Origin of the sequence: Haliea sp. E1-2-M8 (genome assembly GCF_030649675.1) — a bacterium.
Classification (GTDB): Bacteria; Pseudomonadota; Gammaproteobacteria; order Pseudomonadales; family Halieaceae; genus Haliea.
Genome location: NZ_JAUTDR010000007.1, coordinates 115,344 through 173,014, shown reverse-complemented (window position 1 = coordinate 173,014; position 57,671 = coordinate 115,344). Strand labels below are relative to the sequence as shown.

Annotated in this window: 46 protein-coding genes (1 of these 46 only partly in view); 16 read left to right on the top strand and 30 right to left on the bottom strand. The window is 61.8% G+C overall.

What is annotated here, in order from left to right; all coding sequences use genetic code 11:
- Positions 1 to 69: 69 nt before the first annotated feature.
- A complete protein-coding gene (locus Q6D67_RS07975) occupies positions 70 to 1,059 on the bottom strand; it encodes a hypothetical protein (RefSeq protein WP_304705064.1) in 990 nt (329 codons plus the stop codon).
- A gap of 290 nt (positions 1,060 to 1,349) precedes the next feature.
- On the opposite strand from Q6D67_RS07975, the gene Q6D67_RS07970 reads away from it, so the two are divergent.
- A complete protein-coding gene (locus tag Q6D67_RS07970; RefSeq protein ID WP_304705063.1) occupies positions 1,350 to 3,470 on the top strand; it encodes a winged helix-turn-helix domain-containing protein in 2,121 nt (706 codons plus the stop codon).
- Between the two features lie 72 nt (positions 3,471 to 3,542).
- Here Q6D67_RS07970 and Q6D67_RS07965 read toward each other — a convergent pair whose 3' ends face one another.
- Positions 3,543 to 3,923 (bottom strand): rhodanese-like domain-containing protein, encoded by a 381-nt coding sequence (locus tag Q6D67_RS07965; protein ID WP_304705062.1) that lies wholly within the window; start codon positions 3,921 to 3,923, stop codon positions 3,543 to 3,545.
- A 297-nt stretch (positions 3,924 to 4,220) separates the two neighbouring features.
- Between Q6D67_RS07965 and Q6D67_RS07960 the strand changes: the two genes are divergently transcribed.
- Positions 4,221 to 5,168: an arsenic resistance protein gene (locus Q6D67_RS07960; protein ID WP_304705061.1), complete on the top strand. Its 948-nt coding sequence runs from the start codon at positions 4,221 to 4,223 to the stop codon at positions 5,166 to 5,168.
- Positions 5,169 to 5,216: 48 nt separating this feature from the next.
- Here the strand turns inward: Q6D67_RS07960 and Q6D67_RS07955 are convergent, their stop codons facing one another.
- From Q6D67_RS07955 to Q6D67_RS07895, 13 genes are all read right to left on the bottom strand, one after another.
- Entirely contained in the window at positions 5,217 to 6,263 is a 1,047-nt protein-coding gene (locus tag Q6D67_RS07955) for a hypothetical protein (RefSeq protein WP_304705060.1), read from the bottom strand.
- A 586-nt stretch (positions 6,264 to 6,849) separates the two neighbouring features.
- Complete coding sequence (mdoH, locus tag Q6D67_RS07950) at positions 6,850 to 9,006, bottom strand: glucans biosynthesis glucosyltransferase MdoH (protein WP_304705059.1); 2,157 nt, start codon at positions 9,004 to 9,006, stop codon at positions 6,850 to 6,852.
- Positions 8,996 to 10,519, bottom strand: a complete 1,524-nt coding sequence (locus Q6D67_RS07945; protein WP_304705058.1) for a glucan biosynthesis protein G — start codon at positions 10,517 to 10,519, stop codon at positions 8,996 to 8,998. The genes mdoH and Q6D67_RS07945 overlap by 11 nt, the downstream gene beginning before the upstream one ends.
- Before the next feature lie 188 nt (positions 10,520 to 10,707).
- On the bottom strand, positions 10,708 to 11,478 hold the full coding sequence (locus Q6D67_RS07940) for a Crp/Fnr family transcriptional regulator (protein WP_304705057.1): 771 nt from the start codon (positions 11,476 to 11,478) through the stop codon (positions 10,708 to 10,710).
- Between the two features lie 331 nt (positions 11,479 to 11,809).
- A complete protein-coding gene (locus Q6D67_RS07935) occupies positions 11,810 to 12,007 on the bottom strand; it encodes a CPXCG motif-containing cysteine-rich protein (protein WP_304705056.1) in 198 nt (65 codons plus the stop codon).
- Positions 12,008 to 12,055: 48 nt separating this feature from the next.
- The gene (locus Q6D67_RS07930) at positions 12,056 to 13,081 is read right to left on the bottom strand and encodes a chemotaxis protein CheB (RefSeq protein ID WP_304705055.1); all 1,026 of its coding nucleotides are present in this window, start codon (positions 13,079 to 13,081) and stop codon (positions 12,056 to 12,058) included.
- A gap of 104 nt (positions 13,082 to 13,185) precedes the next feature.
- Positions 13,186 to 13,470: a hypothetical protein gene (locus Q6D67_RS07925; protein WP_304705054.1), complete on the bottom strand. Its 285-nt coding sequence runs from the start codon at positions 13,468 to 13,470 to the stop codon at positions 13,186 to 13,188.
- A gap of 246 nt (positions 13,471 to 13,716) precedes the next feature.
- The gene (locus tag Q6D67_RS07920) at positions 13,717 to 15,018 is read right to left on the bottom strand and encodes a mechanosensitive ion channel family protein (protein WP_304705053.1); all 1,302 of its coding nucleotides are present in this window, start codon (positions 15,016 to 15,018) and stop codon (positions 13,717 to 13,719) included.
- Positions 15,019 to 15,302: 284 nt separating this feature from the next.
- A complete protein-coding gene (locus Q6D67_RS07915) occupies positions 15,303 to 15,596 on the bottom strand; it encodes an addiction module antidote protein (protein WP_304705052.1) in 294 nt (97 codons plus the stop codon).
- Positions 15,597 to 15,928: 332 nt separating this feature from the next.
- On the bottom strand, positions 15,929 to 16,312 hold the full coding sequence (locus Q6D67_RS07910) for a DUF302 domain-containing protein (RefSeq protein ID WP_304705051.1): 384 nt from the start codon (positions 16,310 to 16,312) through the stop codon (positions 15,929 to 15,931).
- A gap of 116 nt (positions 16,313 to 16,428) precedes the next feature.
- Complete coding sequence (locus tag Q6D67_RS07905; RefSeq protein ID WP_304705050.1) at positions 16,429 to 17,190, bottom strand: VIT1/CCC1 transporter family protein; 762 nt, start codon at positions 17,188 to 17,190, stop codon at positions 16,429 to 16,431.
- Positions 17,191 to 17,305: 115 nt separating this feature from the next.
- Entirely contained in the window at positions 17,306 to 17,623 is a 318-nt protein-coding gene (sugE, locus tag Q6D67_RS07900) for a quaternary ammonium compound efflux SMR transporter SugE (protein WP_304705049.1), read from the bottom strand.
- Between the two features lie 110 nt (positions 17,624 to 17,733).
- Positions 17,734 to 18,126 carry a gamma-glutamylcyclotransferase gene (locus Q6D67_RS07895; RefSeq protein ID WP_304705101.1) on the bottom strand — a complete coding sequence of 131 codons (393 nt, stop codon included), beginning with the start codon at positions 18,124 to 18,126 and terminating at the stop codon, positions 17,734 to 17,736.
- A gap of 385 nt (positions 18,127 to 18,511) precedes the next feature.
- Here Q6D67_RS07895 and Q6D67_RS07890 point away from each other — a divergent pair, with 385 nt between their 5' ends.
- On the top strand, positions 18,512 to 19,111 hold the full coding sequence (locus tag Q6D67_RS07890; RefSeq protein WP_304705048.1) for an undecaprenyl diphosphate synthase family protein: 600 nt from the start codon (positions 18,512 to 18,514) through the stop codon (positions 19,109 to 19,111).
- Between the two features lie 271 nt (positions 19,112 to 19,382).
- Here Q6D67_RS07890 and Q6D67_RS07885 read toward each other — a convergent pair whose 3' ends face one another.
- Positions 19,383 to 19,967, bottom strand: a complete 585-nt coding sequence (locus tag Q6D67_RS07885) for a hypothetical protein (RefSeq protein ID WP_304705047.1) — start codon at positions 19,965 to 19,967, stop codon at positions 19,383 to 19,385.
- 318 nt (positions 19,968 to 20,285) lie between these two features.
- Between Q6D67_RS07885 and Q6D67_RS07880 the strand changes: the two genes are divergently transcribed.
- The 4 genes from Q6D67_RS07880 to Q6D67_RS07865 all read left to right on the top strand — a co-directional run bounded on the left by Q6D67_RS07880 (position 20,286) and on the right by Q6D67_RS07865 (position 26,272).
- Entirely contained in the window at positions 20,286 to 23,393 is a 3,108-nt protein-coding gene (locus Q6D67_RS07880) for an error-prone DNA polymerase (RefSeq protein ID WP_304705046.1), read from the top strand.
- Positions 23,394 to 23,523: 130 nt separating this feature from the next.
- Positions 23,524 to 24,831 carry an amidohydrolase family protein gene (locus Q6D67_RS07875; RefSeq protein ID WP_304705045.1) on the top strand — a complete coding sequence of 436 codons (1,308 nt, stop codon included), beginning with the start codon at positions 23,524 to 23,526 and terminating at the stop codon, positions 24,829 to 24,831.
- 13 nt (positions 24,832 to 24,844) lie between these two features.
- Complete coding sequence (locus Q6D67_RS07870; RefSeq protein WP_304705044.1) at positions 24,845 to 25,864, top strand: cytochrome P450; 1,020 nt, start codon at positions 24,845 to 24,847, stop codon at positions 25,862 to 25,864.
- 54 nt (positions 25,865 to 25,918) lie between these two features.
- Positions 25,919 to 26,272: a glycine zipper family protein gene (locus Q6D67_RS07865; RefSeq protein WP_304705043.1), complete on the top strand. Its 354-nt coding sequence runs from the start codon at positions 25,919 to 25,921 to the stop codon at positions 26,270 to 26,272.
- Positions 26,273 to 26,305: 33 nt separating this feature from the next.
- On the opposite strand, the gene Q6D67_RS07860 is transcribed toward Q6D67_RS07865, so the two are convergent.
- A complete protein-coding gene (locus Q6D67_RS07860) occupies positions 26,306 to 27,526 on the bottom strand; it encodes an argininosuccinate synthase (RefSeq protein WP_304705042.1) in 1,221 nt (406 codons plus the stop codon).
- A gap of 131 nt (positions 27,527 to 27,657) precedes the next feature.
- On the opposite strand from Q6D67_RS07860, the gene pyrC reads away from it, so the two are divergent.
- The 5 genes from pyrC (at position 27,658) to Q6D67_RS07835 (ending at position 34,870) form a co-directional block, all read left to right on the top strand.
- Positions 27,658 to 28,710 (top strand): dihydroorotase, encoded by a 1,053-nt coding sequence (gene pyrC, locus Q6D67_RS07855; protein ID WP_304705041.1) that lies wholly within the window; start codon positions 27,658 to 27,660, stop codon positions 28,708 to 28,710.
- Positions 28,707 to 29,342, top strand: coding sequence for a ribonuclease T (rnt, locus tag Q6D67_RS07850; RefSeq protein ID WP_304705040.1), 636 nt, complete (start codon positions 28,707 to 28,709; stop codon positions 29,340 to 29,342). Before pyrC ends, rnt begins: the two co-directional genes overlap by 4 nt.
- 215 nt (positions 29,343 to 29,557) lie before the next feature.
- Positions 29,558 to 30,064 carry a DUF1269 domain-containing protein gene (locus tag Q6D67_RS07845; RefSeq protein ID WP_304705039.1) on the top strand — a complete coding sequence of 169 codons (507 nt, stop codon included), beginning with the start codon at positions 29,558 to 29,560 and terminating at the stop codon, positions 30,062 to 30,064.
- A gap of 152 nt (positions 30,065 to 30,216) precedes the next feature.
- Complete coding sequence (nifJ, locus tag Q6D67_RS07840) at positions 30,217 to 33,864, top strand: pyruvate:ferredoxin (flavodoxin) oxidoreductase (protein WP_304705038.1); 3,648 nt, start codon at positions 30,217 to 30,219, stop codon at positions 33,862 to 33,864.
- The gene (locus tag Q6D67_RS07835) at positions 33,857 to 34,870 is read left to right on the top strand and encodes a dihydroorotate dehydrogenase-like protein (RefSeq protein WP_304705037.1); all 1,014 of its coding nucleotides are present in this window, start codon (positions 33,857 to 33,859) and stop codon (positions 34,868 to 34,870) included. The genes nifJ and Q6D67_RS07835 overlap by 8 nt, the downstream gene beginning before the upstream one ends.
- A gap of 9 nt (positions 34,871 to 34,879) precedes the next feature.
- Here the strand turns inward: Q6D67_RS07835 and rnk are convergent, their stop codons facing one another.
- On the bottom strand, positions 34,880 to 35,287 hold the full coding sequence (gene rnk, locus Q6D67_RS07830; protein ID WP_304705036.1) for a nucleoside diphosphate kinase regulator: 408 nt from the start codon (positions 35,285 to 35,287) through the stop codon (positions 34,880 to 34,882).
- 349 nt (positions 35,288 to 35,636) lie between these two features.
- On the opposite strand from rnk, the gene Q6D67_RS07825 reads away from it, so the two are divergent.
- Complete coding sequence (locus tag Q6D67_RS07825) at positions 35,637 to 36,653, top strand: histone deacetylase family protein (protein ID WP_304705035.1); 1,017 nt, start codon at positions 35,637 to 35,639, stop codon at positions 36,651 to 36,653.
- 24 nt (positions 36,654 to 36,677) lie between these two features.
- On the opposite strand, the gene Q6D67_RS07820 is transcribed toward Q6D67_RS07825, so the two are convergent.
- Both Q6D67_RS07820 and Q6D67_RS07815 read right to left on the bottom strand, forming a co-directional pair.
- On the bottom strand, positions 36,678 to 37,433 hold the full coding sequence (locus Q6D67_RS07820) for an SDR family NAD(P)-dependent oxidoreductase (protein WP_304705034.1): 756 nt from the start codon (positions 37,431 to 37,433) through the stop codon (positions 36,678 to 36,680).
- A gap of 125 nt (positions 37,434 to 37,558) precedes the next feature.
- Positions 37,559 to 39,535, bottom strand: a complete 1,977-nt coding sequence (locus Q6D67_RS07815; protein WP_304705100.1) for a BCCT family transporter — start codon at positions 39,533 to 39,535, stop codon at positions 37,559 to 37,561.
- A 397-nt stretch (positions 39,536 to 39,932) separates the two neighbouring features.
- Here Q6D67_RS07815 and Q6D67_RS07810 point away from each other — a divergent pair, with 397 nt between their 5' ends.
- The 3 genes from Q6D67_RS07810 to Q6D67_RS07800 all read left to right on the top strand — a co-directional run bounded on the left by Q6D67_RS07810 (position 39,933) and on the right by Q6D67_RS07800 (position 45,297).
- Positions 39,933 to 42,533 carry a TonB-dependent receptor gene (locus Q6D67_RS07810; protein WP_304705033.1) on the top strand — a complete coding sequence of 867 codons (2,601 nt, stop codon included), beginning with the start codon at positions 39,933 to 39,935 and terminating at the stop codon, positions 42,531 to 42,533.
- An 81-nt stretch (positions 42,534 to 42,614) separates the two neighbouring features.
- On the top strand, positions 42,615 to 44,585 hold the full coding sequence (locus Q6D67_RS07805) for a tetratricopeptide repeat-containing sulfotransferase family protein (protein WP_304705032.1): 1,971 nt from the start codon (positions 42,615 to 42,617) through the stop codon (positions 44,583 to 44,585).
- Between the two features lie 43 nt (positions 44,586 to 44,628).
- The gene (locus tag Q6D67_RS07800) at positions 44,629 to 45,297 is read left to right on the top strand and encodes a lipopolysaccharide assembly protein LapB (RefSeq protein ID WP_304705031.1); all 669 of its coding nucleotides are present in this window, start codon (positions 44,629 to 44,631) and stop codon (positions 45,295 to 45,297) included.
- On the opposite strand, the gene Q6D67_RS07795 is transcribed toward Q6D67_RS07800, so the two are convergent.
- From Q6D67_RS07795 to Q6D67_RS07750, 10 genes are all read right to left on the bottom strand, one after another.
- The gene (locus tag Q6D67_RS07795) at positions 45,292 to 46,470 is read right to left on the bottom strand and encodes an MFS transporter (RefSeq protein ID WP_304705030.1); all 1,179 of its coding nucleotides are present in this window, start codon (positions 46,468 to 46,470) and stop codon (positions 45,292 to 45,294) included. The genes Q6D67_RS07800 and Q6D67_RS07795 overlap by 6 nt on opposite strands.
- 16 nt (positions 46,471 to 46,486) lie before the next feature.
- Positions 46,487 to 48,103, bottom strand: coding sequence for a serine hydrolase (locus Q6D67_RS07790; RefSeq protein ID WP_304705029.1), 1,617 nt, complete (start codon positions 48,101 to 48,103; stop codon positions 46,487 to 46,489).
- A complete protein-coding gene (locus tag Q6D67_RS07785; protein WP_304705028.1) occupies positions 48,081 to 49,634 on the bottom strand; it encodes a sulfotransferase in 1,554 nt (517 codons plus the stop codon). Before Q6D67_RS07785 ends, Q6D67_RS07790 begins: the two co-directional genes overlap by 23 nt.
- Positions 49,635 to 49,680: 46 nt before the next feature.
- Positions 49,681 to 50,463 (bottom strand): TonB-dependent receptor domain-containing protein, encoded by a 783-nt coding sequence (locus Q6D67_RS07780; protein ID WP_304705099.1) that lies wholly within the window; start codon positions 50,461 to 50,463, stop codon positions 49,681 to 49,683.
- Complete coding sequence (locus Q6D67_RS07775) at positions 50,349 to 52,040, bottom strand: TonB-dependent receptor (protein WP_304705027.1); 1,692 nt, start codon at positions 52,038 to 52,040, stop codon at positions 50,349 to 50,351. The genes Q6D67_RS07780 and Q6D67_RS07775 overlap by 115 nt, the downstream gene beginning before the upstream one ends.
- 104 nt (positions 52,041 to 52,144) lie before the next feature.
- The gene (locus tag Q6D67_RS07770) at positions 52,145 to 53,017 is read right to left on the bottom strand and encodes a carbon-nitrogen hydrolase family protein (protein ID WP_304705026.1); all 873 of its coding nucleotides are present in this window, start codon (positions 53,015 to 53,017) and stop codon (positions 52,145 to 52,147) included.
- Positions 53,018 to 53,136: 119 nt separating this feature from the next.
- Positions 53,137 to 54,942 carry a PLP-dependent aminotransferase family protein gene (locus Q6D67_RS07765; protein ID WP_304705025.1) on the bottom strand — a complete coding sequence of 602 codons (1,806 nt, stop codon included), beginning with the start codon at positions 54,940 to 54,942 and terminating at the stop codon, positions 53,137 to 53,139.
- A 24-nt stretch (positions 54,943 to 54,966) separates the two neighbouring features.
- Positions 54,967 to 55,566 carry an LON peptidase substrate-binding domain-containing protein gene (locus Q6D67_RS07760; RefSeq protein WP_304705024.1) on the bottom strand — a complete coding sequence of 200 codons (600 nt, stop codon included), beginning with the start codon at positions 55,564 to 55,566 and terminating at the stop codon, positions 54,967 to 54,969.
- A gap of 13 nt (positions 55,567 to 55,579) precedes the next feature.
- Complete coding sequence (locus Q6D67_RS07755; protein WP_370551934.1) at positions 55,580 to 55,837, bottom strand: YkgJ family cysteine cluster protein; 258 nt, start codon at positions 55,835 to 55,837, stop codon at positions 55,580 to 55,582.
- Positions 55,837 to 57,671, bottom strand: partial view of an RND family transporter gene (locus Q6D67_RS07750; protein WP_304705022.1) — the 3' portion only. Its footprint extends 811 nt past the window's final position; the window shows 1,835 of its 2,646 coding nt (coding positions 812–2,646); its start codon lies off the right edge, out of view; its stop codon occupies positions 55,837 to 55,839. Before Q6D67_RS07750 ends, Q6D67_RS07755 begins: the two co-directional genes overlap by 1 nt.

The following is a 57,671-nucleotide window of genomic DNA, read 5'->3' as shown; positions in this document are numbered from 1 at the left end:
TGTGCGTGCCGAGTATCACGCTGCTGGCAAATATCTTCTGTGCGCTACCGCCCGGTGCGGTACCTTCCGCTATGGCTGCTGCACACCCGTGATGTTCACCCTGGTGAGCCAGTATTCGGTATCGGGGCCGGGGAAAGTCGAGTAGCGGGCATTGTTGACGTAAAGGGAGTTGCCGTGCATCGCGCCGCTCGCCACGCCGTCCATATCCGGGTCAATAATGACCCCCACCCGGGTTCCTGTGAACATATCCTTGTCCAGGGCAACAACCTGGATCCAGTCCGACCCGGAGCCATCGCCGAAGGGAGTCAGGATATACAGCAGCCCCTTGTGCGCCACAATGCCGTCGATAAATCCGACCAGCGGCGGCTCCACGATAATCCTGTCGGAGTGCCCAGTGAGAGGGTCCACGCGGTAGATTTGTGCAGTGGTCGAATCCCCAATGATCAGAGCATCGCCGTTTGGCGTCGCCACTATACCGTTGGCGGTCGCGGGGCTGGCCAGGGGGTCATCGTCATTGTCGCCAATGAGCGGAATCGGCAAAATAGCATTGTCATCGGGCAATCGACCATTCCTGGACAGAGGAAGCCGGTAGAGAAACGGTCCGGTGAAGTCTGTGAAATAGACGGCCTCCCGGGTGATCGCCAGGTCATTGATTACTGTCCCGAAGGGCGCCAGCGTGTAGTTCCTGAGCTCTTCGCCAGTCTCGGCGTCATAAACCAGGGCATTGCCGATTAGGCACCCCGCCACGAACAGGTAGTTGCTGCGTGGATCGACGCGCATCCCGAGCTTGTAGCAATCGGTGAAGATGTTGAAGTTTTCCGGGTCTGTCGCTGCAACCAGGACCTCGCCCTCCCCGCTGCGCAGGTCAACCTTGTAGATCGACCCATCTACCGAGCTATTATAGGCCGTCGTCCCCCGGCCGATCGTAAAACCTTCGGGAGGCGCACCCGTGAGGGCTGGAACGATCTTCGGAAAGGCTTTATCCCCAGCATGGACGGCCTGGGCGGAAAGCGTACATACAGTGAGCGCGATCGTTGCAAATGTGAGTTTTCCGTTCATGTCATGCTTCCTTGGGATCCTCGGATCCCAGTAGTGTGGAGTGGCTCCAGCCCGCCAGCGGCGGTTGCACCGCGGCCGTGCATTCGGGGAGGTTTGATCTCTGGCCCGCGTGGCGACATCAGGTTAAAGTGTCGGTAGTGGCATAGGCGCTTGCCTGAGGAAACGCTGATGTCTTGCCGATGCAACGCTGATATTTTTTAAGGAACTGAATTTCCTATGAATATTCAGTCCTTTGGTGTGTGCTGGAGCACGCCACTTACAGCCTGCCCAGCTTCGGATCCGGGCGCAGCATGAACGCTACGGAGGCTCCGGGCGCCACGTCCCAGGCATTCGGCCATTGGCGTTTTGATGCCAGCACGGGTGATCTATCCGATGGGACCACTACCCAGCGGCTTGAGCCGCAGGTAGCCAAGCTACTGGATTACTTTCTGGCTCATCAGGAAAAGCTGATTTCCCGGGATGATCTGTTGGGCGCGGTGTGGGGCGAACGAATCGTGTCCGACGACGCCATCAACCGCTGCATTTCCATCCTGCGCCAAAAGCTGACACCGGACGACAGGAACGCCTATATCGAGACCGTCGTGCGGCGGGGATTTATTAGCCACTTCCCGCCGCCTCTGGAGGACGAAGCTCCAGCTCAGCGGCCCCAACGCCGCGAGAGAATCTGGCTGCGCGTTGGGCTCCTCGCCGGCCTGGTAGCGCTGGTTATCTTCGGTGCAATAAGGATGTTCGAAGGTTCTTTCCCGGCTGCAGGCAACGTGTCTGCATCCGCCACCCCCATAGTCGCAGTGCTGCCTTTCAGTTCCGCCGGATTGAAGGACGATGGCGAATTCTTCGCCAATGGGGTGCACGATGACCTGCTCACCCAGCTGGCGCAACTCGAGTCGATCCATGTCATCTCACGCACTTCGGTATCCGAGTACCGCAACAGCGAACGCAACATCCGGGAAATCGGCCGTGAACTGGGGGCGAACGCAATCCTGGAGGGTAGCGTTCAACGTGTCGGCGACCAGATCCGTATCAATGTGCAGCTGATCGATGCGCTTTCCGATGGTCACCTCTGGGCCCAGCAGTATGATCGGGAACTGACCCCGACCAACATCTTCGCCATTCAGGCGGAAATTGCCCGCTCGGTGGCAGCGGCCTTGAACTCCACCCTGACCCGGCAGGACGTGGCGGGACTGAACGTGCTCCCAACCGACAATATGGCTGCCTATCGCGCCTACCATGAGGCGGTGGAGCTCAGGGAAACCCAGGTGATCAGCAGTCCAGCGTATATCGCCGCCATGGAAAGGGCTGTTGAACTGGACCCGGGATTTGTGCGGGCCTGGGCTGAGCTGGCTGGCTCGCTAAGCTTTCTGAACTTCCGTCGACCAGATCCCGATTCGATCCTGCGTCTGGAGCAAATATTGGAGCAAATACGCGCGCTGGCGCCCAAGTCCTCCGAATACCTGATCGCACAGGCCTATTACACATACTACATCCTGAAGGACAACGACCGCGCCTACGAACTGATAAGCCGGGCCCGGGCGTTGCGGCCTAGCGATGTCCAGGTACTGGACCTGCAGTCCTGGATACAGCGCCGCCAGGGTGACTACGACGGCATGCTCGAGTCGATCAGGCAAGGGCAGAGCCTGGACCCCAGGAGCCACTATTGGGCCCTCAGGCTGCCCAGCAATCTGATAATCCTTCACCGCTATGATGAGGCCATCGAGGTGCTCGAGAATACCAGCCTCGAAAGCTTGGGGTTGGCGGCTTTGCGGAGCACGATGCGGGTGCGCGAGCACCGCGAACCGGGCCGTATGCTGGGGGCACTGAAAGCGCTGGAACAGGAATACGGCGAGACGGTAGTTCCGCTTCGGATGTGGGAGGCGCATATCGCCGCCAGGGATTACCAGGGCGCGCTCGCGCTTTTGGACGGCTATCAGGAGGCGGGGCGATCCACCAGGGACTGGACTTTTACCGGCCTCCCCGATGTCAACCTGGCCCGCATCATCACCCACCGGCTGCAGGGCGGCAGCGATTCCATGTCCCCCTCGCTGCCGGAGGCGCGGGCGCGCGTGGAAGGGGAACGGGATGCCGGCAAATTCAACTTTGCCCCCAACTACAATCTGGCCATGGCCATGATCGCGTCGGCCGAAGGAAACACCGAGGAAACCGAACATCTGGTGCGAACCTGGCTGCGCGAAGCCACTCAGGACTTGGCAGAACTGGCCAACCAGCGCAATTACGCGTGCCGGACGCTGGCCATGGCCGAGGCCGCCGTCACCGCCACACTTGAATGCCTGCGCTCAGCCCTTGAAGAACCGAGCCGGGTTATGCCGTTTATCGAGCCCTATCTGCCCTATTACGATTCCATTCGAGAGGATACCCGGTTCATCGAATTCTTCGCTGACCGCAACAGCGCTTGAGCCCACGCCCCTTCCTGAATATCCACCAGAACCAACTATTGCATGGTTGCCAGGTGACTGATGAGGCAAGGACTAATCGAACTCCGGCAATTGCGGGTTCACGACCGGGCGCCCTGCAGCCTGCCAGGCGTCAATGCCGCCAGCGACGATCTGTACATGGGCATAGCCCATGGTTTTCATCGCCGCGGCAGCGAGCGCCGAGCGTCCACTGTTCTTGCAATACAGCACCGTTTTTAGACTGCGGTCTTCAAAATTTGGATCATTGGTCAGCTTGAACTCCAGAATGCCCCGGGGAATATTGATCGCACCAGGCAGATGGCCAGCGTGAAATTCATCGGCCTCGCGAACATCGATCAACAGATCCGCCTGCTTGATTGCCTCATCGCAGTTCTCAAGGCCGGTTTCGCGAATGTGTGATTTGGCTTCCTGAACCAGGTCGTGCACGGTTTTCATACGCTGTTCTCCAATGCGTTGCCAAGAGAGCAGCCCCGGCGTGTCCGGGGACTGCCTGTGGCGGGTCCACTGTCGGGCCCTGACCTCATAGTTCCTTGGTGCAGAATATCACGATATATAACTATAGGTTTTATGTATATAACTATAAACTCACTTCCATATTCCATAAAACTAAACTTCGCTAACCTTGATAAACGGGCTCTCTCCACCGGACAGCGACGTTACTATTCGCAGCAGAACGGAACTGAAACCCACCACGACACGGACATACAGTTTAGTTTGCATCTAATGGACCGAATGACCCTTGAACGCCGCCAGGTGTGGATCTATCTAGCCGCCATTGTCGGCGGCCTTTTACTGGGCACACTTGCACCGGAGGTTGGGCCAAACTTCGAAGTATTGCTGTGGCCGGTTCTGGCAACCCTGCTCTATACCACGTTCGTCCAGGTGCCGCTGCTGCACGTGCGTGACGCCTTTCGGGACAGGCGTTTTCTGCTTGCAGTTGTGCTGGGAAACTTCCTCCTGCTGCCGGTGGTGGTGTGGCTCATGTTGCAGTGGCTGCCCGCCGAGCCGGCCCTGCGGCTTGGGGTACTGCTGGTCTTGCTGGTGCCATGCACGGACTGGTTTATCACCTTCAGCCAGCTCGGGCGAGGTAACACAGCGCGGGCTATTGCAGTCACCCCGCTCAACCTGTTGCTGCAGTTGCTGCTCTTGCCAGTCTACCTCTGGCTGATGCTGCCGGTGACCGATTTCAGCGAGGCACTGCGGCCGGAAAGTATGCTGCCCGCGGCCCTGACCCTGATCGGGTTGCCATTGCTGGCCGCCGCCCTGACCGAACGCTGGGTCGAGACGCAACCGGAACGCGCTGTCTGGCGAGAGAGGCTCGGCTGGTGGCCCGTGCCTTTGCTGGCACTGGTGGTGTTCCTGATCGCCGGGGCGCAGGTCGGTACCGTGCTCAAGGCTGGGCCAATATTGCTGAGGGTGCTGCCAGTGTTTGTCAGCTTTCTACTCGTAGCGGCGCTGCTGGCGCGCGGGCTCACACACTGGCTGCAACTACCGATGGATGTCGGGCGGACGCTGGCATTCAGCTTCGGTACCCGCAACTCCTTTGTCGTCTTGCCTTTCGCGCTGGCCTTGCCCGTAGGCTGGGAAGCCACCGTGGTGGTGGTGGTGTTTCAGTCATTGGTGGAGTTATTCGGGATGGCATTCTATCTCTGGTGGCTGCCGCGACGCCTGTTCCGCTAGTTTTTGGAACAGGCTCGCTCCACTCCGATCACATGGCCACCTGTACATTCAGGTCAAGTCACGGTTTCGTGGGTGTGCATTGTTGTTGTCCTCGTGAACCACCGTCACCCGGTTGGCACCTACATTTGCGCCGCCTGCTGCGGCGACAGCGCCGAGCAGCAGCGCGAAGAAAGTCCACCATGCTGCTTTGGCGACACCCTCAGCGGCTTGCTCGCCCCATTCGCGGGCCTTCTCCTCGGTCTCGGCTTTGACCTCATCCCACTCCTCGCGAGCACGCTGGTAAACCTGTTGATACTCCTGTTCCCAGTTCTCAACCGTTTCCGCGGCTTCCTGTCGGCTCTGACCGGTACGCTCTGAGACGATGTTCACCAGCGCTTCGCGATCGACTGCACGCAGGGTCTCGCGACCTTCGCGCTGGATCTTGTCGAATAATGCTTCAAGTTCCTTGTCGACACGCTGCGGATCCTGGCCGGCACGGCTGGCGGCGGCGCGGATGTCCTGCTGCATTTCCTCAGATTCTTCCTCGAGGCGGTCAGGTTGAAGCTCCGGGCGCCCGGTATCGCGCAGCAGCTGCCGCGCTTTCTCGCGCCACTCGCTCAGATCAAGATCGAAGTCGGCCTCGTCAGTGCCGCGCTGCACGGCGTCGGCCGCCTGCGGTGCCACCTTCGACACCGCATCGCCAACCATTGAGGCTCCACCGCCGATCATGTTGGCGGCGCCGCCGATCAGCCCGCCAACGCCACTGCCAATCGTCAGAAACAGAAACAACGTGGCGAGGCCCCATACAGTCACTCCGTGCAGGGTACGAGCGCGGCGATTTTGCACAGTAGTCAGTGCGCCGGCAGCGTAGCCACCGGCGAACAGCGATATCATCGAACTGATAACCCAGTAGATACCAGCACCCATGCCGATGCCATCCACCGGATTGGCCTCCTGCATGGGATCAATGACACTGGCGCCGATCGCGAGGCCGAGTATGCCCAGCAGCAGCTGAACCACCATGGTGATCACAACGCCTATGAATATTGCACCCCATGAAGCGCGTCTGACCGCCGGAAGAATAGAGGCGCTGAACTCTGAGTAAGTTACAGCCATTGCAGTTTCTCCTTATGCAATTTGCGAATCGATACCAACATGATTAGAGCTGCCGACCAGCTGACTTCTTGGAGTACAAGCCTGCCCGCACCTACGCTGCCGTACCGTACGGTGTCGAACATATTGGAAATATTAATCCCTCAGGGCGCTCGCCGCTCTCAAGCGAAACACCGTGGCTGCGGATCAACTTGGGGCCCTCGAGCAGCAATAGAAGCCCACCAGAGTCAACCCAGGCCTGATGCCACACCTTGCGCGAGGCGTCGTAATACTTGTCTGCGAATTCAGATCAGGATGGCGTGGCCGAGCCGCCCGCTAGGCCTGCTCGGCTTTTGCTTGGAAAGCTTCATGGAAAAACACTTCTCCTTGCGGAGTCTTTCCGTCGCAGGAAAGAACAAAGAAGACTTCTGGGGGAACTCCTTCAATGAACAGTCCTGCAACATTCTCAAATCCAGAGTAAGGGCGTTTGCTGCTCTTAGTGCGTCTACAACAAACTGTTCCGTGTGACTGCTGATTTCCATTGTTGCAAAAGCAGCAGCAGTCACAGCCGAGATTGTGTGGTAATCATTCGGACTCCCGTCTCTGATAATCAGGCTCTGCCTTGACTTATCCTCTTCAGCGCCTGCAACCGTTCCAGTCCCCCAGGTTGGCTCAGCAGCGCGAGAGTCTCCGCTGGCTCCAGCCGGTGAAGCAGCTCTTCCACGCTGGTAGCATGCTCGGCTTTCCAGGCCGCTGTCACCGCCGCAGCGTTGAAGTCTGCAAGTAGGGGCTTCGTCGAGGCGGGGGCCAGTTGCGCGCGATGCCAGGCAAGCAGCTCCGGGTTTCCGAGCAACAGACTCAGCGCATCCCTGTCGTCGGTACCGGCCAGATGCTCCAGTTCAATGTGCATTCGCGCCAGCACGGGCGCGGGCCGCTTTTCCTCCGGTGCCCGCAGCAGTCCGAGCAGGGTAAACAGGCGGCCGCGGCGGCCGCCTCCGCTGACCCAGCTCAGCGGAACGGCCAGCATAAGCCCCAGGGTAATGGGCAGTAACCAGTAGAACAGTGGCTCACTCATTTCCCAGGCGAGCAGTGCCAGCGCAGCGCCGAACAGCATGTGCCCGCGATGGGCGCGAAAGGCCGTTCCCCAGTCCAGCGCACCATCGTCGCGCCGCTGAGGCTCCCAGCCGCTGTCGTGCCCCAGCAGTACGGCCCAGATCACATGGAACTGGGCGACCATCAGAATCGGTGCATAAAGCGCCGACAGCAGCGCTTCAAACACGGTACTCAGGGTCAGCAGAATGGGGCCGCCAAAGCGCAGGCACAGGGGGATGTTGACCAGGGCTGCGAACCAGCCAAAGATCTTGGGGGCCAGAACAACGCCCATGGAAATCACAAACAGTTTCAGGGCGCGCTCGGAATCGAACACCGGCCAGGTGGGGAACAGCGAGGGCTCGGCAAAATATTCCGGCCGTACCAGGTTGGCCTGCACGGCGATGGTCAGGCCTACCACGACCAGTAGCAGCCACAATGCGGCGCTGACATAAGCCATGATGCCGGTGAACAGGTGCAGCCGCGAGGGCAGCGTGAGGCCGCGGGCGAACAGCAGGCGACTGTGCTGCAGATTGCCCTGACACCAGCGGCGATCGCGAATCAGTACGTCCACCAGGGAGGGAGGAGCTTCTTCCCAGCTCTGTTCGAGATCGACGTCGAAACGGACTCCCCAGCCCGCACGACGCAGCAGTGCCGCCTCGATGAAGTCATGGCTCAGCACCGCCCCGCCGAAGGGCGGTCGACCGCGCAACAGCGGCAGCGAGCAGGACTCGGCAAACGCGCGGCTGCGGATAATTGCATTGTGGCCCCAAAAATTGGATGACAGGCCGTGCCAGGCGGCCAGACCGCGGGCGTAGATCGGCCCGTAACACTGGTTGGCGAATTGCTGGGCACGCCCATAGAGGCTTTTGGCGTGGACAATGCGCGGCAGGGTCTGGATCAGGCCGACCCCGGGGGCCGCGGCCATTCTGCGGGTCAGCCGGATCAGGGTATCTGCACTGATGATACTATCGGCGTCGAGGATGATCATGGCTTCGTACCCGCCACCCCAGCGCTGGACCCAATCGGCGATATTGCCGGCCTTGCGCTCGCTGTTGTTGGCCCGGTGCCGGTAGAACACGGGGCAGCATTCGTCAGCTTCAAGGATGACCTCGCGGAACACCGCCTGTTCCGCAATCCAGGCATCGGCCTGGTTGCTGTCACTGAGAATGAAAAAGACGAACTTGCCGGGCTCGCGGGCGGTCAGCTCGCTGCGCATCGACTTAATGGCCGCAGCAATACTCTGCGGCGACTCGTTGTACACCGGCAGCAGGATCGCGGTCTGGAACGGAATCCCGCCGCTGTGTTCGGGAATTTTCAACAGGCGCGGGGACAGGCTGAGGACAAAGCCCAGCGTGGCCTGGGCGAAGGCAAGGGAGATCCAGGTGAAATTGACGCCAAAAAGAACCAGGAAGACCCACTGCAGCGCGGTGATCGAGGTAGTGCTGAGCACGCCATACATTTCGAGGCTACCGTAAGCCGCCAACGCCAGAGTCACGCCGCTGACATACAGCCGCGCCAGCAGAGTCTTCAGGCTGGCGCCCAGCGAAACACGCGCACGCAGGGGCTGACGCCTTTCATGCAGGGCCCGGCGCGGCATCGGTAACGGCTGCTCCGGCGGCAAGGCCAGAGAGGGCTGCTGTGTCGGCAGGCTGGCAATGGCAGGTTCAGTATTCATTGAGCCAGCGATAAAGCCAGGTTTCAGCCACCGATTGGTCGCCCCGCTTGAGGTCGACACGCATTTCCGCTCCCGGTTGGTCGTCATTGTCCAGGCTCAGGAACACGCGGGCGCCGTTGATTGCCCGGTGGGGCTGGATCCGCGCTTCCACCAGGCGCCCCGGATTGATCGCCGCGTGGACCTCAATACCCTCCAGGTCGCTGGCCGCCAGTTCACTGTAGTCAATCATCACCTCGTGGTGGTCACTGCCCAGCTTTTGACCGCCCGCACTGCGTACAACACGCGCGATGCCGTCGTTGCCCGGCGCGTCTCCCGGCCAGCTCAGGCGATAGGCGTACTCGAACGCCTGGCCCCGCTTCAGGCCCTGTTCCGGACGCCAGTACGCCACGATGTTGTCATTGCCCTCGGAGTCAGAGGGAATTTCCACCAGCTGCACATGCCCCTTGCCCCAGCCGCCCAATGGCTGCACCCAGGCCGAGGGACGACGATCGTAGCGGGCCTCCAGGTCCTGAAAGTAAGCAAACTCGCGCTGGCGCTGGATCAGGCCGAAGCCCGCGGGGTTTTCGTCGACGAAGGCGCTGACCTGCAGGTCGCGCGGGTTGGCCAGCGATCGCCAGATCCGCTCGCCATTGCTTCGCAGGATCGCCAGGCCTTCCGAATCGTGGACGGCGGGCCTGTAATCGGGCAGCTCGGCGTGGTCCAGCGGACCATGCATGAACATCGAAGTGAGCGGCGCCAGCCCTACGTGCTCGATGTCTTCACGAGGAAACAAGGTGACCTCGACATCCATGCGCAGCGGGGCGCCCGGATAAATACCAAACCGGTAGGCGCCCGTCACGCGCTTGCTGTCCAGCAGGGCGTGCACCACCATGGAATCGTGGTCGCTCGAGGGGCGCTCAACCCAGAACTGGCGGAAAATCGGATGTTCCTCGCCCCGGGGACCGGCAACGTCGATCGCCAGACCACGGGCCGACAGACCGTACACCTGCCCCCTGGACACACCGCGGAAATAGCTGGCGCCCTGGAACACCAGGAACTCTTCCGCGTAGTTTGATATGTTCAGTGGATAATGCAGGCGCATACCGCCGTATTTGTCGATCTCGGCCAGCATGCCAGCCAGAGCTGGGTCGGGTACCTGGAAAGAGTTTTCTGCTATGGTCAGTGGGCGGCTTTTGCCATTCTCGACGATGTCGATATCCACCAAGTCACGGTACAGATAACCCGGGGCGAACAACTGGATGGAAAACCGTGTCGGTGAGCCGCCCCAGACGGCGGCGTCCTCTAGATAATTGATCTTGCGGTATTCGGAATAATCCAGGCTGGCCAAAATTTCAGGCGCCTGCCCAGGCGGCTCGAAAGGGTGCTGCGCCATACTGCGCGCTCGTTCGATCACCGTGTTCCTGGAGAATTCCTCACCATCGCCCGCCGACTGGGCCACTGCAGCGCCGCAGCCCGCCGCCGCGCAACACAGGAACAGGGCCGGGGCCAGAAGTCGTCTGCGGATGCTTGGCATAGTCTCAAATTCGAAAGATAGTATGGCCAGAGTCTTTTTGTACGGTGTGCTACATAAGTCTGGAAGGCAAAAAGCTACATTGAGAAATCTAGATTATCGCCGCCAAAAATGCCAGTGAGCCACATGACAGTCAGCTGGATCCGCCATGAAGCCGTCAACCCCTTCTTGTTCTGCCCCTCGATTTTCGCCTACTGCTTTTCGAGTTTCGCAGTAGGGATGGAGTCTGTATTCGCAATCACCTGCCGTTGCGGCAGGTAATCAAGGAGTAGATCTGTTTCCTTTCTGACCACGCTGTAGCACTCGCAACTCAGCTTTTCAAGCTTCGGCCGGTCAATGACCTTGATTGATCCGCGTGCATAGGAAATCACGCCCTGCTGCTGCAACTTCAACGCGGCCCGGGTCACGCCTTCGCGGCGAACGCCGAGCATATTGCCGATGAATTCCTGTGTCATCGTCAAGTGGTTGTCTGTCAGGCGATCCATCGAAAGCAGGAGCCAGCGGCAGAGCTGCTGGACGATCGAATGATGCCGATTGCACACTGCAGTCTGCGAGACCTGCGTGATCAAAGCTTGCGTGTAGCGCAGCATAAGCATCAACAGCTGGCCATGGCGGTTGAACTCCTCTTTCACCCGTCGCCTCGGGAGTCGATATGCGTAACCGGCGCTCTGTACCAGCGATCGGCTAGGGGTGCTCTCGCCGCCCATAAACAAAGTAATGCCCAGCAACCCCTCGTTGCCCACAACCGAGAGCGCGGTCGATGTTCCGTTTTGCATTAAATATTGCAGCGAGACTATTGAGTCGGTTGGAAAGTAAACGTGACCCATGCGGCGTCCGGATTCGTAGAGGAGCGCCCGCAAGGGCAGCGGCACCAGTTCCAGATGCGGAAACAAACGGATTTGAACGTCAGGCGACAAGGCCGCCAGAAGGTGATTCTGCTGTGGCTGGGGTATGGCAGACATTGCGACGCTCTTGAGGTTGACAGTAGATCCATGTCGGCAACATCTAGCTGGTAGAGGCAGCATCGCCAAGCATAACCTATTGATATACATAGAAGTATATTCAGAAACACTGGCCAGCTTTGCAGCTTTGCCTGTACCAAATCGAGGATTGCAACAGATTTCTGGAGATCGCTGGCCCGCAACCGCCAGAGCTTACTTTCTGTCCCCCGCGGAAACACCACAGTTAACCACAGATTTCTTGTTTTGGCTCATGAAAACTCGCATGAATTCCACTGCGAGCTGCACCTCGCGCTGACCCTCGTTCAGCAACTGCTCTATCTTGAGTGCCTGGCTAATAGGCGTCGTTTTCGTCGCGAACCGTTACCGACAGATTTCCCAATGCGTCCACAGTCACATCGAATATGATTGGCCTGCAGCAGACCTGACAATCCTCAATATACTGGTGCCCCGCCTCCTGATGGTCTATGAGCACCTCGATGGCCTCTCCGCAGTATGGGCAACCGACAATCTGTTCCTTTAGGGACTCCATCGTCTCCTGGTTAACTCCGTGACAGGGCGTGTAGTGTAGCTTGCCAGCTCAGGATAAAGCTTCATCACCCGTTGGCTCTGTGCGCTCCCCAACGCGGGCAGTCGCCTTCAACATGGAGCGAATACGGTCAATATGTACTTGAGAATCCTTGGCCCGCTGGGAGATTGATGAGAAATGGGCTTTGCTTTCCTTTTTACTCATGGTTACGAGCAGATTTTGCCGCTCCTCGAACATTCTCAGCGCAACCCAGAGAGTTTCTTCAATCTTTACAGTTTGTTGAGCAAGCAACACCGACGACGTAAATGCATGGCCGGTATGACACCGGTACCTGAACATTTTTCCCTCAGCTATCTGCCATAACACCCCTCCACAATCCGGACAATTATAAGGCACCTGATCGCCAAGCGCCTCGACTGCGGGCAAATCGCTCAAAACTCTCTGTGCAATTTTTGCCTCGATCACTATGTCGTCCGGCGCCTGCTTCCTGGCCGGCAGTTTTCGACTTACCAGGTCTGACAGCAGCGCACCCATCTGGGCTACCGGCAAACAATAATCAGCTCCAACATTCGCGATTACCGATTGCGGCATGTCGGGATAAGCAGCATCCTCGGGATCCTGGGCAATGCAGACTCCTCCACACCTTTTTATGGCCAGCATGCCGCTGGTGCCATCATCCAGGTACCCTGTAAGGATGATGCCTATTACCCGATTGCCATAGGCTACGGCTGCGGAACGAAACAAGGGATCAATAGCTGGCCGTGAACGGTTTTCCCGGGCGCCTTTGGTGACGAGGATCTTGCCTTTCACAATGAGCATATGTTGGTCGGGAGGGGCCAGATAAATATGGCCGCTCTCGAATACCTGTTCATCATGCGCATGTGTGCAGGCAAGACTGCCGGCATCGTTCAAAACTTTGACAAGCGCTTCGCCGCTGTTATCAGCGCTCATGTGGTTGACTACGAAAACGGGCGCCGGGAAATCCTTCGGGAATTGCGCTGCCAGTGCCGTCAATGCTGCCATGCCACCGGCTGACGCTCCAATAACAATGAGCATCTGATTTCTGATTTGATTCATAACTACCTCGGTCGATAGGAACTCATACGCTCTTCGTCAACCTGCGCGGATTCGGTGATCTTTGCCCGGAAATTATACATTTCACCAGTTACCTCGTCGTGCTCCTATTCGCCAGAATTTTCCACCAGCTCAGCACGAAACCGGGGCAGGCACTCCGGAAACGACTGCTGAATGAAAAAGATCATGCGCTCACGCACATAACACCTCAGGTTCCAAAGCCTGGTTGAATTCCTGGCACTCATCAGGAAGCGAATCTGCATCGCCTTTTCACCGGCTTCCACGACCTGAACCGTCGCAGTAACGCCATCCCAGTCGGAGCACGCCCCGAGCAGGCGCGCGTACTCTTCACGTAACGGCTCCACCGGAATGCCGTAGTCTACCCAGATCATGGCACTCCCCATCAGCTCCGCACTATTTCTGGACCAATTCTCAAACGGGTCTGTGTTTCAATCCTGCGAGCACGCTTCCATTCATCTTCCAGAGCAGGATTCAGCTTGACGATGACGTCGCCAATGGCAGACGTGAACCCGACGGCCACCCAGGTCTAAAACCGGCAAGCACGGCGAGAAGTGCTATCCCGGCAGCGTCTGCCCACTCAATCATCTGTTGCATCTATCCTCCCGCCAATCCGCGCTTCAATTGGTATCCGCAGACGACGATGTAGTTAAAAGATTCTCTCCGGGCGTCCAGGAACTGAGTGCCTGTTTTTTTATTTCCTCGGCTTCGCTTTCCAGGCCGGCTTCCGCCTTGGTCGCGACTGTTTCGGGCTCGGCGGTCGACTTGGCCTGCACCGGCCCGGCTGGCTCCGAAGCACTTTGATCTTCCATCATGCGTACAGGCACCCCGGCAGGGAAGGTGACTTCCCGGGCCTCGTCCGGCAGCGAGATCTCCGCGTCCTGGAAGGCCCGTTTGATGAATCGAATAACTGAAGACTTCACTTTCGCCCAGCTGAGCTGGCCGCCATCGAGCCAGAAATAAATCCGCAGGTTGACCGTTGACGGCCCAAGGTTCTCCACGAGCACCAAGGGCTCGGGCTCTTGCAACACGGCGGGGTGCTCGGCGAGCACCTTCAAGGCCACTTCCTGGGCAAAGGAAATGGAATCGTCATAGCCGATACCCACAATGAAATCCTCGCGGCGATTGGGATTGCTCGTGAAGTTGCGCAGCGTGCTTTTGAAGACAGTCGAATTGGGGACTTGTACCTGATTGCCGTCGAGTGTCATTAGAACAGTCGTCCGCGCCGTCAGCCGCTGAACGTAGCCCGTGACGCTCGCCACCTCTACCAGATCGCCCTCGCGAAACGGCTGCTGCAAACTCAGAAAGAGACTCGCGAGAAAATTCTCGGTGATGTCGCGGAAGGCGATGCCCAGCACCAAACCAATAAGGCCTGTACCGCCCACCAGAGTGAGCGCGAGTTGCGTGAGCCCGGCGATACGCAGCACCAGGTACAGGCCCAACAGCATCACTAGGATCCCGCCAGCCCGGGCCATTACCTCGCGCAAAAGCTGACTACCGGATCGGGTCAGAAGCCTGCGACGCAGCAAGAGCACCATAAATTTGGCGGAGAACCATGAAACAGTGATAATGACCACCGCCACCACGATCAAGGGCAGCAATCGAATAGATCCGCGCGCCAGCTCATTGAGTACCTGAAGCGTTGGATCGAAATTCCAAACTGTACCGCGGGCAACTGTGATTTGATTGACGACTGCAACCACACCCTCCGTATTCTTCGCTAAATCTCTGGCCCATTGCCTGGATTCATCGCTTTCCGTTGTCCCTTTCAGGTAAACGATCCCGTCCTCGACCGTCACCTGGGGCTCACCAAACCAGCCTGTCGTATTCAGAATATCTGTAAGTCGCTGCTCGATGTCGTCGTCCTTGGCGACGGGCTGGATTTCCACTTTACCTGGAGACTCGGGCTTGCCTTCCGACACTCTCGCCGGCGTCGGCTTATCGTCGCCATCGCCTGACTGCTGGGCAGCGACTGTGTTGAACGTAAAGACGGCGCAGCACACGAACGTGGCGCAGATGAGTCGGGCCGTTTGAGACCAGGCCAGGCTCCGGATTCCAATCAGGTACTGTCCTCGATGTCCAGGAACTCCTCCGTGATCGATTGGTGAGCCTGCAGCTGGTAGCCGCCGGCAGATCCTGCCGAATGGCCCCGCAGCATCAGCGGTTGCGAAGGAGCCGTCAGACTGCTTGTGACGGTTAGCGCGCATTACGCGGCTGTTTGAAACCTGATTTGTAGTCCCAGCGCCCTGGCAATTTTCGCCACTGTAGCGAATGTGGGGTTGCCTTCCTCAGAAAGCGCCTTGTAAAGCCCCTCCCTGGAAATGCCGGCTTCTCTGGCAAGCTTGCTCATGTTCTTGGCGCGAGCAACTACTCCGAGAGCATGAATAATATCGGCGGGATCATCACCTTCGTCTTCCAGCACAGCCTCCAGATATACCTGAATATCCTCTTCAGTTTGGAAATATTCAGCTGAACCCCAGCGACTTGGCTTCACGGGCATTTTTACATCTCCAGTTGCAGGGCCGCCTTTCAAGCCGCCGCGCTGTTTTTACTCTGGGGCCGTTATTACCCCGTGTCAGACGCCAGGCTGCAAATATGTCTGCACACTAGTTCACAGCTTTCGATACGTCAACCATGGTTAACAGTCCCGGAGACCTCGACCTGCCGACTAAAGCTGCAGGCTATCCGCGCCGAATACATTCGGCGCGCCGCCACCGAAGGCTGCGAGACCCGCGAGCCAAGAGGCGAGAACAATGATCGTGAGCTGACTCATATTCCCTTACATCCAATGCCTCAACCAGCGGCGCAGTTTACTTGTTACGCGCTGAGCGTTTACTTTGCATCGTCGACCATCTGAATCGTCTTACGCTCAACGTCCTCGGACACCTGGACCAACGCTGCATCCTGGGAAAGCGATGCAAGCATCTGCGCCGGCTTGATCAGCCCAATCATGGTCTTGCCCTTGTCCGTAAAAACGGAAATGCGACATGGCAGCGCCATATTCAGACGCATATCGGTCGCCAGGACCTTGGCAGCTTCCGCTGGGTTGCAAACTTCAAATACCTTGCATTGTTCCTCGAATTCAATTCCTTTGCTGCGCAGGGTCGACCCCAGGTCGTGGACATGGAGAACTCCGAAACCATGCTGCTTAACGGCTGCGTCAAGGTCTGTAGCTGCTTGGTCGAATGATTTATCAGTTTCCACTATGTAGTACATGGGTCACCTCGCTCTTGGTTTTTGAAATATAACGCCTCGCATCAACTCAGGTGTGCAGATAGCGGGCACTGTGTCCAACTGCATGGGTTTGTTACGCTGGCCTGCTGCATGTGACGTTAACCAGTGGCAATGTTAAATATCTCTCGTAACATATAGGCTGCATAGTACGCCAGGGCTGCTGCTGCCCCCCCTGTCAGGAGCGTCCGTACTCCAGACAGAAATATGGGCTTCGCCAGAGCAAAACTCTTGAGCATCCCTATTGAAAAGAACATGGCCCCAGCAAGAAATGCACTTATCGCAAACTGTTGATTATTCTCAAGCGATGACATGATATACGGCATCAGCGGAACCGAACCCACTGAGATAAATGCCAGAAATGTGACGCCAGCGGATATCAAAGGCCTCTGTGCGGTCTTGCCAAGGCCATGCTCTTCGGCAAGCATTACGTCAAGCCAGATTCTTTTGTTCGCGGTGATGGTGTCAACCACCTGTTCAAGTAGATCACCGCTAAAACCCTTGGCTCTATATATCTGTCTGACTTCTTCCCGCTCACCCTCTGGAATTTCATCAATGTGTCTTTCTTCAGATTTTTTAATACTTTCAATAAAGTCTTGTTCTGCCTTGCTGGACTCATAGTTACTTATGGCCATGCTAAAACCATCAGCAATAAGGTTCGCAAAACCTAGTATCACTGCTACGGAAGATGGGAAACCAGCGCCAACCGAGCCGGAAACAACAGCAAATGTTGTTATGCATCCATCGATGCCCCCCAATACAGCATCAGAAATATATTGGCTTTTCCCGCCCTGAGACAAGCGCTTCCGAATCATGTCTGGATAATGCTCTCGAATGAGCTCTACCTTATGTGCGCTTTTCACTCAGGCGTCTCCGTAGGTTTGAGGGACGTCTCCGCGGAGACGCTTTCCGACTCCTTAGTAAAAGCGCTCAATAACCCCGCGTCAAGCCGCGCTCCCAGCGGTCGGCTTTAACCTGTCAGACATGGGCCAGTTTAAGGCCGACAATGCCGGCACATATCAAAGCCAGACTTACCATCTTGAGCATTTCAGTTGATTCGTTAAATAGCAAAATTCCCAGTACGGCCGTGCCGACAGCACCAATGCCAACCCACACAGCGTAGGCTGTACCGACAGGCAAGGTTTTAAGTGCCAGTCCCAGCAACAGGAAACTTGCAACCATCGAAATGACGGTACCCACCGTGGGCCAAAACCTTGTGAAGCCATCGGTATATTTCAGCCCGATAGCCCAACCTATCTCAAGCAGCCCAGCCAGGAATAAAATGATCCAGTTCATAAACCTCTCGGTGACAGGGGCCGTCCCCTTTCGCTTTGGAGAGGTGAGGTCGTCCTCACTTCATGATGCCTCGACGAATGCAGCAGAGCTTGATTTGCTGTAGTTGCTTGTTAACTGTGTATTGCACGCTGCTTTGCATCCCTTTCCCTGTCCCTATCTTCGACTGCCGCAACTGCGAATATCTTTTCGTGAATATAATCAGCGGGTAAAGAGGCCTCGTATGCACCGACAATAACGTGGTTTACGTACCAGGAGTAAGGACTTAGATCTACATCAATATCCCTAGCCACGTATGTCATTGCCTTTGCAAAGGAGCCTTTGCCAGCTACAACTACGACTTTTTTCTCGTCGTACCCATACCCAAGAGCTTCGGCTTTGTCCAAAGCCGACTTCTGCTGCAGATCAATCTCGAACACGACTCCATAAATGGCATGTTCCGGATTTGCGGTGTAGTAGGCATCAGGAAACTCCCTGTGACTAGAAATACCAGCATGGCTGTGCATCGACACCTCTGAAACCCCTAGCGCGCAGCATCAGCTGCGGTGCAGTATGTGCGGCTGCGCACTGACAGGAAACGCGCGCCGGAATTCAATTAACATCGCAGGACTCGAGGATCGCAAGCGATCTCACTGCTACCCGAACATTAGCCGAGGCTGCTGTCGACCAAGCCGGTTGCGCTGGAAGTCGTTCCAACAGAGGAGTTGCGATGAAGGGTTTTGTGCAAGATATCGAGAATCAGGCGACCCGAACTCGTGCTGACGCCGAGGCCGATACAGAACACTTCGACGGCAAAACCTCAGAGTGAAAGGTTCCGATCTGCTGCACCACCCGGTAAGTGCGAACTCGACCTCTGCGAGCGCCGTGAGCCCGCCGCGTAGGGCGCGACGTATGCCCCGGCACATAGGTTTCATCCCGGACGGCAACCGGCGATGGGCGGTACAGCAAGGTCTGCGCAAAGAGCAGGGCTATTCATGGGGCATAGCTCCTGGATTAACGCTTTTCGAAGCATGCAAGACGCTCGGCGTCGAAGAGGTTTCGGTCTACGGATTCACCCAGGACAATACGCGCCGCCCAACCGAGCAGGCCAACAGCTTTCGTGCTGCCTGCGTCGATTTCGCGCTGGAGATCTCGCGCCGAGGCGCCGCCTTGCTGGTCATCGGCAACGAGCAATCCAACCAGTTTCCCGCCGATCTGGCGGCGTTCCGGGTTCGTCACGGTACCGGCATCAAAGTCAACTTCCTCGTCAACTACGGCTGGGAGTGGGACTTGGCCGGCCTGAAGAATGGAGGACTGCGGTCCGCCGATATCTCGCGTCTGGACATGATTGTCCGGTGGGGCGGCGGGCGGCGCTTGAGCGGCTTCCTGCCCGTGCAGTCGGTCTATGCCGACATCTTCGTGCTGGACGCGCTGTGGCCCGACTTCCAGCCGCAGCACCTCGATGCTGCGCTGGCATGGTTCGGGCAGCAGGACCGCACCCTCGGTGGCTGAGGTGCTTCTGATCATGCCACACGAACTCGCCCTGGATTTTAACGAGCTTGAACTGATAGTCATTCATCTCGGCGATCACTTTGGGAGACCATTGCTCATTGAAGAGACCAGGATTGTCGTTGAAGTTTACCGCCTGATAGTTCATGCGAACTCCTTTTGGCCTCCAGTGTAACCGTGACCGCTGCAATGGCGACGCTTCTAACTGCCATATAGGCGAGCGCCTCGGTATTCTTGTCAAAACAAAGTCCTTGAATCGTCGCAAGCGCTCGGTCTAACACCCTAAAGATCTACTTCCACAAACAGGATCCGCTGCATCACCGTGCGGTTGTCCACCCGGCCGCCCAAAGACCCAACCAGCACCCCCATTGCCGCGATAAAGGTGCTGATTTTCATGCCGAAATGGATTGGAGCGGCGCACCGTTCGCCAGATGCTGCCGCGGTTCGCCGCCAGCCGCTGCGCCGTCAAACCGGCCGTGTCATCTGGCTCTCCCCAAAAGCGCGGACTGAACCGCTTGGTGGAGATCAGGCCCACATTGGTTAGGCGGCTGGGCAGCGCGACGATATAGGTCGTCAACTGCGATGAGATGTCTACTTCCGTCACCACCAGCAGGAAGTTCGGCTTGCGCTCCACTTTCTCGATCACGCCCAGTTGCAGCAATTCCAGCGGCGAGTAGCCCCCGTGCGCTGGTGTCAGGTGCGGTCCCACGAACTCGAACACCTCCAGGCGCAGGTTCGGCACGCGCTGCGCCAAACGCTGATCTACCAGCGTCACCGCCTCGTGTATCGCCGCCTGGAAGGCCTCATCCGGATTTTCCACAGGCGTCATCATCACGCCTATCAGGTATTCCTGCGCCATTACGCTGGCCTCCTGGTTTTCACCTTTTATTTGGCGAACCGTTCTGTGGCGACTACCACTATAGTGGCTGCCCTGCCGCACGTGATCCTTACCCGATAAAAAATGGTGATTTCAGTCCACCTGGATACTTGATTGGTGGCCCGTGGACTTCCCGGCCGCGATTCGACATCTCATGCTGCAAGCGTTGGATTTCTGGTTAAAGTTTAGATGGTTACCCTGAATATTAAAGCTCAAGTGTACGCTGCCGCTGAAAAATCCCCTTGCAATCCTCCCAAAGCATTATACTGTATATAAACACAGTACTGTTTGCCCACCCCCATGCCCTACGCCGAACTTCACAGCCTCACCTGTTACAGCTTCCTGCGCGGTGCCTCGCATCCGCAGGAACTGGTGCAGCGCGCCCAGGAGCTGGGCTATGCGGCGCTGGCCATTACCGACGAGTGTTCGCTGGCGGGGGTGGTCAAGGCCCATGTGGCGGCGAAGGAGGTGGGGCTGCCACTCATCATCGGCAGCGAGCTGAACCTGGTTGAGGGCATCCGCCTCGTCGCGCTGGTGCCGAGCCGGGCGGCCTATAGCGAGCTCTCCGGGCTGATCAGCCTGGCGCGGCGGCGCAGCCCCAAGGGGGAGTACCGGGTGGCGCTGCGGGATGTGATCTTCCATCTCAAGCGCTGCCTGCTGATCTGGCTGCCGCAGGCGGAAGGGCCGGACCAGGCCGACGAGGAGGCACTCGGCTATGGCCAGCAGCTGGCGCGATTGTGCAAAGGGCGGGTCTGGCTGGGCGTCACTCACCTGCTGGGTGGCGACGATGTGGCCCGGCACCTGCGGTTGCATGCCCTGGCCCAGGCCCTGGACCTGGCGATGGTGGCCTGTGGCGCTGTGCAGATGCACGTGGCGGCCCGCAAGCCCCTGCACGATGTGTTCACCGCGCTGCGCTACAACACCAGTGTGGCCCGGCTCGGGCGCCGGCGGCTGGGCAACAGCCAGCAGCACTTGCGGCGGCTGGACAAGCTTGAGCAGCTCTACCCCCCTCCCCTGCTGGCGGCGACGCTGGATATCGCCCGCCGCTGCCAGTTCAGCCTGGAGGAGCTGCGCTATGAATACCCGGAAGAAGTGGTACCGCCGGGGCAGACCGCAAACGGCTACTTGCGCGAGCTGGTGGAAACGGGCTGCGCCGTGCGCTGGCCCGGGGGCGTCTCCGCGGAGACGCGAGCGCGCATCGAGTACGAGCTGGAGCTGATCACGGAACTGCACTACGAGTACTACTTCCTCACGGTGTACGACCTGGTGCGCTTTGCCCGGGAGCGCGACATTCTCTGCCAGGGCCGCGGGTCGGCGGCCAATTCGGTGGTGTGCTATTGCCTGTTCATCACCGAGGTGTCGCCGGAGCAGGTATCGCTGCTGTTCGAGCGCTTTATCTCGCGGGAGCGGGACGAGCCGCCGGATATCGACGTCGACTTCGAGCACGAGCGCCGCGAGGAAGTCATCCAGTACATCTATGACAAATACAGCCGCCGACGGGCAGCACTGGCCGCCACGGTCATCACCTATCGGGCGCGCAGCGCGGTGCGGGATGTGGGCAGGGCCCTGGGGCTGGACGCGGTGTTCGTGGACGACCTGGCGAAATCCATGGCCTGGTGGGACCGCAGCTCGGACCTCGGCAAGCGCTTCGAGGAACAGGGCGTGGCCGGGCACAGCCAGCTGGCGGCGCTGTTCCAGCAGCTGGTGCAGGAGATTCTCGGCTTCCCCCGCCACCTGTCACAGCACGTGGGCGGCTTTGTGATCAGCCGCGGGCCGATCTCCCAGCTGGTGCCGGTGGAGAACGCCAGCATGGTGGACCGCACCGTGATCCAGTGGGACAAGGAGGATATCGAGGCCCTGGGCCTGCTCAAGGTGGACATCCTCGCCCTGGGGATGCTCTCGGCCATCCGCAAGAGCCTGGCGCTGGTGCACCGGGATCACCCCCGTATCCACGGCCTGGCGGATATCCCCCGGGACGATGCCGCCACCTGGCGCATGCTGCAACAGGCGGATTCGGTAGGCGTGTTCCAGGTTGAGTCCCGGGCGCAGATGTCGATGCTGCCGCGGCTGCGGCCGGCCTGTTTCTACGACCTGGTGATCCAGATCGCCATCGTTCGCCCGGGCCCCATCCAGGGCGACATGGTGCACCCGTTCCTGCGCCGCAAGCAGGGTCTGGAGGCCGTCACCTATCCCAGCGAGGAGATCCGCTCGGTGCTCGACCGCACCCTGGGGGTACCCATATTCCAGGAGCAGGTGATCAAGCTGGCGATGGTGGCGGCGGGCTTTTCCGGTGGCGAGGCGGACCAGCTGCGCCGGGCCATCAGCAACTGGGGCAAGAACAGCAAGCTGCTCAGCTTCGAACAGAAGCTGGTCCGCGGCATGATCGACCGCGGCTACGAGGAGGATTTCGCCCACCGCCTGTTTGACCAGATCAAGGGCTTTGGCGGCTACGGCTTCCCGGAATCACACTCCGCCAGCTTTGCCCTGCTGGCCTGGGTCTCCGCCTGGCTCAAGTGCCACCACCCGGCGGCCTTCTTTGTGGGCCTGCTGAACAGCCAGCCGATGGGCTTTTACTCCCCCTCCCAGCTGCTCCAGGACGCCCGCCGCCACGGGGTGGCAGTGTTGCCGGTGGATGTGAACCAGAGCGCCTGGGACCACCAGTTGCTGGCCGCTACCGATTCCGGGCAGGCGCCCGTTCGCCTGGGCCTGCGGCTGGTAAAGGGCCTGAGCCGCGATGGCGCCCGGCGCCTGGTGGAGGCACGGGCGCGGGAGCCCTTCCGCCAGATCAGCCAGCTGCGGCAGCGGGCGCAGCTGGACAAGCGCGACCTGGAAGCGCTGGCGGATGCGGATGCGCTGGCCTCCCTCAGCGGCAACCGCCACCAGTCCCAGTGGCAGGTCATGGCCCTGGAACAGCCCCGGCCCCTGCTGCGGGAGGAACAGCAGCAGCCCGCCAGCTATTTCAATGACGACGTCCAGCTGCCGGCGCCGGCAGTGGCGGAAGAGGTACTGGCGGATTACCGCGCCACCGGCCTGACCCTGCGCGCCCATCCGCTCAGCCTGCTGCGCGAGCAGTACCCCTTCAACCGCTGCAAGCGCCACGCGGAGCTGCATACGGTGGCAAACAGGGGCTTTATCCGTATCGCCGGCCTGGTTACCTGCCGCCAGCGTCCCGGCAGCGCCTCCGGGGTGCTGTTCCTGACCCTGGAGGACGAAACCGGCAGCAGCAATGTCGTGGTCTGGACCCGCACCCAGGAGCACTTCCGGCGGGAACTGATGAACGGCCGGTTGCTGGTGATAAAGGGCACCCTGGAGCGCAAGGACGGGGTCACCCACATCATTGCCGGCGCCCTCCACGACTACAGCGAGGCGCTGGCAGAGCTGCCACTGCAGTCGCGGGATTTCCGCTGAGCCCGGGGTAAATGCCTGAAGAATGCCTGAAGAGAACCGGGCAATTGGCCGCAAATGACCCCCATCTGCCCTGCAGATTTTGGCATACTGCGTCTACTTTCATTACCGCAATAATTACAAGGAGCTCAACATGCCCTCTTTGCACACACCTGTCAGCCGCGCCCTGGCCCTGACCACCGCGCTGCTTGGCAGCCTGGGAGCGCAAGCTGCCACCACCGTCATTCACGCCGGCACCCTGCTGGCGGTACCGGGCCAGCAACCGCAGACTGAGCAGACCCTGGTCGTTGTCGACGACAAGGTCAGCCAGGTTCTGGACGGCTACCGTGAGCCGGCGGATTTCGCGGAAGACGCGCAGCTCATCGATCTGAAAGACGGTTTCGTAATGCCCGGCCTGATGGATATGCACGTTCACCTGCAGGGAGAGCTGGGCCCGCAGAATGACAGGGAAAACCTGAAATATTCCTCCCAACTGGTGCAGATGCAGTCGCTGATGTACGCGCTGCGCACGCTGGATGCGGGTTTTACCACCCTGCGCGATGCGGGCTCCCGGGAACAGGAAATGTACGCCGTGCGCGACGCCATCAACCGCGGCTGGATTGACGGGCCGCGGATCATCGCCGCCGGCGGCGTGGGAGTGACCGGGGGCCACAATGACGTCAGCGGCATGAAGCCGGAACTGATGGAATTGTACACCGACCGCAACGTTTGCGACGGCCCCTACGACTGCCGCCGCGCCACCCGGGACGCCGTGAAGTACGGCGCCGACCTGATCAAGATCACCTCGACCGGCGGCGTACTGACCGACCGTGCTACTGGCACCGGCCAGCAGATGGAGATGGATGAGCTGAAGGAAGTGGTCGGCGCTGCCCGGCGCATGGGCCGCAAGGTCATCAGCCACGCTCACCAGGAGGAAGGCATCATCGCCGCCCTGGAAGCGGGCGTCGACAGTATCGAGCACGGCACCTACGTCGGGCCCGAGTCCATCAAGCTGTTCAAATCCACCGGCGCCTACCTGGTCCCCACTTTGCTGGCGGGCCACACGGTAAAAATCATGGCGACGGAATCGGACTTCATGAGCCCGGCGATCCGCGAAAAAGCCATCCGCGTAGGCAACGACATGCAGTCGAACTTCGCCAAGGCCCACAAGGCCGGGGTTAAAGTGGCCTTCGGCACCGACACCGGTGTGTCCGCTCACGGCGACAACGCGCAGGAAGCGGTGTTGATGCACGAAGCGGGCATGACGCCGATGGAGGTCCTGGTCAGCGCCACCGTCAACGCGGCGGACCTGATCGACATGTCCGACAGCCTCGGCACCCTCGCGGCAGGCAAGCAGGCCGACATTATCGCCCTGCAGAACTCACCGCTGGAAAATATCGAAAGCCTGCTGGACGTGGGCTTTGTGATGAAGGGCGGCAAAGTTTTCAAGCAGCAACTCTAGCCAGGAGACCACCGTGACCGCTGCCAGTAGCCACAAGCAACAAGCGTGCTTCAAGCCCGCCGACGTGCTTGACCCCCACATCATGGGCGATGAACGGACCATGTACGCGCTGTTCGACCACCTCAGGGCGAACGACCCGGTGGCCTGGGTGGAACACCCCGACTACCGCCCGTTCTGGTCCCTGAGCCGCTACGACGACATCAAGCGCATCGGCAGCGAGAACGACTTTGTCCGTGACATCGCCATGCTCTACCCGCTGCGCATCATCCTCTCGATTCTGGGTCTGCCGCGGGCAGCGGAGTCGACCATGCTCAAGCTGACCCAGCAACTGTTTGGCGGCCAGGACCCGACCCTGCAGCGCGGCGACAGCCAGACCGCCGGCCTGGAAGTGCTGAATGACTTCGGCGCCTACTTCAGCGAGGTCATCGAGGACCGCAAGAAAAACCCGCAGGACGACCTGGCGACGGTGCTGGCCAATGCAGAGGTGGACGGCGAGCCGATGAACGTCCTCGACCAGGCCAGCTACTTCATCATCACCGCCACCGCCGGCCACGACACCACTTCCGCGACCATCGGCGGCGGCATGAAGGCCCTGCTGGAGCACCCGGATCAGCTCGCCCTGTGGCGCGGCCGTCCGGACCTCGACAGCGGCGCCGCCAAGGAAATCATCCGCTGGGTGTCACCGGTGCGGCACATGGTGCGCACCGCCACCGAGGACCTGGAGCTGCACGGGCGCCAGATCCGCGCTGGCGACAATATCGCCCTCTGGTATCCCGCCGCCAACCGCGACCCGGAGGTCTTCGACCACCCCAACCGCCTGGATCTGCAGCGGGACCCGAAACTCCAGCTCGCCTTTGGCTACGGTTCCCACATGTGCCTGGGCCAGCATCTGGCTGCGCTGGAAGTATCCTGCTTCTTTCGCGAGCTGCTGCCGCGGCTGCAGGACATGGAACTCGCCGGCAACCCGGAATGGGTCAAGGCGATCTTTGTCGGCGGCCTGAAATCGCTGCCGGTGCGCTACACTCTGGTCTGAACCCTTGGCAACATTCGCTGCCAAAATCAGAGCACTGAAGCCGACGAGGTCACTATGAAATTGCCACACAGGGTGTTGCCAGTCGCAGTCCTCGCCCTGGTCGCGTGCTCGGGCACGCCCCGACCCATCGTCGATACCAAGGGCGTCGACATGAACCAGTACCATCAGGATATGGCTGAATGCCAGCGCTTCGCCGAAGAAGTTAACGTCGCCGGCGGCGTGGCGCGCGGCGCCGGGGTTGGAGCGGCGGTGGGGGGTGCCATCGGCGCGGTGCGGGGCAGCGGTACCGAGGGCGCGGCCACCGGCGCCATCAGCGGCGGTGCTACCTCAGGTATCAAGAATGACCGGGAGCGCGAGCGGGTGGCCAAGAACTGCATGCGCGGGCGCGGCTACCGGGTGCTGAACTGACCCACTATCACTCCAGGCCCAGCGCACCGGGGCTCAGAACAGCTTGCGCCCCTTGTTCGCGGCGATGCGCATGCGCAGGGCGTTGAGCTTGATAAAGCCCTCGGCATCCTTCTGGTTGTAGGCGCCGGCATCGTCTTCGAAGGTAGCGATGCTTTCGTCGAACAGGCTGTCGGCGGACTGGCGCCCGGCGGGGATGACATTGCCCTTGTACAGCTTCAGCCGCACCTTGCCGTTCACATTCAGCTGGCTCTGGTCGATCGCGGTCTGCAGCATCTGCCGCTCCGGTGACCACCAGTAGCCGTTGTAGATCATCTCGGCATAGCGCGGCATCAGGTCGTCCTTCAGGTGGGCAACTTCCCGGTCCAGGGTGATGGACTCGATCGCGCGGTGGGCCTTGAGCATGATGCTACCGCCGGGGGTTTCGTAGCAGCCACGGGATTTCATGCCCACGTAGCGGTTCTCCACCAGGTCGAGGCGGCCGATACCGTTGGCGCCGCCGATCTTGTTCAGGCGCTCCAGCACGGTAGCCGGGCTCAGGCGCTCGCCGTCGATAGCGATGATGTCACCGCGCTCGAACTCCAGCTCAATGTAGGTGGGGGTGTCGGGTGCCGCCTCCGGGCTCACGCTCCAACGCCACATGTCTTCCTCGGCTTCCGCCCAGGGATCTTCCAGGATGCCGCCCTCATAGGAAATGTGCAGCAGGTTGGCGTCCATGGAATAGGGGGATTTCTTCTTGGCGCTGCTGAAGTCGACCGGGATATCCCGCTCCTTGCAGTAGGCCATCAGCGTTTCCCGCGAGGTCAGGTCCCACTCGCGCCAGGGGGCGATCACCTTGATCCCGGGCTTGAGCGCATAGGCGCCCAGCTCGAAGCGGACCTGGTCGTTGCCCTTGCCGGTAGCGCCGTGGGAAATGGCCTCGGCGCCGGTCTCGTTGGCGATCTCAATCAGCCGCTTGGCGATCAGGGGGCGGGCGATGGAGGTCCCCAGCAGGTACTCACCCTCATAGACGGTGTTGGCGCGGAACATGGGATAGACGAAGTCGCGCACGAATTCTTCGCGCAGATCATCGATATAGATCTCCTTCACGCCCATGGCCTTGGCCTTGGCGCGGGCGGGCTCGACTTCTTCACCCTGGCCGATGTCCGCGGTAAAGGTCACCACCTCGCAGCCGTAATTGTCCTGCAGCCAGCGCACGATGACCGAGGTATCCAGGCCGCCGGAATAGGCCAGCACCACTTTCTTGACGTCAGACATGATTTGCTCCGTTTGCAGGGCTTTAAAGGGCCGGTATTCTACTCCGGGGCGCCGGGTGATTCCCAGCCCGTATTCCAGTGACGTGGGGTTTACGTTACCATCCCGGCTGACATTCCCTGCCCTGGCCCCCTGTGACTGAACTCACCATTACCCGCCCCGACGACTGGCACGTACACCTGCGCGACGATGCCGCCCTGCCCCATACCTGCGCCGACATGGCACGGTATTTCGGCCGCGCCATTGTGATGCCGAACCTGACCCCGCCGGTGACCACGGTGGCGGCGGCCGGCGCCTACCGGGACCGTATCCTGGCCGCCATGGCCGGCCTGCCACGGCAGTTCGAACCGCTGATGACCCTGTACCTGACTGACCGCACCGACCCCGCCGAAATCCAGCGCGCTGCGGACTGCGAGTTCGTACATGCGGTCAAGCTCTACCCCGCGGGCGCCACCACCAATTCGGATGCCGGTGTAGCCCAGCTGGAGGCCCTGTATCCGACCCTGGAAGCCATGCAGGCGGTGGACCTGCCGCTGCTGGTGCACGGCGAGGTCACCGCTACCGGGATCGATATTTTTGATCGGGAAAAAGTGTTCATTGACCGCCATCTGGCGCCGATCGTGCAGCGTTTCCCGGGTTTGCGGGTGGCATTGGAGCACATCACCACCGCCGATGCGGTGGACTTTGTCAGCACCTCGCCGACCACCGTGGCCGCCACCATTACCGCCCACCACCTGCTGCTGAACCGCAACGACTTGCTGGTGGGGGGCATCCGGCCGCACCTTTACTGCCTGCCGGTGCTGAAGCGCAATACCCACCAGCAGGCGCTGATCCGCGCGGCCTGCTCCGGCAGCCCGAAGTTCTTCCTCGGTACCGACTCCGCGCCCCACAGCACCGCGAGCAAGGAGACGGCCTGCGGCTGTGCCGGCTGCTACACCGCCCATGCCGCCATCGAGCTATATGCGGAAGTGTTCGAGAACGAGGGCGCCCTGGCGCTGCTGGAGGGTTTCGCCAGCCACTTCGGGCCGGACTTCTACCGCCTGCCGCGCAACAGCGACCGCATTACCCTGCGCAAGGACAGCTGGCAGGTGCCGGCCAGCCAGCCCCTGGGCGACACCACGCTCACTCCGCTACGAGCCGGGGAAGCCGTGCACTGGCGGGTACTGTACCGGGACACGGCGGTTTGACTGAAGCCAGCGGGCAGCGCATCTGCGACCGCTTTCGCGGCTTCCTGCCGGTGGTGGTCGACGTCGAGACCGGCGGCTTCGTCGCCGCCACCGACGCCATCCTGGAAATCGCAGCCACCATTGTGCGCATGGACGAGGACGGCAATCTGGGCGTGCACCGCACCTTCAATTTTCATGTCAAGCCATTCGAAGGCGCCAACATCGAGCAGGCGGCGCTGGATTTCACCGGCATCGACCCCTGGCACCCCTTCCGGGAAGCGGTCGACGAGGCGCAAGCCTTCGACGAGCTGTTCAAGGTGGTGCGCAAGGAGGTGCGCGACCAGAGCTGCAACCGCGCCATCCTGGTGGGTCACAACGCCCATTTCGACGCCGGCTTCGTCAACGCCGCCGTGGAGCGCTGCGCTATCAAGCGCAATCCCTTCCACCCCTTCTCGTTCTTTGACACCGCCACCCTCGCGGGCCTGGCCTACGGCCAGACTGTCCTGGCCAAGGCCTGCAAGGAAGCCGGGGTCGCCTTCGACAACGCCGAGGCACACTCCGCCGCCTACGACGCGGAGCGCACCGCCGAACTGTTCTGCGAGATCGTCAACCGCTGGAAGGATTCCGGCGGCTGGATGCCCGCGTTCTCCTGAGACCAGAAGGCCATCACCCCACCGGCAAATCAGCCTGTCAATTCTGCCCGCATCAGCTACATTAGTAACAGGTAATGAATAGCGAGGTGGGTAGCGTGAGTAAAGACAGCGCGGCATTCAGGAACGGACTCATCATAGTGGGCACCCTTATCGGCCTCACGGTCGTGATCATCCTGTTCGCCAGATACATCGGCTAGCAAACGCAAGGATTCGGCATGAAGAGACTGTGTTTTTTGTCCCCGGACCTGGAGCACGCCCGCCAGGTGGTGGCGGACCTCAGGAACAACGGTATTGCAGAAGAGCATATCTACGCCCTGGCCCGCCACGGCGTCGACATGGAGGACCTGCCCGATGCCGGCCCCGAGGCGGACGACTTCCTGGCCGGCTATGAACGCGGGCTGGCACTGGGCGGCAGCGCGGGCGCGCTCGCGGGCCTCACCGCCCTCGCCTTTCCCCCGGCAGGCATCGTGATCGGCGGTGGCTTCGTGCTGCTGACCGGCCTGTTCGGTGCCGGGATCGGCGGTCTGCTGACCAGCATGGCCGGGGCCGCCTTTCCCAGTTCACGCCTGCAGGAGTTCGAGCAGGCCATCGAGGACGGCAACATCCTTATCATGGTGGACGTTCCGGCCAGTGAAGTTGACGTGTTTGAAACCCTGATCAGGGGCCTGGACCCGGAAGTCAGCGTTGAGGGCATTGCACCACCGGCAAAACTGGTTCCCTGACCCGGGAGCCGCGGGCCTGTTCGCGTATCACGCCCCTGCCACCGCAACCCATCCAACCCCTGATCCCACCCAGGCCATGATGCCGATCAAGTACCCGATCTGCAGGGTGAACTATATTGAAGCCTGCAGCAATTGCGTATGGGATGTTACTTATGGGCAGCAAGACCACCCTGACCATCGACGGCAATGAGGCGGCCGCCCGCATCGCCCACCTGATCAGCGAAGTCATTGCCATCTACCCCATCACCCCCGCCTCCACCATGGGCGAATGGGCCGATGAGTGGTCCGCCGCCGGGCGCCGCAACCTGTGGGGCAGCGTGCCCCGGGTGATCGAGATGCAGAGCGAGGCCGGGGCCGCCGGGGCGATCCACGGCGCCCTGCAGGCGGGGGCACTGACCACCACCTTCACCGCCTCCCAGGGGCTGCTGCTGATGCTGCCCAACATGTACAAGATCGCCGGGGAATTGAGCCCGACCGTGTTTCATATCGCCGCACGCTCGGTGGCCAGCCAGGCCCTGTCGATTTTTGGCGACCACAGCGATGTCATGGCAGCCCGGGCGACCGGCTTCGCCATGCTGGCCGCCAACAGCCCGCAGGAAGTCATGGACTTCGCCCTGATCGCCCACGCCGCGAGCCTGCGCGGTCGTTTGCCGCTGCTGCATTTCTTCGACGGCTTCCGCACCTCCCACGAGGTGGCCAAGATAGAAGCCGTGCCGGATGAGGTAGTGCGTGCTCTGATCGATGAAGACGCAATCCGCGGCCACCGCGAGCGGGCGCTGTCACCGGAACACCCGGTACTGCGTGGCAGCTCCCAGAACCCGGATGTATTTTTTCAGGCCCGGGAAACCGTCAATCCCTGGTACAGCGCCTTTCCCGGTATCGTCCAGACAGTCATGGATGAATTCGCCGCCCTGACCGGGCGCCAGTACCGCGTGTTTGACTATGTTGGCCATCCTGAAGCAGATCGGGTGCTGGCGCTGATGGGCTCCGGCGCCGAGACCGCCGAGGAAGCCGTGGACTACCTGGTCGCCCAGGGCGAGAAGATCGGGCTGCTGAAAGTGCGCCTGTTCCGCCCCTTTGACGCCGCGGCCCTGCTGGCGGCCATTCCCGCCAGCACCCGCGCCATCGCCGTGCTCGACCGCACCAAGGAACCCGGTGCCGACGGCGAGCCGCTGTACAAGGACATTCTTACGGCACTGGCGCAGGAGGCGATGACCGGTGACAACCGGGCGAACCTGCCGCGCGTCATCGGCGGCCGCTTCGGGCTTTCCTCCAAGGAATTCACCCCCGGCATGGCCAAGGCGGTGTTCGATGAGCTCAACCAGGCGGTGCCGAAGAACCACTTCACCATTGGCATCCACGACGACGTCAGCCACAGCAGCCTGGACTGGGACCCGGACTTTCGCACCGATGCCCACGCCCACAGCGTGCAGGCCCTGTTCTATGGCCTGGGCAGCGACGGCACGGTCAGCGCCAACAAGAACAGCATCAAGATCATCGGCGAGAGCACCGACCTCCACGCCCAGGGCTACTTTGTCTACGACTCCAAGAAGTCCGGCGCCACCACCGTGTCCCACCTGCGTTTCGGACCCCGACCGATCCACTCAAGCTACCTGATCGAGGACCACAGCGCCGGTTTCATCGCCTGCCACCAGCCGGGTTTCCTGCACAAGGTAGAGATGCTGCACAAGGCCGCCCCCGGCGCCACCTTCCTGGTCAACTCGCCGCTGCCCCCGGACCAATTCTGGGACAGCCTGCCGCCCCACTGTCAGCAGCAGATTGTCGACCAGGGGCTCAAGCTGTACTGCATCGACGCCTACCAGGTGGCCGCCGACACCGGCATGGGCAAGCGCATCAACACCATCATGCAGGTCTGCTTCTTCGCCATCTCCGGCATCCTGCCGGCGGAGCAGGCCATCGCCGCGATCAAGGCTGCCGTGGAAAAGACCTACGGTCGTCGCGGGCAGCGCATCATCGAGCGCAACTTCCAGGCGATCGACGCGGCCCTGGCGGGACTGCATCAGGTCGAGTCCGGCACGGTACGCAGCAAGGTTGCCCCCCTGCACGCGGGCGTCGGCAGCGGCGACAGCTTCGTCGACCGGGTGACCGCTCGCATCATGGCGGGCCAGGGCGACCTGATCCCGGTCAGCGCCCTGCCCGCGGACGGCAGCTTCCCGCTGGGCACGGCGGCACTGGAGAAGCGCAACCTGGCTCTGGAAATTCCGGTCTGGGACGAGGAACTCTGCACCCAGTGCGGCAAATGCGCATTTGTCTGCCCCCACAGCGTGATCCGCAGCAAGGTGTTCAGCGAGGCGCTGCTGGCACAGGCCCCCGCCACTTTCAAGGCGGCGCCAGTGCGCAACAAGGACTACCCGGCCGGCCAGGTGATGAGTTACCAGGTCTCACCCGAGGACTGCACCGGCTGCACCCTGTGCGTGGACATCTGCCCCATCCGCGACAAGAGCAACGCCAGCCACAAGGCCGTCAACATGGCTCCGGTGGAACCCCTGCTGGAGCAGGAAAAGGCCAACTGGGACTTTTTCCTGCAGCTGCCCGAATTCCCCCGCGAGCAGCTCAAGACCAACACCATAGCCGGCGCCATGGTAATGCAACCCCTGTTTGAGTTTTCCGGCGCCTGCGTCGGCTGCGGCGAAACCCCCTACCTGCGGCTGGTCAGCCAACTGTTCGGGGACCGTATGGTCATCGCCAATGCCACCGGCTGCTCGTCCATCTACGGCGGCAACCTGCCGACCACGCCCTGGGCCCATAATGCTGAAGGCCGGGGCCCGGCCTGGAACAACTCCCTGTTTGAGGACAACGCCGAATTCGGCCTCGGCATACGCATTGCCATCGACCAGCAGGTGAGCCAGGCGCGGGAACTGCTGGCGGAGCTGCGCGGCGACGTGGAGCCTGCGCTGGTGGACGCGATTCTGGGTGCCGACGAGAGCGATGAGGCCGCCATTCACGAACAGCGCCAGCGGGTGGCACAGCTGCGTGACGGACTCGCGGAATTGGACGGCGACAAGGCCCGCCGCCTGTTGCAGTTGAGCGAGAACCTGTGCCGCAAGTCTGTCTGGTGCATCGGCGGCGACGGCTGGGCTTACGACATCGGCTACGGCGGCCTGGACCATGTGCTGGCCTCGGGCGAGAACATCAATATCCTGGTACTGGACACCGAGGTGTATTCCAACACCGGCGGCCAGACCTCCAAGGCCACTCCCCGCGGCGCCGTCGCCAAGTTCTCCGCCGGCGGCAAGGCGGTGGCGAAGAAGGACCTGCCCCTGCTGGCCATGGAATACCCGAATGTCTATGTCGCCCATGTCGCCTACGGCGCCAAGGATACCCAGACCCTGAAGGCCTTTCTGGAAGCGGAGGCCCACGACGGCCCGTCCCTAATCATCGCCTACAGCCCCTGCATCGCCCACGGGGTGGATCTGAGCAACAATCATCGGCAGCAGGACATGGCGGTTAAAAGCGGGCACTGGCCCCTGTTCCGCTTCAATCCGGCGCGCATTGCCCAGCACCAGAGCCCCCTGCAGCTGGACTCGCCGGCCCCGAGTATTCCCTACCGGGAGTTCGCCGACTCCGAGACCCGATTCAAGATGCTCTGGCACACCCATCCCGAAGCGGCGGAACGCTTTGTCGCCCAGGCCCAGCACGATGTGGCGCTGCGTTACCAGCACTACCTGCAGCTGTCACAGCTGGACTGGAGCGAGGAGGCCACCCTGTCGGCCCCCCGCGCCCAGCTGCGCAAGAAAAGCGACCAGAACCAGAACGGGGAGACACCTGACCATGGCTGACCTGACCACCCGCTATCTGGGCCTGCCCCTGAAAAATCCGTTCGTGCCCTCCTCCTCACCCCTGACCGGCAGGCTCGACAGCGCCCTGCGCCTGCAGGACGCCGGCGCCGCAGCGATCGTCATGCCGTCCCTGTTCGAGGAGAAGATCCAGCAGGAGCACGCCCTGCTCGACCGCTTCCTGGATGAGCAGTCCCTGGGCCACGGCGAAGCCACCAGTTTCCGGCCGATTCCCGCAGAGTACAAATCCAGCGAGGACCAGTACCTGGAGAACCTGCAGCAGCTCAAATCCGCGCTGGATATCCCGGTGCTTGCCAGCCTCAACGGCGTCACCGCCGGCGGCTGGCTGGAGTGTGCTTTAGCCATCCAGGATGCCGGTGCCGATGCACTGGAGCTGAACGTCTACTACGTCCCGGGCGACATCAGGGAAACCGCTCTCGCAGTCGAGCAGCGCTACCTCGACATCGCCGCGGCACTGCGGCCAAAGGTCAGCATTCCGGTAACGGTGAAACTCTCGTCCCAATTCAGCGCGCCACTGGATTTCGTCCGCAAGCTGGAGCAAGCCGGGGTCCAGGGGGTGTGCCTGTTCAACCGTTTCTATCAGCCGGATATCGATCTGGACACTCTGACAATGCTACCCAAACTGGACCTGTCCAGCTCCATCGAGTCGCTGCTGCGGGTGCGCTGGGCGGGCATGCTCTGCGGTCACACGACCTGCGATATCGCGGTAACCGGCGGTTTCCATACCGCTGCGGATGCGCTCAAGGCCCTGCTCGCCGGGGCCGACGTGGTGCACCTGTGCAGCGCCCTGCTGCAACAGGGGCCGGGGCTCATCGCAACCCTGTTGGCCGACATGCAGCGCTGGCTGGAGGTCAAGGAGTACAGCTCCGTCGACCAGCTGCGGGGCAGCCTGAGCTGCCGCCACGCCCCGAATCCCGCGGACTACGCGCGCGCCAACTACATCGATGTACTGGATAGCTACTCAGTGCCGGACGGGGTGCGTTTCTAGCGCAATTGTTCACTGGTCGCCCAGGGAACCGTTCCCCTGCACCACAGACTTGACCCGCAGATGGCGTACGCGCCCCGAGGGCAACGGCCATTCGATCTCGCCACCCACTGCCAGGCCGATCAGCGCACTCCCCACCGGGGTCAATACGGAAACCCGCATCTTGTCCACGTCGGCTTCCTGAGGATAGACCAGCGTCACGGTGGTGTCCTGCCCGGCGTCGGTGTCCTCGAAAGTCACCCGGGAATGCATGTTGACGATCCCCCCCGGAAACTCGTCGTCGGGCACCGTGTCGGCGCGGGCCAACTCTTCGTCCAGGGCATCCGCCTGCGGGCCCTCGTGGTGTTCGATAGCTGCCTGCAGGCGGCGGTAGTCGCTCTCGCGGACCGTTATTGGGGAATTGATCGCTGTTCTGTTCATCACGAAATACTCCATCACCCTGGACTGCCTGCCGCGAGTGCTGGCAGACAAGGTGCTTCTGCAATGGTTGGTGAAGCGCGAAGGCCGCCGAATCAGGCAGCAACAAGCGCTGGTTGGATCAGGATTCTGCTTGCGGGGGTGGCGCGACGATCAGGCCGGCAGGGAAGCCTGATCGCCGCGCACGAGGAAGACGCCGGCGATACTCTGGGCCCGGGTTTCCATAAAGAAGACAACGATAGGGTGCACACTGAACATGAAAGCAGCATAGCACAGGCGGCGCAGTTTTCGGCTTTTGACCTCGGCGACCAGCTCTCTATACTGGGCGCACCCAAATACAAGAGATTATCCGATGCAGGCCTTTTTCCATTCCGCCCAGGACCAGCACATTCCCAAAACCTACTTCACCCGCGGCCAGATGCGCCAGCCCCAGGAAGTGCCGGACCGCACCGGGCATATGCTGGAGGGGCTGCGAGAGCTGGGGGTGAAAGTCTCCGAGCCGGTGGATCGGGGCGCCGGGCCCATTTCCCGGGTGCACGACCTGAGCTATCTGCGCTTCCTGCAGTCGGCACACCGGCGCTGGAAGGAGATCCCCGAGGACTGGGGCGATGAGGTGATGTCCAATATCTTCGTGCGCGAACCCAATGCCCTGCGCGGGATCCTGGCGGAGGCGGCGCGCTACCTGGCCGACGGCAGCTGCCCGGTCGGCGCCAATACCTGGCACGCCGCCTACTGGTCGGCCCAGGTCGCGATCGCCGCAGCCGAGGCGCTGCTGGCGGGCGACCGCAGCGCCTACGCAGTCTGCCGCCCCCCGGGACATCACGCCCGCCGCGACGCCGCGGGCGGCTTTTGCTACTTGAATAACGCCGCCATCGCCGCCCAGCACCTGACTTCGCGTTTCCCGCGCATCGCCATCCTCGACACCGATATGCACCACGGCCAGGGCATCCAGGACATCTTCTACCACCGCAGCGACGTGCTCTACGTCTCCATCCACGGCGATCCGACCAATTTCTACCCGGTAGTCAGCGGGTTCGAGGACGAGCGCGGCGCAGGTGAAGGGCTGGGCTACAACATCAATCTGCCCATGCCCCATGGTTCCTCCGAGGAGGACTTCTTCGCCAGGCTGGAAGAGGGACTGGCAGCCGTCACCCTGTTTCAGCCCGACGCTTTGGTGCTGGCACTGGGCTTTGACATCTACAAGGACGACCCCCAGGCCAAGGTGGCTGTCACCAGCGAGGGCTTCGCGCGCCTGGGCACTGCGATCGGCGAGCTGTCACTGCCAACCCTGGTGGTGCAGGAAGGGGGTTACGACCTGGAGTCTCTCAGCACCAATGTGCAGCAGTTCTTCCGCGGCCTGGGGTCTTGAGCCCCGGCCCGGTCTGGAGTCAGCTCAGACCGCAGTCTGGCCGCCATCTATAACCAGCGCCGAGCCGGTGACGAATTTCGCCTCGTCGGAGGCGAGATAGGCGACAGCACCCGCGATTTCCTCTGGCTGGGCGTAATATCCCGTGAGCGGGAACATGCGTCCGTAGAGCGCCATATCGGCACCCTCGGGGATCTGGATGTTCTTCACCAGCGGCGTGTCCACGGCCCCGGGGCACACGGCGTTTACCCGCACACCGCGACTGGCGAATTCCACCGCCAGTGACTTCGACAGCAACAGCACGGCGCCCTTGCTGGCGCAGTAGGCGCTATTGTAAGGCAGCCCCTGCAATCCGGCCGCGGATGAAATATTGACGATGTTGCCGCTGGTCTCCAGCAGATGCGGCATTGCCGCCTGACAGAGCACGAATACCGAGCGGGTGTTGACCGTCATCACCCAGTCCCACTCCTCTGCACTGACATCGAGGAAGTTCTTGGTAAGGACCATTCCGGCTACGTTGCAAAGAATATCCAGCCTGCCAAATTTGGCCAGGCATTCTTCGACCGCCGCGCGACAGTCTGTTTCGTCAGTCACATCCAGCACCCGGGTGTGGATGTCCAGCCCCTCCCCGCTCAGGCGCGCGGTTTCCCGCGCCAGTAGCTCGGCGTTGATGTCGGACGCGTACACCTTTGCGCCCTCGCGCCCCAGCCGGGCCACTGTCGCCAGCCCGATGCCGGAGGCCGCCCCGGTGATGAATGCCACCTTACCGTCAAACCGTGTCATGGGCAGCGCCCTCCAGATAGACAGGAAACAAGGCGCGCAGTCTTAACACAGAAAATCCCCGCCAGGAAACGCTGCGCCACAGCGAGACCTGGCCCCACTACCGGGAAGATTCAGTACCAAATCTCCTAGCGCATCGAGCGCAGGAACTGCAGGTGGTTCTCGTACTGCCATAGCAGGTCGTGCATGATCTGCTCGCGGCTCCAGCCCATGACATCGTAGTCCTGCCCGCCCCGGAACAGGTGGACCTCTGCCCGATAGTATTTGTCCGCGTCGCCCAGCGCATCCAGCGGTGTGTCGACCGCCGTCTCGACCGGCCTGGGATGGGCGCGGCAACGCACTTCATAGACGAAATCCATGGTATCGGCATGGCTTACTTCGAGCCGCACCGATCCCTCTTCGGCAATCGCATTCACCACCTTCGCCGCTACCTCGTGCAGCTGCAACTCCGCGGCAAAAGCCCTCAGCGCGGGCAATACCAGGTCCCGCTGAAAGGCGTGGACGCTGCTGTCACCCGGATGCTGTAACAGGTTGGCCAGCCGCTCGCGCCAATCCCCGGGCGATGTGACCAGCGGTGCCACGCTGTGTATATCGCGCCGGGCAGCATCCCGACTCAGGGCCCGGCCAAGCCCCCAAATTGCGCCCAGCAAGGCCAGGGAGAACGGCAGTGCAGTGACTATTGCAGCCGTCTGCAGCGCAGCCAGGCCACCGGCAAGCAGCAGAACAATCGACGTCGCACCAATAACCCCGACCCAGTACAGGCGCTGCAGGGGCCCGGTGTCGTCCCGGCCGTGGGCCGAAAGCATGTTGAGCACCATTGCACCGCTGTCCGCCGAGGTAACGAAGAACACCACCACCATGAGCAGGGCCACGCCGGACAATAGAGTCGACTGCGGCAGGAACTCGAAAAAACGAAACAGGGCAATGGCCTGATTGTCGCTGACCGCCGCCCCGAGCCCGTTCTGGTTGCCGTGCAGAATCAGCTCAATAGCGCTGTTGCCAAAAATTCCCATCCACAACAGGGTGAACCCGCAAGGTACGATCATGGCACCGAGGACGAATTCGCGAATGGTCCGCCCACGGGAGATGCGGGCAATGAACAGGCCGACAAAAGGTGCCCAGCTGAGCCACCAGCCCCAGTAGAAGATAGTCCAGCCACCCAGCCAGTCGGTCGGGTCGTAGGCATACAGGTTGAAGGTCTTGGCAACAAGTTCTCCAATGTAGGCGCCAAAATTCTCGATGGTCGCCTGCAGCACAATGACGGTCGGACCGGCCAGCAGCACCGTGATCAGGAGCAGGGCAGCAAGGCTCAGGTTGAGTTCCGACAGGCGCTTGATGCCAGCATCCAGCCCCAGCACCACCGACACCCCGGCCAGGCCCAGGGTGCACAGTATCAACACGACCTGAATCCCGGGGCTGATCGCTATGCCGAACAGGTAGGAAAGCCCGGAATTGATCTGCAGCACGCCGAAACCGAGGCTGGTTGCAATACCGCAGGTAGTACAAACAATCGCAAACACATCGATCGTGGCGCCGGCACGGCCGTAGATCCGCTCACCGATCAACGGGTAGAAAGCGGAGCGCATGGTCAATGGCAGGTCGTGGCGGTAGGCGAAGTAGGCCAATACCAGGGCAACAATCGCATAGATGCCCCAGGCATGTAATCCCCAGTGGAAGAAAGTCAGGTTCATGGCTTCGCGAGCCGCGGGTACGGTCCCGCCCTCACCCTGGGGCGGCGTCAGGAAGTGCATCACCGGCTCCGCCACCCCAAAAAACATCAACCCAATACCCATGCCGGCGGCAAACAGCATCGCGATCCATGACGGGTAGGCGTAAGCGGGTTCAGCGTGATCCGGCCCCAGTTTTATGTCACCAAAACGCGAGAGGCTGAAAATGGCCACACTGATCAGGATAATTGCGACCACAAGCACGTAGTACCAGCTCGCGTAGAGGACAATAGCGTCCTGCAGCCTCTGAAAAAGACCCTCGCTGAGCTTCGGCTTCAGACCGGCGAACAACACCAGGGCAAAAAGCGCAGCGCTGGCGGGCCAGAAGACTGCCTTGTCCACCATGAATCGCGGCGTCGCGCGATCACCATCTGTCATACTCAAAAAACTGCCTCCCCGGTTGCCTGTCGAGGCAAAAACCGCGTCGCGACAGGCCCGATGCAACATCGCCTCCCGCGTGGTTCCTCAACAATGATTACAGAACTGTATTTTTACTGGCTGTATTTCCGGTTGAAATCATAGTGCCGCATCTGTACAAATACCACGCGTAATCGCTAATTATTCTTTAATTCAGCCGATATCAGCCGATAGGTGCCTATCTATCGCCATTTCCATCATTACATGAGGTGGCTGACTGCCTGCGCGCACAATATGTGCCAAAGAAAAATTAGTTTGAGTCGAAAGCTTTTGTTTTGGCAGCCAGCACACCGCTGGGCGCGATATTCGGGGAGCAAGCGGCAGGCCAGATTCAGGAAACCAACCAGGGGATCAATCAATGTCCAGCACCACACCACTCCGTCAACGAAGCAGACTCTCCAGCGCTGTGGTCAGCGCGATCGCGGGTTCGGCAATCGCCACCGGCGCCACCGCGCAAGGGCTTGAGGAAGTGCTGGTGACCGCTACCAAGCGCGTGGCCAGCACCCAGGACATCCCGATCTCGGTACAGGCACTGGGAGAAAATTCACTCAACAATATGGGGATCGCCAATTTCAATGACTACCTGATCCAGTTGCCCGGCGTAACCGCGGGCGGTAGCGGCCCGGGTCAAAACACCATCTATATCCGCGGCGTTGCCTCGACCACGCCCAACCTGACCACTGCCGGCGTTGCCGGCCTGGCCCCCAACGTTGCTCTCTATCTCGACGACCAGCCCCTGTCGCAACCTGGACGCAACCTCGACGTCTATGCTGCCGACCTGAATCGTGTCGAGGTGCTGGCGGGGCCCCAGGGCACCCTCTTTGGCAGCAGCTCCCAGGCCGGCACGGTGCGGCTCATCACCAACAAGCCGGATCCCAGCGGCACCTATGGCAGCGTCAAGCTGGGAACCGCCTTCACCCGGGGCGGCGACCTGAGCAATAACGTCACCGGCATGTTCAACTTGCCCGTGACCGACACATTCACCCTCCGCGGCGTCGTTTACGTTGACCGCATGGGCGGCTATATCGACAACGTGGCCGGCACTCGCGACGCGAGTGAAAGCGCCCGCTTTCGACCCGAGGGCACGCCCCGCGCCAATGGGGTACCGATCGGCGCGCAAAGAGCCGGGTTCCAGTCGACGGCGGATCTCAGCGACGTGGAATTCCTTACAGCGGACAATTCCACCAAAACCGCCAAGAACATCAATGACACCGTGTACAACGGCTTCCGCCTCAGCGGCCTTTACGACATCAACGATCGCTGGAGCCTGCAGGTAAGCCACATGCAGCAATCGCTGGATTCCGACGGGGTCTTTTTCTCCGATCCCGACCTGGACGACTACGAGATAAGCCGCTTCCACGACGACAATATCGACGACAGTTTTGACAACACCAGCTGGACCCTCGAAGGCCGTATCGGCCAGTTGGAAACTGTCTACACCGGCGCTTTCACCGACCGCGAAACCAACCAGACGGTGGATTACACGGACTACCTGTTCGTCGGCCAGTATCTGCCCTACTACATCTGTGACGGCTCCGTGTCCTATCCGGGAGACGCAGCACCTTCGGGTACCTGCCAGCCACCGGACCTGTTGGTGAAGTCCTCCACCAAAACCGAGGTCATGACGCACGAGATCCGCTTCAATACGCCAGTCGAAAAGCGTCTGCGCGCCACCGTAGGGGGCTTCTACAGCGACCTGCAGCTCGACGAGCGCAACGACTTCACCTATTTCGGGTCCATTGCGGCGCAGCCGTTCGGCCCATTCGCACCCAACTTCCCGTTCCAGACCGGCTTTCGGTCGGACGAAGGGCCATTCCCCCCGGGGGTGATCTTCCGCAACGATATTCGCCGCACCGACCAGCAGTACGGCGTTTTCGGTGAGGCAACCTTCGACTTCAACGAACAGTTCGCCCTCACCGTCGGTGCGCGCTGGTACGACATTGAGGTGGACTTCGATGGTAGTGCCAACTCGTCCTTCTTGAACGCAGGCGCGGCCGCAGACTGCCAGGCATTCGGCACCGATATCAGCGACCTGTACAACGGTGATGGGCAGATCACCGACCGCAGCACCTGCCTGCCGGATCAGGTCACCTACACTCTAGACACGATCGACCAGGCGCCGGCACAGGTCGCCGCCGCACTCCGCGATGCCCCGGACAAGGCCCAGACCGATGGTGTCATCGGCAAGGTCAGCCTGGCCTGGACACCCAGCGTAAATCAGCTCTGGTACGTCACCTGGTCGGAGGGGTTCCGTGCCGGTCTGCTCAACCGTCCCGGCGGCGCCCAGGGTCCTGATGGTTTTACCGTGCCCTTTGCGCTTGATACCGACGATGTCACCAACATGGAGCTGGGCTGGAAACTGGACTTGCTGGACAACTCACTCAGGCTCAATGGCAGCCTGTTCCGGGTCGACATCGAGCGCCTGCAGACCACCATTTTCGACCCCAGCATCGCCAACCTGTTTTTCTCCGACAATGCGGCGGATGCCGAGGTCACGGGGCTGGAGGGCGTCGTGACCTGGGCGCCGGCTGCGATCTCGGGCCTGACGGTTACCGGCTCGTTCTCCTTCCTCGACACTGAAATCACCGAAGTCATCACGCCCACGGATGACGTGCGCAAGGGCGACGAACTGGCATTCGCACCAAAGTTTCAGGGCAACCTGCGGGCTCGCTACCAGTGGCCGCTCACCTCCGGGTATCAGGCCCATGTGATGCCGCATGTCGCCTACTCGGAATCATCCTTCAGTGATATCATCGCCATCAATCGCGCCGAGCTCGACAGCTGGGTCCTGGTCGGCTTCACTGCCGGTATCAGTACCGCCGACTGGACCGCCGAGCTCTATGTCGACAACCTGATGGACGAGCAGGCCGAACTGGCCAACAACTTCGTCTACGACCGGGAGCGCGTTACCCTGGCGCGCCCGAGGACCGGCGGCATCAGACTGACCTACGACTTCTGATGACCTGCGTGCAAACAAAGATGCGGTAAATCCTGCGCCCCTCCGGGGCGCTTTTGCTTTCTGGTGGAACGATTAATACCTATGGCCGACAGCGCAACAGACCTGGCACCCATCCAGCAGAAAATAATGGCCCAGGTATTCGCTCCCGCCCTGGATGATCTGGCCGGCGTGCTGGCTGCAGAGCCGGACAACACCGAGGCGCTGTACATGGCGGCCGTGTGTCATCGCTATCTGGAGCAGTTCGACCAGGCCGCCGCAAGGCTTGAGCATCTGAAGCAACTGGCCCCGGACTTTGGTCGCGCCTGGCAGGAGGAAGGTCACCTGCAGCGCGCCCAGGGCAGGGATGAAGCAGCCCTGCTCGCCTACAGCAGGGCCTGCCAGGCCAACCCGGCACTGGAGGCCAGCTACCGGGCCCAGCTGGAGATTCTGCAGCGGCGCGGCGCACGGGACCAGCTATACCGGGTGCAGGCGCAGCTGGACTTTCTGCTGAGCCTGCCCAAGCCGATCGTCGCCGTGACGGATCTGATCGCCCAGGGCAAGTTGGTCCGGGCCGAGGAGATCTGTCGCAAATTTCTGCAGCAGGTGCCGCGCCACGTTGAGGCGATGCGCCTGCTGGCCGATATCGGCTCGCGCCTGGGAGCGCTGGAGGAGGCGGAATTTCTGCTGGAGAGCGCCGCGGAATTCGCCCCGGACAATACCCAGGTCAGGATTGACTACATCCGCACCCTGCGGAAAAGACAGAAATTTACCGCGGCATTCGAACAGGCCCGGCGCCTGCTGGCGACCGCCCCGGAAAACCCCCAGTTCCAGTCACTGTTCGCCATCGAGAGCATGCAGACCGGGGACTATGCAGCGGCACTCGCCGCTTTCGACGACGTCCTGCGCAAGCTGCCCGCGGATGCGACCACCCTGACTTCCCGCGGCCACGCCCTGAAGACCTGCGGCCAGTTCGATAAGGCCGTTGCGTCCTACCACGCGGCTTTGGCCAGCAACCCGCAGCACGCCGAAGCCTGGCATGCCCTCGCCAACCTGAAGACCTACCGCTTCAGCGCGGCAGATATGGCCGCGATGCAGGCTCTGGCCGGCGACAGCAACCTCTCCTGCATGGACCGGGTCTATGTTGCGTTTGCCCTGGGCAAGGCCTGTGAAGACGCCGGCGATTATCGCGCCTCTTTCGAGCACTACGCCCGGGGCAATCAGCTCAAGAAGAACCAGAGTCGCTACGATGCAAACAAGATGACAGCGGAACTGGCCGCCCAACAACAGGTATGCAGTTCAGATTTGTTTGCCCGCAAGGCGGGCTGCGGCCATCCGGCCCCGGATCCGATTTTCATCGTCGGGCTGCCGCGGGCGGGTTCGACCCTGCTGGAACAGATCCTGTCCTCCCACAGCCAGATCGACGGCACCCTGGAGCTGCCCAATATCCTCTCCTATGCCCAGCAACTGAGGAGGCGCAAGCGCGCCTCCGGCGCCGCGCCAGGCTACCCGGAGGTGCTGGAGGAGCTCTCGCCGCAGGAGCTTGCCGAGTTTGGCGAGCGGTTTATCGCCGACACCCGCATACACCGCCAGGGCGCACCCTTCTTTATCGACAAGATGCCCAACAATTTCCGCCACATCGGGCTGATCAAGCTGATACTGCCCAACGCCAGGGTCATTGACGCCCGCCGGGAACCCATGGCCTGTTGTTTCAGCAGCTTCAAGCAGTTGTTCGCCGAGGGACAGGAGTTCAGTTACAGCCTGTCGGACCTCGGGCAGTACTATCGGGACTACGTCGCACTGATGCAACACTGGGATCGGGTGCTGCCCCGCTTCGTGCTACGCGTGCAGCACGAGGATCTGCTGGCAGATCTCGAGGGACAGGTGGCGCGGATGCTGGAATTCATCGGTATTCCCTTCGAGGAGAGCTGCCTGCGCTACTACGAGACCGAGCGCGCCGTCCGCACACCGAGCTCAGAACAGGTGCGCCAGCCGCTCTACAAAGATGCCATGAGCCAGTGGCAGCACTACGAGCCGTGGCTGGAACCCCTGCACCGGGCCCTAATCCTGGCATAAGAATCAACGGCTATACTGCAGTCAACTCGTCGGAGGATGCTGTATGAAGCTTTTGACTCAAACTCGCCGGTCCGGAATATTTACCCTGGCTTTGCTGTTGACCCCCTTGCTGGCACCTGTAGCGGCGATGGCAGCACCGGCAGCAGAAGTGGCTGCCGTCCGCGACCAGTGGGAGCAGATAAATTTTGTGGTTGCCGAGGCCGAGCGAGAGCAACACTTCGCGCAACTGGTCGACACCTGTGACTCGCTGCTGGCGGCACAGCCGGACGATCCACAGGCGTTGACCTGGTGCGGTATTGTGGAGTCGTCCTACGCCGGCGCCGCTGGCGGCCTGGGCGCACTCAAACACGCAAAGGCTGCACGCAAGCACTTCGAACGGGCGATCGGCATTGACCCTGTGGCCGTGAACGGCGCTGCCTTGACCAGTCTGGGCACTCTCTATGCCAGGGTTCCGGGCTGGCCAGTGGGATTCGGCAACGACAAGAAAGCGCGCCAGTACCTTGAGGATGGCCTGAAAGCCAATCCGGACGGGATGGATAGTAATTTTTTCATGGCTGAGTTTTTGGCGCATCGGGGCCACGACGAGGAGGCGAAGCGGTACCTGCAGCAAGCCCTGAAAGCGCCTCCGCGTCCCGGACGTGCCATCTCGGACACGGCGCGGCGCGAGGAAGTCGAAGCATTACTGGCAAAACTCGGGGGCGACGAATCATAGCCTGGCCTCGCGATCCAGCAGCCTGGCCGGGCGCATAATAACCACGGTGCACAGGACAAGCGCCAGAACCGCCGCGTTGATCACCAGGTCGTAGCGGTTGTCGCCGAGGAACAGGGCTGCCAGCAGCGGGCCGCTGGCCAGGCCCATCTTGGATGCGAAGCCGCCGAGTGACGCCATTTGTCCCACCGGATCGAAGTGGGCACACATGCCCAGCAAGTACGGAATGACAAACGCCCAGGTGATTCCCACGCCGCAGTTGGCCAGCAGGAAGGCCCAGGGCTGGCCACTCCAGTGCAGCAGGGCGGTGCCCAGCACGGTGAGACTCATACCCAGGAACAATGGCCACCAGCGGCCGTACTTCGTCGCCATGACCACCACCAGCCCGGCGCCGATAATTCCCACCCAGGCCGCCGCGCCCAGAGTCGGGCTGATAAAGGCCATGCTCAGGCCATAGTGCTTGCCCATGCCGATGATGAAGGCGTACAGACCCATGTTGGCGGCCTGAAACAGAAACAGGGCAATCAGCACTGCCAGCATCGGCGCCCAGCGGACAGCTGCAGGCGGGGGCGCACCGGCACTGGGCACCACTACCGGGTAGTCGTCGAGGAACGGCAGCATCGCGAGGGTCACCGCGCTGAAGGCAATCAGGGACAGGAACAGGGCGCTGGTACCAAACTCAGGCACCAGGGGCGGCAGCAGCATCACGCCCACACCGCCCAGCCCGAACTGGACCACCAGCAGATAGCCGAAGGTGCGATCCGGCTTCAGGGTACGGGCGATCACAGCGAAGCCGATACCGACCAACATGCCTCCGACCGCCCCGTGCAGGAAGCGCACGCCAACCAGCACCAGTGGCAGCCGCAGCAGGATGGACACAAGGTCCAGCAGGATCAGCGCCAGAAGCAACATGAAGGCGGCCCTGCGCCAGCGGATGCGGCGCACCAGGAATACCGCTGCCAGCGCCCCCAGGGCGGCACCGTAGACATTCGCGGATCCCACCAGCCCGGCTTCCCGGTTGGAAAAACCCAGCCCCTCCACCAGGCCGTCCACCAGAGCCGGCATGATGTTGACGTAGAACAATCCCGCCGTGGCCAGAAACGCCAGCGCAATGCGCGCCCACTCCCCGTGGGGTGAGAGGGTGCGGCGAGGTGCAGTAGCGATGGCTTGGCTCATGGCGGGTTCCGGAGAATTAACAGAGTGGACGTTGCTGATGCACGGCGGCAACCGCGGACAGCCAGCGGAATTCGTTGTTGTCACTGACGTAGTAGTAGAGGGATTGCTCATCCAGCAGGGCCAGGGTGATGCCGCCGTGGCCCGACAAGAACGGAATCCAGTACGGTTGCCTGCAGCCCAGTGCCGGTGCCGCGTTCAGCAACCAGAAGCCGTGCTGATAGCGCAGGCCCGCGGTTCCCGCCGCCACGCCGGGCAGTGTTCCCGCAGGGGTAATCGCTGCCCGCACCATGGCGGGGTCCAACAGCTCCGGTTGCCGGGCTTCAGCGGCCAGCCACAGCCCCAGCTGCAGGAAATCATCCGCCGTCAGCAGCTGGCCCCAGCCGCCGAACGGCTGCGCTGCCGCGTCCGCCGTGCGCCGGGTGAACGCCGCAAGCGGCCCCAGGGGCAGCTCCGACCAGGCCTCCCGGTACAGCAGATCGCTGTAGATGTCTGCCTGTTCGGCGCCCCGCAGTTCGCGCAGCAACGCCGTCATGGCGCTGACCAGGATGTAGGTGTCAGCGGTGTGGTACACCCAGCGCTCTCCCGCCGCTTCCCGGCGCGGATACGCAGCGCAGGCCCAGGCCAGTTTTGCCGCGTGACCCGGGGCCAGAAACAGGGGCGTGGCAATAGCGGCGTCCTCATCGGCAAAGTAAGCCGCGGAGTCATAGCGCCCGGTCTGCATGTTCAGCGCCTGCTGCAGCGTGACCTCATCCCAGCCCCTGCCACAGCCGGGCAGCAACTCGCCGATACTGCGCTGGCTGCTGCCCGGGGCCAGCCGTTCCAGGCGCATCAGAGCCACCCCGGCCAGCAGACTCTTGGACAGGGAAAATGCCGGCAGGGGCAGCTGCTCGCAGCGTCGCGCCGTACCCGCCGCGACAGCGCAGGCAGACTGATAGTGGCGCCCGTCCAGCAGTAACCCGGCCAGCGTGAGATGCTCCGGACTTACCCCTTCCGGCGGCGCCAGGGGGGCGGGATCAATACCGGTGTCGTGCTGCAATTGTTGCAGGCTGCGCACGGGAAAGCGCGGCTCATGAGCCGCCTCCACTGCCACCTCAGCCTGCCGCCAGCGGGCGCTGCCCTGAAAGCGCGCCCTGAATTTGAAGTACTCACAGGTCTGCCCGGTGATCTGCAGAGCGGCAGAGCCGACGCCGCTGGCCGGCAGGGTAACCGCAAGCTCACCGTAGTGAATACAGTTGGCACCCTGTTCCAGCAGATCCAGCGGCAGCGCGAGAGTCAGGTTACCGTGCGCATCGCGTTGCCAGCGGCCCTCTCCCGCCAAAGCCTGCCACAGCGGGTGAGACGCGGGCATGGGCAGGCGTTGGGCGGGTAATAGTACGCTGCCATCAGTGGCCAGTTGCAGCGCAAGGGGCGGCAGACGGTCCACCTCGCCGGCGAACTTCCCCCCCAGGTCGAGCCGGTCCACTTCGATCTCAAAGCTCTCCGCCACGCCCAACTGCAACTGCAATTCACCCTCGGGAGGGGCCGCCGCCAACACAGCGCAGGCGCAGAGGGCTGCCAGGAATGCCGCCAGGCACCGCAGGGCGGTCGCGCGGCAGCTCACGGTCCCGGCATCAATCACAGTCGATCCCCGCACGCTGCAACTGCTTGATCAGCGGTGACAACCCGGCGCTGTAGTGCCGCCAAAGATCCACCGAGCGGGTATGGACAGGCTCCCTGACCTGGGCCGCGCTGGCGGTGGCGACCGGCGCGGAGTTGGCGTGAAATGCCAGACAATCCGGTTCCCAGGGCAGGCCGCAGGCATCAAGCACCTGCCGAATTCCCGCCTCCGGCGCCGCCACCAGTGACTCGTAGTCGATATCCAGCCAGGCATCGGCGCCCAGCAGCTGACGCCAGTGAGTCAACAACCGGTGGTAGGCCAGATAGTAGCGGGCCAAGTCATCGAGATCGTAACTGAACGGGCAGGCCATGCGGAACAGGGTTTTGAACAGGGCGTGGCAGCTGGCGACAGGGTGGCGCCGCAGGTGCAGGATGCGGGCCCCGGGCAGTGCCGCCGCAATGATGCCGAGATAAAGGAGGTTGAGCGGTGTCTTGTCCACCAGATACGGCGCTTGCGCCCCATACTGAGCGGTGCTGGCGCGGTAGTCCCTACCCAGCGCCGCCAGGTCAGCCTGCGCTGCCTGCGCAATCAGTTCAGACCGGTTTGCGTGTGGGCCCGCTGCGCGCATCAGGGCCAGGGCGAGATCGTTGATTTCACCGAGGCTGGCCACCTGGCTGTGGCGCGCCAGCATCCGCTCCACCAGGGTGGTGCCGCTGCGCGGCAGGCCGAGCACGAATATCGGGCCCGGCTCCGGGTCGCCGCGCCGCTGCCGCTGCATCCAGGCTGCGTCGAAGTGCCGGGCGATATCCGCCATGGTCTGCTCGTCCCGCGCTACCCTGTAGCTCAGGCGCGCACGGCGGGCACGGGCGCCACGCTGCAGATAGTCCCAGGCCAGGGCATATTCAGCGCAATCCTCATGTTCCTTGGCCAGGGCGTAGCACAGCGGCGCCTCGTCCGCAGGCCCCGCCCGCAGGGCCCGGGTCATCTCGGCAATATGATTGTCATTTGCCCCCACCCGGCGCAGAGTGGCGCGATTGTAGTGGCTGTCCGCATCCAGCGGATCCTGCACCAGCACCCCGTTGAGTAGCTGCTCCGCCTCCCCACTGGCACCGGTCACCGCAAGGATATTGGCAAGGTTGGCCTGTGCCGCCGGATCCTCCGGTGCGAGTGCGGCCGCTCGACGGTAGGCCGCGAGAGCCGCGCTATAGTCTGTCGCCGAGAGGTAGAACTGACCGATTGCGGCCCAGTCAGCCGCCGCTCTCGCCAGGGGCTCCTGCGCCAGGACCAGGGCTTTGGCGCGCGCCAGCTGGCCCGCCAGCACCAGGGCTTCGGCGTAGGCGAGCTGGATGCCGATGTCGCCAGGCTCCAGCGCTGCCGCCCGCGCCGCTGCGCTGCACTGGCTGTTGTAATCGGCACTCGCCTGCGCCAGCTTCGCCGCCAGCAGCCAACCCCGGGCCCGCCGCGGTTGCGCGCGCAGGGCCTGTTGGCAGCGCAGTTGCGCCTGCTGCATATCGCCCCTGCGCAAGGCCGCCGCGGCCTGATCCAGCAGGTCGCCTTCCTGTTTCACGCCATGCCCCCTGTCCATGCCCAGGGCAGAGCCTAAACCAGGGCCGTCAGAAGCGATAGGTTGCAGCCAGACCAATGGTTCGCGGCAAGGAAATCACGTCCTTGGCCCCGTTGCCAAAGTAGTTCTGGTCGGGGTCGGTACCCATGTACTCTTCCTTGTAGATCCCGGTCACCCCTTCTTCATTGAACAGGTTCTTGGCGAACAGGCTGACATCCCAGGACGCTGTAGACACCCCGGTAGTCAGGTTCCAGAGCTGGAAGCCGTCCAGGGTTTCAGCGAAGCGCACTGACGGGCTGATGCTGTTCTCACTGGAGGACTGGTAATAGCCGTCTACCCGCGCGGTCCAGTTCATGTCCCCGGTGAGCGCCCGGGTATAGTTCAGCGTGAGGTTGGCGCTGTGCTCGGGCGCCCCCGGCAGGCGGGTTCCGTCGCTGGCCAACGCGGCGGTAATTGCCGGGTCCACCGACAGAAAATCCGCACTCAGCTCGGCATCCACATAGGCGTAACCCAGGGTATAGGTCAGCCCTTCCGCGAGCGGCCCGCTGACTTCCAGTTCCAGCCCGCGGCTGGTGGCCTCATCGCCATTCTGCACAGCGAAAAAGGCCCAGTTGGTGGTGGCGGAGTTCAGCTGCACATCCTCCCAGTCCACATAGAACAGGGCCGCCGTATAGCTGTGCTGGCCCCTGCTGCCCTTGATCCCCAGCTCGTAGTTGACTACCGAGTCGGCATCGTACAGCTGCCAGGCGGGATCCTCCGCAAACTCACCAACGGTGGGCACGGCATTGGCGCCGCCGCGGCGGTAACCTTCCGACACGGTACCGTAGACCAGCGTGCTGTCGTCCATGTCCCAGGACAGGTTGATCTTGAACAGGGTGTGTCGGAATCATCCTGGCTGAAGCTCGCCTCCGCCGAGGGCCGGAAGCCCTCATAGAAGCTGATCTGCTGGAAGGTATCGATCTCCGACTCGTTGTCGAAATAGCGGACGCCGCCGGTCAGGTGCACGGTATCCGTGAGGTGCCAGGTCAGCTCGCCGTAGAGCGAGATATCGCGGAAATCCTCGGTGCGCCGGTAGAGAAAGTCCTGGTCGTCGATCACCACACCGGGGCCAAAGGCCACGTCGGCCCAGTTCTTGAAACCCCGCAGGAAGCTGTCCTGCCCGGACTTGATGGTCTGGTCCTGGTAATAGGCGCCGACCAGGTAGTCAAAGGCACCTTCGGTGCTGGATACCAGCCGCAGTTCCTGGATAAAGCTCTCGTCGTCGTAGCTGCGCTCGGCAGTGGCCATGGGACGCGGGTAGTTGTAGTAGAACGCGGCAAGCCAGCCCAGCTGGGCGTAGAAACCGGTGTTTTCGCTGGTACCCTCACCGCTGTGCTCGTAGTGCGAGGTGCTGGAAGTCAGGGTGGCAAAGCCGAGATTGATGTCCGCCTCCAGGCTGACCAGGTCAATATCGCGGGACGATGGCTCGAGGGTCACAGCACCCAGTTCATTGTCATCATAGCGCTCGCCGGCCCCGTTGCTGCCGCTGGTGGTGCCACGGCGGCCACCGATGTCATCGGACTGGGTGTGATAGCTGAGGGTGGCATCGAGGCGATCACTGGGCTGGAACCGCAGGGCCGCCCGCGCAAACCAGATATCCACGTCGTCCGCGTCTTCCACATCGCGATAGACTGCATCCGGTGCCAGCACGCCGTTGGGTGCGACCGGCACGCCGGCGCTGTCGAGCACGTACACATTCTTGTAGTCGGTAATACCGTCATAGTCGTTCTGGCCGGCGATTACCCGCAGTGCCAGGGTGTCCGTCAGCGGCAGATTCAACATGGCATCCGTGGTCCAGTTCCAGCCGTCGGAGCCGTCTGTCTGGCTGAAACCCCCGGAGACCTTGCCGTTGAGTTCCTCGAACTCCGGCTCGCGCATGATGTAGCGCACGGTACCAGCGAGTGAACCGGAGCCGTAAAGCGTGCCCTGAGGGCCGCGCAGCACCTCCACTCGCTCAAGGTCCTTGAGCACGAAGTTGGCGAACACCGGGGTATCGTTGACATAGGTCGACACGGTGGGTGCCGATGCCACGGCGAAGTCCCCGACGATGGAACTGTCGACATTGAGCCCGCGGATGCGAATGGTGTTGACCGTACCCGAGTTGCGATAGCCGCGGTCAATGATCCCCACCCCGGCGATTGAGCGCAGCAATTCAGCCTGGTCAGTCATCTGCGCAGCCTCGATACTGGCGCCACTGACCGCGGATATATTGTAGGGAATATCGAGAATGGACTCATCACGGCGGGTTGCGGTGACCCTGACCTCCTCGAGTACCGCACCCTGCGCGAAACTGTAGTCCGGCACCAGCAGAGCGCTGCCCGCAGCCACTGCCAGAGAAAGCGTTTTCCTGCGTGTATTGAGTATTCTCATATTCCTGCCCCTCAGCTTGAATCGTGGCGGTAGTCCGCCCGCGTTATCTTCCGCCCCACGTTACGAGCCTGCAGCAGCAGGTCATAGGGCCAGTTCCGACTTGCCTATGGTTCCACTTCCGGGCCCGGCCCGCCGCGCGCCGGCACCCGCAGCTCCCCCAGAGCGTCCAGCGCCGGGCTGGCATGCCCCTCCCGATAGGGTGGGAACTGTACCGGGCTGTCGCGAAAACTTTTCAACACCTGCCCCAGCCCCATCAGCCCGCGCTCGCGGGTACGCCGGACCAGGCCGAAGTCCGCTTCGAAGGCGATAATTTCATGGCCAATACCCGCCTCGTGGATGACGTTGCCCTCCGGACCGCAGACGATGGAGCGGCCGTTGCCCAGCCGCCCGGCGACATTGATGTCGACGAAGTAGCATTGATTGATCGCCGCGTTGGTGCGGGCAATGGCGAGTTCCAGGTCCCGGTCGATGGTATTGGTCATCGTCGGGTGAATAATGACCTCGGCCCCCATCCAGGCCAGCGTGCGGGTGGTTTCCGGAAACCAGCCGTCGTAGCAGATGGAGACGCCCATCCGGCCGATGTCCGGAACGTCGAAGACCACGAATTCGGTGCCCGGGCTGACGCCCTGTTCATAGGGGTAGAACGGGAACATCTTGCGGTAGCGGGCCACCACTTCACCCGCCGGGTTGATGACCGGCAGGGTGTTGAAGATATCCTCACCGCTGCGCTCGAACAGCGTACCGGGCACCAGCCAGATACCGTGTTGCGCGGCCAGGCTGCAATACTGGGCCTCTATGTCGGAGGGCAGGGGCTGGGCGTGCCGGGGTTCCGGGCCCAGGGTTGCCAGCTCTCCCACCACGACCATCTGCACCCACGGAAAACGGGCCATGACCTTGTGTATCTCGGCATTGATACGGTAAAGGTTATCCTGGTTGGTCAGCTCCAGCTGTAAACCGGCGATCGCGAAGCGGGCCATCAACATCTCCTGCGGCAGTGTACGACTGACGGGGCGACAGAGCCCCGACACTGGCAATCAGGGTAGCGACGGCCGGCGGGCCGGGTTAGCGCCAGATCGGTGCTTTGGATGAGTCCAGATCAGGGGTCCGGCGCTGGCCACTGGATGTGTGCGGCATCCACCAGCTGCCGCTCGCGGTCAAACCACTTGATCTGGTTGCCGTCGATGACCACGTAAAGAGCCAGAGTCTTGCCATAGGACCACTGCTCCCAGCGGCGCAGCCAGAAATCCTCCTCGACCCACCACACGCCCTGATCACAGTCTTCACCGGCGTAGCCGGCCTGGCCGCTCATGGTGCCGTCCGGGTGCAGGCGGATTCTGGCCGGATCACCGTAGACCGTGGTGAAGTGCAGCTCCGCACCCGCCAGCCGGCTGCGCAGCAGGGCTCCGCTGACACGCTCGCCCCGGGCGTTGTCGAGGGTCTCCGCATGTGCCCCCGACAAGTCGCGAATCACCGCAGCCAGCTCGGCCATACCGGCGCGAATCTGGCTCTCGTCGAGGCTGGTCAGGCCGAGGCGAAAACAGTTCTCCGGGTGGCTGGCATCCTGATAGTAATGCCCGACCGGCTCCAGCAGGACACCGCGGCGACCGGCCTCCCGGGCCAGAATCCGGGCATCCAGCCAGTCGGGGCCGCTCACCCACAGGGCCGTACCCCCCTGGCTGGGCGCCGTCACCACCAGGTTCGGCAGATAGTGATTGAGGGCGTCCCGCAGGGCCAGCCAGCGCGAACGGAACACCGCGTCCAGACGCCGGTGAAAACTGTCGTAGTGCCCCAATGACAGGAAATAGGCCATGGCGCGCTGGTTATTCCGCGGCGGCGTGCCGAACAGGGTGCGGCGCAGCTGGCGCGCGGCCTGCACTGCCTCTGTCGGTGCCACAATGAAGGCCAGTTGCAGGCTGCCGGCGAGCACCTGGGCAAGGGACGACAGGTAGATCACCCGGCCACCGCTATCCATGCTCTGCAGCGCCGGATGCGGCTGGCCCAGATAGTTGGTCTCCGCCGCATGATCGTCCTCGATCACCAGGGCATCCAGCTCAGCGGCGTGGTTCAACAACGTCTGCCGTCGCGACATGCTCATGGTGATGCCGGTGGGCAGCTGATGGCTGGGCATGACCACGAACAGCGCGTGCCGGCCCGCTGTCGGCGGGACCATACCCTCCCCGTCGATCGCCCGGGAATCGAGGCGCGCACCCCGGTCCAACAGCAGAGTCCCCCATTCGGGAGAGCCGGGGTCTTCAATCGCAACCGTATCTCCCCGCGCAGCCAGCAGCCGCGCCAACAGGGCACGCGCTGCATGAATCCCGGGCATCACGATGATCTGCTCGTCCGCCGCCTGGATCCCGCGGGCGGGCAGCAACTGGGTGCGGATGGCCTCCAGCAACAGCGGGTCATCGGCGTCACCGCGATAGCGGCTCCAGGCGCTGACCTCGCCCACCCCCAGCGCCAGGCGACTGGCCTCGCGCCATTCATGCACCGGAAACAGGGCCTGATCGTAGTAGCCGTCAATAAAGGGATAGGGATAGCGCTGCCAGTCGGGTGGTGCCTGGAATGCCTTGCGTTCGGGCACCTGGCGCAGGCGCTGTCCCCAGTCGATAGCGCTGGCGGCTTGAGCCTGATTGCCAGGCTGACACCCGACCCGGCGCGCCAGCACCTCCTCATTGACGAAGATACCGCTGCGTTCCCGGGTCAGCAGATAGCCCTCGTCCATCAGTTGCTGGTAGGCCAGGACCACGGTATTGCGCGCGACGCCCAACTGGGCCGCCAGCTTGCGGGACGAGGGCAGGCGCCGGCCGGGCACCAGACTGCCCACCATGATCGCTTCCACGATTTTCTGGCGCAGCTGGCTTTGCAGGCTGAGTGGGCTGTCCGGGTCCAGGTAGAACATGGGCCTCTCCGCAGGGTGTCCGGCTCAGCCCTCGCCGCTGATCTCGCTGAGAATCAGGTCCAGCTGGTCCATCATTTCATCCACATCGTCGGCGTTCAGCAGCGAGTATTTCAGGGACTCCTCCAGCGGCAGGAGCTGGGCCAGGGAATAGCCCACTTGCCAGGCGTCCTCGAAGTCGATGTCGAGGCCCAGGCGGCGGACGTGTGGGTGCTGGCCGAGGCTTTCCAGAATGTCCCGCAGTGGGGACCACTCTTCGTCCAGGGCCGCGGCTTCAGGCATGGTCTCCAAAACCACATCGCCCAGCACCAGGCCGTTTTTCGCCACCCGGGTGTCGCTCAGGCGGAAGCGCTCGCCGCCCTGGATGGTGACGCCCAGCAGCCCGTTGGGCAGCTGGTCGAAATCGACGATACGGGCAACGGTACCGGTGTCACCCAGCTGTTGCTCGGAGCCCCGGGGCGCCACTTCCTCACCGCTCCGCAGCCACACCACACCGAAGCCGGAGCTGGTTTTCATGCAGTCGCGGATCAGGTCAAGATAACGCTGCTCGAATATCTGCAGGGGCATGCGGCCGTAGGGCAGCAGCACGGCAGAGAGTGGGAACAGGGGCATTTCTGTGGTCGACATGGGCAACTCCTGTTCAATCGGGACGGCTGAGGATCTCCAACTGCTGCAGGTTCACCAGCGCGGTGTCGCGATCATCTCCGCAAACAGCATACTCGGCCTGGAAATTGTTGCACACCGCTGGTCTGCGGATATCTCCGAAAAGTCCACAAAGGCGATCGCTGGTGAGGTGGATGCAGGTGACTCCGGCGGGCTTGCCCTGCGGCATGCCATAAAAGGCCGTGGAGATGGACGGCGCCACACAGCAGGCGCCACAGCCGGCCCGGCACTCCACTATCGGCTGCCCTCTGCCGAGGGCTCGCCCTCGGGGCCGAGCGGCCGCAGCACCAGAATCAGCTTGGGCAACAGCAGCAGGGCACCGACAACGGCCGCGATCATGGCCAGCACGGTCAGCAGGCCGAAATAGATGCTCGGCTTGAAATTCGACACGGTCAGCATGGAGAAGCCGATCACCACCGTTATCGTGGTGTAGTACATGGCCCGGCCGATGCTGTAATGGCAGCGGTGCATGGTGGCCAGATAATTGCGGTCCTTGGGAAACTCGCGCATGAACCGGTGCACATAATGGATACAGTCATCCACACCGATACCGACCACGATCGCGGCGATGGTAATGGTCATGATGTCCAGGGGAATGCCGGCCAGGCCCATCACCCCCAGCACCAGGCCGGCGGCTACAATGTTCGGGGCGAGCGCAATAAATGCCAGTGACAGGGAGCGGAACAAAAGCAGGAACATGGCGAGGATAGCCACAAAAACCACGCCCAGGGTAAGAATCTGGGACCTGAACAGGCTCTGCAGCACGTTATTGTACAGCACCAGCATGCCGGTGAACTGGATCTGTTCCGGCTCCAGGCCAGTCACTTCCACCAGCTCGTCGTGCAGCCGCTCCAGGAAGGCATTGCGCCGCAACTGCTCACTGGTTTCCATCACGCGCGCGGAGATGCGCGCCTGCTCCTGGTCCTCGGAGAAGTACGGTTCCACCATCAGTTCTGCGACATCCTGCGGCAAGCTCTTCTGCACCAGGGCCAGCTCCACGCTGCCGATATCATCGCCCAAAAGGTCCTTGATTACCGCGAAGGTGGTGGACAGGGACAGGACCTTGCCGGTCTCCTCCTGCTGGTCGACATGCCTGTGCGCCCGGTCGAGAATACGCATGCCCTCGAGGCTGAACCAGTAGCTGGGTGTGAAGCTGTCCTCGCCCGTGCTGAAGCTGTCGAAATCAGCGCTGAAGTCGTCGTCCCAACCGTCGTCGGCGAAGTCGTCGCTGGCAGCGTCTTCGCTGGCAAAGCCCTCGTCAGCCCCGAAGCCATCGTCCTCTGACAGAAACGGGTCATCCTCTGCAGGGGCGTCGGTGGCGGCGTCGAGATTCTCCAGGCCTGGCAGCGGTGCATCGCTGTCGGGTGGCGAGAGGATAATATCCAGCGGGATGGTCCCGCCGAGCCGGGAGTCCAGCAGCTCCATGCCCTGATAGATCTCGGTGGTTTCCTTGAAGTAGTCGATAAAACGGTTCTCTACCTGCAGGCGCGAGATACCCAGCACGGTCAGGCCGAGGATGACCGCGGTGCCCACCAGGATGGTCGTGCCGAAGTGCTCCGTAGCACGACCAAAGTAGACCGTCAGCGGCTGGTGTTCTTTTTTATAAACAAAGGGCCGCCCTTGCGGCCATACCTCGGTGAGGCAGGGCACCAGGACAAAGGCCAGCACCAGTGCCACCACGATACCCACGGTCATCATCCAGCCGAAATCGATGACCGGCTGGATCCCCGACACCACCAGGGACATGAAGGCGACAATGGTCGTGATCCCGGTGTAGACACAGGGTACCGCCATCAGCGCCACTGTCTGCAGGACACGATCGTGCACACTCCACTCGGGATGCTCGGCATGCAGTTCGCGGTAGCGCACCACCAGGTGGATAGCGATGGCGAGGCTGATGATGAGCAGCACCGCCACGAAGTTGGAGGAGATGACCGTCATCCGCCAGTCCAGGAACGCGAGCAGACCCAACATAACCGTAGAGGTCGCCACGCAGGTCGCCAGCGGAATCACGGTCCAGCGCACGCGGCGGAAAATGACCCCCAGTACCAGCAGCATCACTCCCAGGA

What these genes read in the sequence shown, in the direction of transcription:
- Q6D67_RS07940 (WP_304705057.1), bottom strand. Translation starts at nt 11,478, where the DNA reads ATGTCTGCCATACCCCAGCCACAGCAGAATCACCTTCTGGCGGCCTTG.
- Q6D67_RS07885 (WP_304705047.1), bottom strand. Translation starts at nt 19,967, where the DNA reads ATGGCGCAGGAATACCTGATAGGCGTGATGATGACGCCTGTGGAAAAT.
- sugE (WP_304705049.1), bottom strand. Translation starts at nt 17,623, where the DNA reads ATGAACTGGATCATTTTATTCCTGGCTGGGCTGCTTGAGATAGGTTGG.
- Q6D67_RS07760 (WP_304705024.1), bottom strand. Translation starts at nt 55,566, where the DNA reads ATGTCGACCACAGAAATGCCCCTGTTCCCACTCTCTGCCGTGCTGCTG.
- Q6D67_RS07975 (WP_304705064.1), bottom strand. Translation starts at nt 1,059, where the DNA reads ATGAACGGAAAACTCACATTTGCAACGATCGCGCTCACTGTATGTACG.
- Q6D67_RS07910 (WP_304705051.1), bottom strand. Translation starts at nt 16,312, where the DNA reads ATGTACTACATAGTGGAAACTGATAAATCATTCGACCAAGCAGCTACA.
- rnk (WP_304705036.1), bottom strand. Translation starts at nt 35,287, where the DNA reads ATGAACAGAACAGCGATCAATTCCCCAATAACGGTCCGCGAGAGCGAC.
- Q6D67_RS07965 (WP_304705062.1), bottom strand. Translation starts at nt 3,923, where the DNA reads ATGAAAACCGTGCACGACCTGGTTCAGGAAGCCAAATCACACATTCGC.
- Q6D67_RS07775 (WP_304705027.1), bottom strand. Translation starts at nt 52,040, where the DNA reads ATGAGAATACTCAATACACGCAGGAAAACGCTTTCTCTGGCAGTGGCT.
- Q6D67_RS07895 (WP_304705101.1), bottom strand. Translation starts at nt 18,126, where the DNA reads ATGCACAGCCATGCTGGTATTTCTAGTCACAGGGAGTTTCCTGATGCC.
- Q6D67_RS07860 (WP_304705042.1), bottom strand. Translation starts at nt 27,526, where the DNA reads ATGTCTGACGTCAAGAAAGTGGTGCTGGCCTATTCCGGCGGCCTGGAT.
- Q6D67_RS07925 (WP_304705054.1), bottom strand. Translation starts at nt 13,470, where the DNA reads ATGATCTGGGTAGACTACGGCATTCCGGTGGAGCCGTTACGTGAAGAG.
- mdoH (WP_304705059.1), bottom strand. Translation starts at nt 9,006, where the DNA reads ATGAATACTGAACCTGCCATTGCCAGCCTGCCGACACAGCAGCCCTCT.
- Q6D67_RS07915 (WP_304705052.1), bottom strand. Translation starts at nt 15,596, where the DNA reads ATGCCCGTGAAGCCAAGTCGCTGGGGTTCAGCTGAATATTTCCAAACT.
- Q6D67_RS07810 (WP_304705033.1), top strand. Translation starts at nt 39,933, where the DNA reads ATGTCCAGCACCACACCACTCCGTCAACGAAGCAGACTCTCCAGCGCT.
- Q6D67_RS07815 (WP_304705100.1), bottom strand. Translation starts at nt 39,535, where the DNA reads ATGACAGATGGTGATCGCGCGACGCCGCGATTCATGGTGGACAAGGCA.
- Q6D67_RS07935 (WP_304705056.1), bottom strand. Translation starts at nt 12,007, where the DNA reads ATGGAGTCCCTAAAGGAACAGATTGTCGGTTGCCCATACTGCGGAGAG.
- Q6D67_RS07945 (WP_304705058.1), bottom strand. Translation starts at nt 10,519, where the DNA reads ATGCCAAGCATCCGCAGACGACTTCTGGCCCCGGCCCTGTTCCTGTGT.
- Q6D67_RS07930 (WP_304705055.1), bottom strand. Translation starts at nt 13,081, where the DNA reads ATGAATCAAATCAGAAATCAGATGCTCATTGTTATTGGAGCGTCAGCC.
- Q6D67_RS07875 (WP_304705045.1), top strand. Translation starts at nt 23,524, where the DNA reads ATGCCCTCTTTGCACACACCTGTCAGCCGCGCCCTGGCCCTGACCACC.
- Q6D67_RS07890 (WP_304705048.1), top strand. Translation starts at nt 18,512, where the DNA reads ATGCCCCGGCACATAGGTTTCATCCCGGACGGCAACCGGCGATGGGCG.
- Q6D67_RS07960 (WP_304705061.1), top strand. Translation starts at nt 4,221, where the DNA reads ATGACCCTTGAACGCCGCCAGGTGTGGATCTATCTAGCCGCCATTGTC.
- Q6D67_RS07880 (WP_304705046.1), top strand. Translation starts at nt 20,286, where the DNA reads ATGCCCTACGCCGAACTTCACAGCCTCACCTGTTACAGCTTCCTGCGC.
- Q6D67_RS07800 (WP_304705031.1), top strand. Translation starts at nt 44,629, where the DNA reads ATGAAGCTTTTGACTCAAACTCGCCGGTCCGGAATATTTACCCTGGCT.
- Q6D67_RS07795 (WP_304705030.1), bottom strand. Translation starts at nt 46,470, where the DNA reads ATGAGCCAAGCCATCGCTACTGCACCTCGCCGCACCCTCTCACCCCAC.
- Q6D67_RS07865 (WP_304705043.1), top strand. Translation starts at nt 25,919, where the DNA reads ATGAAATTGCCACACAGGGTGTTGCCAGTCGCAGTCCTCGCCCTGGTC.
- Q6D67_RS07805 (WP_304705032.1), top strand. Translation starts at nt 42,615, where the DNA reads ATGGCCGACAGCGCAACAGACCTGGCACCCATCCAGCAGAAAATAATG.
- Q6D67_RS07845 (WP_304705039.1), top strand. Translation starts at nt 29,558, where the DNA reads ATGAAGAGACTGTGTTTTTTGTCCCCGGACCTGGAGCACGCCCGCCAG.
- Q6D67_RS07825 (WP_304705035.1), top strand. Translation starts at nt 35,637, where the DNA reads ATGCAGGCCTTTTTCCATTCCGCCCAGGACCAGCACATTCCCAAAACC.
- Q6D67_RS07820 (WP_304705034.1), bottom strand. Translation starts at nt 37,433, where the DNA reads ATGACACGGTTTGACGGTAAGGTGGCATTCATCACCGGGGCGGCCTCC.
- Q6D67_RS07765 (WP_304705025.1), bottom strand. Translation starts at nt 54,942, where the DNA reads ATGTTCTACCTGGACCCGGACAGCCCACTCAGCCTGCAAAGCCAGCTG.
- Q6D67_RS07770 (WP_304705026.1), bottom strand. Translation starts at nt 53,017, where the DNA reads ATGGCCCGCTTCGCGATCGCCGGTTTACAGCTGGAGCTGACCAACCAG.
- Q6D67_RS07970 (WP_304705063.1), top strand. Translation starts at nt 1,350, where the DNA reads ATGAACGCTACGGAGGCTCCGGGCGCCACGTCCCAGGCATTCGGCCAT.
- Q6D67_RS07955 (WP_304705060.1), bottom strand. Translation starts at nt 6,263, where the DNA reads ATGGCTGTAACTTACTCAGAGTTCAGCGCCTCTATTCTTCCGGCGGTC.
- Q6D67_RS07835 (WP_304705037.1), top strand. Translation starts at nt 33,857, where the DNA reads ATGGCTGACCTGACCACCCGCTATCTGGGCCTGCCCCTGAAAAATCCG.
- nifJ (WP_304705038.1), top strand. Translation starts at nt 30,217, where the DNA reads ATGGGCAGCAAGACCACCCTGACCATCGACGGCAATGAGGCGGCCGCC.